Raw genomic sequence first — 57,333 nt, 5'->3', positions numbered from 1 at the left:
GGCCGGCCGGGCCGTGATCCAGCGGGTCTCCGTGAACGCCTCGATGTTGGCGGCGCCACCGAACCGCGCACCGGTGCCGGACGCGGCGACACCGCCGAAGGGCGCCACCGCCTCGTCGTTCACCGTCTGGTCGTTGATGTGCACCAGGCCCGTCGGGATCCGCTCGGCGAGGTCGAGGCCGCGCATCACGTCCCGCGTGAGGATGCCGAGCGAGAGCCCGTACGGGGACGCCGTGGCCAGCGCGACGGCCTCGTCCACGTCGGAGTAGACCCGCACCGGGGCCACCGGACCGAAGACCTCCTCCGCGTACGCGGGCGAGGCGTCGGTGACACCGGTGAGCACCGTCGGCCGGTAGAACAGGTCCTCGTAGGACCCGCCGGCCACCAGGCGCGCGCCGCCGTCGACGCTGGCCGTGACCAGCGCGTGGATCTTGTCGCGCTGCCCGGCGTCGATGACCGGCCCGAGCGCCACCTGCTCCTTGGCCGGGTCGCCGACCGGCAGATGGGCGGCCTTCTCCGCCAGCCGCTCGACGTATTCGTCGGCTACGTCGGCGTGCACGAGGTGGCGCCCCGTGGTCATGCAGACCTGGCCCTGGTGGAAGAAGGAGCCCCAGGCGGCCGTCGACGCGGCGCGCTCCAGATCGGCGTCGGGAAGCACGATCAGCGCGGAATTGCCGCCGAGTTCGAGGTGCGCCCGCTTCAGGTGCCGGGCCGCCGCCGCGCCCACCGCGCGGCCCGCGGCGGTCGACCCGGTGAACGAGATCACCCGCACCTGCGGCGCCTCCACGAGCGCGGAACCCGTGTCGGCGCCGCCCGGCAGCATGTGCAGCACGTCCTCGGGCAGCCCGGCCTCCTCGAAGACCCGCATGATCGCGACACCCCCGGACACGGCCGTACGCAGATCGGGCTTGAGCAGGACGGCGTTGCCGAGGGCCAGGGCGGGAGCGACGGACCGGATACCGAGCACCAGCGGCACGTTGAACGGGGCGATCACTCCGACCACACCCGCGGGCACCCGGCGCGCGAAGCTCAGCCGCGGCTCGGCCGACGGCAGCACCTCACCGAGCGGCCGGGACGCCAGCGCCGCCGCCTCGTAGCACTCCTGCGCGGCGGTCGTCGTCTCGAAGGCGGCCTTGCCGGGGATCGAACCGGCCTCGCGGACCAGCCAGCCCTGTATCTCCTCGGCGTGCTCGGTGAACAGGTCACCGGCCCGGCGCAGCACGGCGGCGCGCTCGGTGTACGGGGTGCGGGCCCAGGCCTGTTGGGCACGCGCCGCCCGCTCGGCGGCGACCGCGACGTCCTCGGCGCCTGCCACCCCGATCGTGTCGAGCACCTCGCCGGTGGCGGGCTCGACGACATCGGCCGTGCCGCCCGTCGGGGTGGACCAGCCGCCGATGGCGGCCTTGCCGGACCAGAGTGCGGGGGCGAGCAGAGTCATGGGTGCCTCCAAGGGGGCCGATGACGGGTGCGGGGCCGCGTGGGGAGCGACAGGGCGGGGCCGCCGCCCTGCTCGCGAACGTAACGCATGTTCCTGTCGGGGCGGGATGGGGGCGCAGGGGCCGCTACAGCGGCCGGGCCACCTCGGCGCGCGGGGACAGCCGGTTCTGCAGGACCGCGAAGACGGTGCAGGTGACGGGCAGGGTCAGGGCCGCGGCGCACAGGATGCCGATGATGACGGGGGCGAGGATGCCGGCGTAGTACCCGGCGAAGAAGTTGCCCGTGGCGTCCTCGACCAGGCCGCGTACGGCAGGACGCAGCGGCAGGGCGACCTGCACCACGAGCCGCAGCACGGCGGCGGTGACGACGACCGCCGGTACCGCGAGCGCGAGCACCCGCACGCTCCCGGCGAGCGTCGTCGTCTGCGACCAGGAGCGGCGCAGCGCCGCACGCGCGCCGAGCCCGTCCGCCACGGCCGCCGGTGCGAGGGACAGCGCCAGCCGCAGGACGGCGGCCACCACCAGGGCCGCCACCGGGAGGTTCGACACGACGGCGTACCCCCACGAATCACGCTCAAGGGGAAGCGGGGTGTCGAGCTGGGAGCCGGTGAATCGGTACGCCACTTCGTAGGCGACCAGGGGCAACGTCCACACGACGATCCCGCGCAGCAGATAGACGGTCAGCATCGGCCGCAGCCGGGCAGCGGCCGCGGTGCGCAGCCGGGGTCGCTCCGGGCGCCCGTCCGCCCCCGCCGCGACGGCGCGTGAGCACACCCACTGCAAGGTGGCGCTGCCGGTCGCGAGCAGGAGCAGGAACAGCGGGAGCGTCCAGAGGGTGACGAGTACCAGGTCGCCGGGGTCGTGCAGATACGGATCCTCGTTGTAGTGGTAGAAGAGGACCCTGTTGCGCATGGTGGTGAACAGCTGCCAGGAGAGCGCGAAGATCGCGGCCGTCAGCAGCAGCCAGACCAGTCCGGACAGAGCGACGACCCGTACCGTCACGCCCGCCAGCGGTGCCCGGTTCCGGCGCAGGACGCCGCAAGCCGTGGCGACGACACCGCGTCGCGGGCCGTCGGCCGTCGGGGGCACGGGGCGGTCGTCCTGGGCGGTGCGCGACATCAAGCGTTCTACTCCTGCGTCCTGAGGGGCTGTTGTTACTGGTGAGGACGCCGGGGTGCGGAGCCGCGGTTCTGCCCGGCGGCCTTTGTCCGGACTCTTCCCTTGCGGGGCGGACGGCCCTTGCGGGGCGGACGGCTCAGAAGGGCTCGTCGGCGGCCAGCTCCACGACCCTGCGCTCCCCGGTCGCCTGGGCCGCCACGCCCGCCTCGCAGGCGGCGGCCGCCGCGTAGCCGTCCCAGGAGGAGGGGCCGACGACCCGGCCCGCCAGCGTGGCGTCCACCCAGGCCTGCACCTCGCGGTCGTAGGCGTCCCGGAACCGGCTGAGGTAGTCCTGGTCGATGGCGCCGCCCCAGCGGCCCGCCGTCTGGACGACCATCGCGTGGCCGTCGCCGATCCGCGCCGTGCCGTGCTCGCAGACCGCCTCGCACTGCACCTGGTCGCCGAAGCCCGCGTTGCGGTACAGCTCCACGTCGGCGATCACCCCGCCCGTCGTCTCCAGGATCACCAGCTGCGGATCGGGCACGCCGTTCATCGACGTGGGCAGGGGAGCGGGCTTCACGACCCGCACGGCGGCGATCTCGTGGCCGGTGAGCCAGCGGGTGATGTCCATCTCGTGCACCGCCGAGTCGGTGATCATCATCTTCTCGGTGAAGTGGCCGGGGGTGACCGTGTTGCGGTGCCGCTGGTGCAGCATCAGCGGCCGGCCGAGTCCGCCCGCGTCGAGCGCCGCCTTCAACTGCCGGTACTCCGCGTCGAACCGGCGCATGAAACCGACCTGGATCCGGCGGTGCCCGAGGCGCCGCTCCGCCTCGACGATCCGGTACGCGCTCGCCGCGTCCGGCGTCAGCGGCTTCTCGCACAGCACGGGAAGGTCGAGGGCGAGCGCCTGCGTCAGCGCCTCCTCGTGGGCGGGCCCGGAGGAGGCGATGAGTACCGCGTCCACGCCGGGCGCCGCCAGCGCGGCGGCCGACTCGGCGTGCGCGGTGCAGCCGTCGAGGTCCGCGGCGATCTTCCGCGCGCGCTCCACCTCCACGTCGGCGACGGCCACGACCCGCGCGCCGCTGATCGCCGTGTCGATCCGGCGGACGTGATCGGCACCCATCTTTCCGGTCCCGATGACGGCTACTCCCAGGGGCACGGTCTCGTCTCCTTCGGTCACGGCCCCGGACGGCTGCGGCCGGCGCCCTAGGGCGTGCGTGCCAGACCCCGCGAGGCAGGCAGGACTTTCGACACACGCCCTAGTGTCCCGCTGTTCCTACCGGAAGTCGGCGCGCGGGGCGAGAGCGCCGGCCGGGGCCGTCTCAGCCCGTGGCCTCGCGCGGGGTGCGGGCCGCGTCCCGGGACCTCAGCAGGGGCTTGACCACCTTGCCGCCCGCGTTGCGCGGCAGTTCGCCGAGGACGACGAGGTCCTTGGGCCGCTTGAAGGAGGCGAGCCGTCCGTCGAGGAACTCCGCCAGGTCGTGCGGCGACAGTTCGGCTCCCGGGGTGAGCGTGACGTAGGCGACCGGCACCTGGCCCCAGCGTGCGTCGGGCCGGCCGATGACCGCGACCTCACGGACGGCGGGGTGCGCGGCGACGGCGTTCTCCAGCTCGGCGCAGTAGATGTTCTCGCCGCCGCTGATGATCATGTCCTTCTTGCGGTCGACGACCCACACGAAACCCTCGTCGTCCTGGGTGACGAGGTCACCGGAGTGGAACCAGCCGCCGTCGAAGGCCTCCGCCGTCTCTTGCGGCTTGTTCCAGTAGCCCCGGGTCACGGAGGGACCGCGGTAGACGATCTCACCGATCTCGCCGGCCGGTACGTCGTTCATGTCGGCGTCGACGATGCGGTACTGGATGCTCGGGATCGGCCGGCCGACCGAGCCGAGCTTGCGCAGCGAGTCCTCCCCGCGCAGCACACAAGTGATCGGCGAGGTCTCGGTCTGGCCGAACACGGCCACGTTGAGCGCGCCGGGGAACTTCTCGGCCATCGCGCGCAGCGTCGCGTCGCTCGCGGGTGCGGCCCCCCAGCTGATGATCCGCAGCTTCAGGTCCCGTTTGTCGATGCCGGGCTGGGCGCAGAGCAGGTCCCACTGCTGCGGGACGTTGAACACGACCGTGGCGCCCTCGCGTTCGTAGGCGTCCAGCACCGCCTGCGGGTCGAAGGCGCCCAGCGGATGGATCACGACGGTGCTGCCCACCACGAAGTTCGCCACCATCGAGCCCAGGCCCGCGATGTGGAAGAAGGGGGCCGTCAGGAAGCCGATGTCGGAGTCGTCGAAGATCTCCATCGCGCGGATGCAGGTGAGCGCCTGCACCTGCATGTTGCGATGGGACAGCAGCACGCCCTTCGGGCGGCCGGTGGTGCCCGAGGTGTACATGATCAGCGCGGTCGCGTCCTCGCTGATGTCGGGCAGTTCCATCGGTTTGTGGGCCGCCAGGAACTCCTCGTACGCGAGCCGGCCCCGGGCCCTGCCGTCGTCCGGCAGGTCACCGATGACGACGACCGTGCCGATCGACGCGGCGTTCGGCGCGGCGTCGAGCAGCGGCAGCAGCCGGGCGTCGACGACGACCGCGGCGGGCGTGCAGTCCGCGAGGATGTCGTCGAGCTCCGGCGGCGCGAGCCGGAAGCTGAGCGGGACGGCCATGGCGCCGAGGCTGTTCGCCGCGAACACGCTCTCCACGAACCACGGATGGTTCAGCGTGAGCAGGACGACCCGGTCGCCCTCGGCGACTCCCCGGCCGGCGAGGGCGGCGGCCAGTCGCAGCGACCTCCCGGACAGTTCGGCCCAGGTCGTGGTCCGTCCGAGGTGGCGCAGCGCGGGCTTGTCGGGGCGCATCATCGCGTGGGTGGCCGCCTGGGACATCCAGTGGTGCCGGAAGGACCAGGCGGGAGCCGTGGCGGTCGGCATGGGCGACTCCTCGGGTGTCGTGGCGATCGGGTGGTCGCTGCCGCATTGTGCCTTTCAACGCGCCCCGCGGAGAAGGCGCGTGAAGCATTTTGTTAATGGGGAATCACATCGCGTCGGGCGTGGCCCGGCGTGTGATTGACTGAGCCGCATGGCCCCGTATCCGCATCCGTCCGGCCGGTCATGACCGTCGGGTCGACCTCGCCCACCCGGCCCCGCAACCGCCGACAGCTCATCGTCGAGGCGGCCGGGCGGCTCTTCAGCGAGCGCGGTTTCCACGCGGCGTCCATGGAGGAGATCGCCGCCCGCGTCGGCATCACCGCCGCCGCCCTGTACCGGCATTTCCCCAACAAGTACGCGTTGTTCGCGGAGTGCGCGCACACCATGGCGGACCGGCTCGTCGCCGCGCTCGACGAACTGCCGCCGGAGGCGGACCCGGCGGACGTGTTCACCGCCCTGGTCCGGGTCACCGTCGCGCACCGCGCCTCGGGCGGCGTGTACCGCTGGGAGGCCAGGTACCTCCACCGCGAGGACCGCCGGCTCCTGCGCGCGAAGTTCGGGCACGTCGTCGGCCGGGTGTCCGAGGCGGTGCGACGCGAACGCCCGCTGCCCGAGCAGCGGTTGAGGGCGGTCGCGGCGCTCGGCGCCATCGGGTCCCTCACCATGCACCACACCTCGATCGCCCAGCGCCGGGTCGAGGAACTGCTGGTGGGATGCGCCTTGCGCGTGGTCGGGACCGACCCGGCGGGAGGTGTGGGGAGCGGGGCGGGCGTCGAGCTGCCCGCCCTGCCGGTACCGCGTTCGCGGCGCGGGGAGATCCTCGCGGCGGCCGTCCCGCTGTTCGCCCGCGACGGGTTCGCCGCCGTCACCAACGGCCAGATCGCCCGGGCCGTCGGCCTCGCGCCGTCCGCGCTCTACCGCCACTACCCAGGCAAGGTCGACATCCTGGCCGCCGCGTGCCTGCAAGCGGCCGGCCTCCTCGCGCAGGCCGTGGACCGGAGCCTGCACGAGGTGACCGATCCGCGCGAGGCCGTCGGCGTGCTGGCGGCGACGTACGTGGCCTACAGCTTCGAGCACACCGCGCTCACCAGCGTCGCCGAGGCGGAGTTCGCCGGACTCCCGGCCGATCTCCAGCGCCCCCTCGTGCAGGCGCAGCGCGAGCACATCGCCGTGTGGGAACAGCAGTTGCGCCTGGCACGGCCTGAACTCGACCCGCGCCAGGCCCGTGTCCTTGTGCACGCCGGGTTCGGTGTGGTGGTCGAGGCGGGGCGCAGCCTGCGCTGGCGCGACGGCCCCGGCCCGCGCGCCACCGTGACCGCCCTCGTCGTGGGCGCACTGGGACTCTGAGCCGGGGCGTACGAATGCGGCGGGTCTCAGGACGGCCGGTTCCCCGTGGGGATCACGATGGGCGTCGTCGTGCCCGAGGCGCCGTTGTTCAGGAACGCCATGGCCAGGGCGCGCACGAACTGGTCGAACACGTAGAACGCGGCGGGCGCGACGGGTGACAACCCCTCGCGGAACAGGATGAAGGCAGGCCACACGGTGCGGATCAGCGCGGCCGAGGCGTAGTCCCGCTTCAGGCCGAGCCAGTCGCCGATCTCGTCGCTGAGGACGTAGCGCACGAACTCGTTGAGGAATCCGCGGGTGACGCCCAGATCGACCTGGGCGGTCAGCCCGAGCAGATCCTCGGCGAGTTCGATGCCCTCGGTCGTCGGCGAGAGGATCGGGGTGAGCACCTGGCCCGACTGCGCCTCCGCGTCGGCCCACGACTTGGGGATGTACTGGTCCTGCACGCCGAGCAGATGCAGCGCGACCTGCCAGCTGTGCAGGAAGGCCTCCTGGTCGGCGGCCGGGAACGGGACCTTCCAGTCGAGGAGCTTGCGGCGCACGTACGTGCCGAGGCTGTGGAAGGTGACCAGGATGTCGGCGTTGCTGATCGGGATCTTCTGGTCCGCGACCGCGCTCCAGTGCGGCGACTGCGGCAGCAGATGGCGCACCCCGGCGTGGACCAGCCGTGTCTTGTTCGCCGTCACGATGAACTGGCCCGTCGGCTCGAAGCCCTTGAGCTGCGCCAGGTCGTAGCCGAACGTGAACGTCTTGGCCGCGCGGTCCTTCATGTTCGCGCCGCCCGCCGACCAGTACACGCTTTTGGCCTCGCGCGGGATCACCGTGCTCATGATGCCGCTGCCCAGGCCGTACAGCACGAAGAGGTACGTGTCCTTGCGCCGGTTGAAGTCGGCGGCGCGGGCCAGCTTCGCGGGATCCGCCCAGGAGGGCAGTGTGTTGACCTTTTGCAGATAGGCGGTGAGGTCGGCGGGCAGCCCGCTGGGCAGCGGGTCGTCGTTGTTCACCCACGACGCCATCGCGCTGTTGACCGCCGGAACCCCGCCGTCGTCGATGAGCGACGCCAGCAGCCGGTCCACCTCGTCGTCCCACACGTACTCCGGGTCGGTACCCGTACCGCTGCCGGCGACCGAACCCGCCGGGGACCACGCCCAGGCGCCGGTGGTGCCCGTCGCGCTCACGAGGCCCAGCGCGGCCCCGAGCGACAGGACTCTTCTGCGGCTGAGATTGTCCATTTACTTGCTCGCTTTCCTGGTAGGGCGTGCGGCTCATCTCGCCTTGAAATGCTCGGAGTTGGCGCTGTCGGCCAGGCTCGGGAGCTTGTTCCAGGATGTGATTTTTGATTAACATAGCGAGGCGTGCCGAGGTCGACAAGGGCATCGACGCGAGGGAAATCAGGGGCCGTCGCCGGCCGGGACCACGACCGAGGAGCGCGCATGACCACGGAGCAGGACGAGATCCCGGCGCCCGACGGCCTCCCGCCCGACGGCCCGGCCCCCGTGAGCGCCCTGACGGGCGCCCGGCCGCCGTGGGTGACGGACGAGCTGATCGCACGGTGGTGCGGATGGGTGAGCCGGGACGCGGCGGAAAGCGGGAGCACGGAGCCGGTGACCGCGCTCGCGCCGTTCGACCTGAGCCCGGTCGCGGCCGTCCCCGCGTGCGCCCCGCACGACGTCGAGGCGGCCGTGGCCGGGGCCCGGGCCGCCCGGCCGCGCTGGGCCGAGTCGTCGCCCGGCCGCCGCGCCGAAATCGTCCTCGCCTTCCACGACCTGCTGCTGCGCCGCCAGGACCAGGTGCTCGACCTGATCCAGTGGGAGACCGGGAAAGCGCGCTACCACGCCTGGATGGAGGTGGCGCAGGTCGCCGCGATCGCCCGGCACTACGCCCGGCGCGCCCGGCACTACCTGGCCCCGCGCCGCGTGCGCGGCATGGTGCCGGGCCTGACGAAGGTCAGCGAGGTCCGCGTACCGAAAGGCGTCGTCGGCATCGTCTCCCCCTGGAACTACCCCCTCTATCTCGGCGTCGGCGACGTCCTGCCCGCCCTCCTCGCCGGGAACGCCGTGGTCTCCAAGGCCGACGAACAGACCCCGCTGACCCTGCTGTGGACCCGCGACCTCATGGCGGAGGCCGGACTGCCCGCCGGGCTGTGGCAGGTCGTCGCCGGACCCGGGGCCGAGGTGGGCACGGCGCTGACCGACGCCGTGGACTTCGTCTGCTTCACCGGCTCGACCGCCACCGGACGCACCGTCGCGGAGCGGGCCGCGCGCCGGCTGGTCGGGGCGTCGCTCGAACTCGGCGGCAAGAACCCGCTGATCGTCCGGGCGGACGCCGACCTCGCCGCCGCCGCGGCCGGCACGGTGACCGCGGCCTTCACCAACACCGGGCAGATGTGCATCCACGTCGAACGCGTCTATGTGCACGAGCAGGTCCACGACGCCTTCCGCACCGAACTCGTCCGGGCGACGCAGGCGTTGCGGCTCGGAGCGGCTTACGACTACGCGGCGGACATCGGCTCACTGACGTCGACGGCACGGCTCGCGGCGGTCGCGGCCCACGTCGACGAGGCGGTGGCGAAGGGGGCGAGCGTGCTGACGGGCGGCCGGGCCCGCCCCGACATCGGACCGCTCTTCTACGAACCGACCGTCCTCGAAGGCGTCACCCACGAGATGGCCGTGTGCGGACAGGAGACCTTCGGACCGGTGCTCTCTCTCTACGCCGTCGGCTCGGACAGCGAAGCCGTGGGCCTCGCCAACCAGGGGAACTACGGCCTGTCGGCGTCGATCTGGTCGAAGGACACCCGCGAGGCCGGCCGGATGGCGGCGCGGATCCGCGCCGGGTCGGTCAACATCAACGACGGCGCCGCCGCCGCGGCCGGCAGCATCGAGGCCGGCATGGGCGGCATGGGCGACAGCGGACTCGGCCGCCGCCACGGCGCCGAGGGAATCCGCAAGTACACCGAGACCCAGACCATCGCCACGCAGCGGCTCCTGCCGCTCGGACCGCCGAAACCCGGGCCGGACGCCGTGCGGACCTTCGTCCGCCGCACCAACGGCCAACTCGCCCTGCTGCGCCGGCTCCGTGTGCGCTGAGCGGCGCCGCCGCGCGCCCGTGCCCCCGCTGCCCGTACATGCCCCGTCCGGATCGGAGACCTGATGGCCAGCCCTGTGATCGGAGAGCGCTCGCTCTACGAGGAGGACCACGAACTCCTGAGGGAGACGGTCCGCGCGTTCGCCGACAAACACGCCGCGCCGCACGCCGAGCGATGGCGGGAGGCGGGCAGGGTCGACCGGGAACTCTTCGAAGAGGCGGCCCGGGCCGGGCTCCTCGGCTTCAACATCCCCGAGGAGTACGGCGGTGGCGGCATCACCGACTTCCGCTTCAACGCGGTGATCGGCGAGGAGTTCTCCCGCCACCCCGCATCGGACGGCCTCGCCGCGGTGGGGCTCTCCAACGACATCGTCGTGCCCTACTTCACCGATCTGACCGACGACGCACAGAAGGCCCGCTGGCTGCCCGGCATCGCGGCCGGACAGCTCGTCGTCGCGGTCGCGATGACCGAACCCGGCACCGGCAGCGACCTGGCGGGCATCGCCACCACCGCCGTCCGTGACGGTGACGACTACGTCGTCAACGGCAGCAAGGTCTTCATCTCCAACGGCCAGAACGCCGACCTGATCGTCACCGCCGTCCGCACCGGACCCGACCGCCACGGCGGCCTCAGCCTGCTCGTCGTCGAGGCGGACCGGCCCGGCTTCTCCCGTGGCCGCAACCTGAAGAAGGTCGGCCTGCACGCCCAGGACACCAGCGAACTGTTCTTCCAGGACGTGCGCGTCCCGGCGGCCCACCTGCTCGGCGCCGAGGGCTCCGGCTTCAAGAACCTGATGCGCAATCTGCCCCAGGAGCGGATCTCGATCGCCGCCAACGCCATGGCGTCCATCGAGGGCGCCCTGGAACGGACCGTCGCGTATGTGCGGGAGCGCACGGCGTTCGGCCGGAGCGTCGGCTCCTTCCAGAACACCCGCTTCGAACTGGCCGACATGGTCACCACCGCCCGCGTCGGCCGCACCTACATCGACGACCTGCTCGCCCGGCACTCCCGCGGCGCCCTGAGCGCCGTCGACGCCGCCGCCGCGAAGTTCTGGGCGACGGAAGCGTACGTCGACGTCGTCGGACGCTGCCTCCAACTGCACGGCGCCTACGGCTACATGCTCGAATACCCCATCGCCCACGACTACCTCGACTCGCGCATCACCACCATCTACGGCGGCACCACCGAGATCATGAAGGAGATCGTCGCGCGCGACCTGGGCCTGTAGACCGTGCGCCGCTCTCTCAGGCCGGCCGGCAGAGCGAACGCTGCCGGCCGAGCCCGGCGATCTCCATCTCCATCACGTCGCCGTCCCGGAGATAGGGGAACCGGCCCGACAGCGCCACACCTTCCGGCGTGCCGGTGTTGATGACGTCGCCCGGCTCCAGGACCAGGTACTGCGACAGGTGATGCACGATCTCGCCGACCGAGAAGATCATGTCGGCGGTCACCGAGTCCTGCCGCGCGTCGCCGTTGACCCACGACCGCAGCCGCAGCCCCTGCGGGTCGCCCGCCTCGTCCGCCGTCACCAGGACCGGGCCGAGCGGGTTGAACGTGGCGCAGCTCTTGCCCTTGGACCACTGGCCGCCCGACACCTCCAGCTGGAAGGCCCGCTCGGAGACGTCGTTGCTGACCGCGTACCCGGCGACGTGTGCCAGCGCCTCCTGCGGTGAGTCGAGATAGGCGGCACGGCGGCCGATGACGACGGCCAGCTCGACCTCCCAGTCGGTCTTCTCCCCGCCGCGCGGGATCAGCACGTCGTCGTACGGGCCGACGACCGTGTTCGGCGACTTGTAGAAGAGGATCGGCTGCTCGGGCGGGAGCGCGCCCGACTCGGCGGCATGGGCCGCGTAGTTCTGGCCGATGCACAGCACCGCCGACGGCCGGGCCACGGGCGGGCCCACACGCTGTCCGGTGATGTCGACCTCGGGCAGCTCCGCCGTCGGCGGCACGAGTCCGGGATTCTCGGCGAGCGCCGCGAGGAACGTGCCGTCGATGTCGGCCGTCACGGACGACAGGTCGTGGTGGCGGCCGTCGGGGGCGGCGAGAACGGGTCGTTCGCGGCCCGGCTCGCCGACACGCATGAGACGCATGAGGGGTGTGTTCTCCAACTCGTTGTGTTCTACGGGGGTGTTACGGGTGGATCAGTGCAGCCGTGCCAGTGCCTCCACGCCCACCGCCGTCAGGGCGGGCAGCCCGTCGAGCAGGCGCAGCACCTCGGTCACGGCGCTCGCGCCGAGCCGCTGCCGGCACTCCACGGTGCCCGCGGCGGTGTGCGGGGTGAGGAGGACGTTCGGCAGGGCGCGGAAGGGATGGCCGACGGGCAGCGGCTCCGCGTCGAAGACGTCGACGGCGGCGTCGATCCGGCCGGTGCCCAGCTCGGCGGCGAGCGCGGACTCGTCGACGAGCCAGGAGCGGGCTGTGTTCACCAGACCGGCCCCGTCGGGCAGCAGGGCGAGCCGCTCCGCGTCGAGCAGCCGCCGGGTCTCCTCGGTCGCCGGAGCGTGCACGGCGGCGATCCTGCTGCTCCTCAACAGCTCGTCCAGCGGCAGGAGTTGAACGCCGATCCGATCCGCCTCGGACGGCGTCAGATACGGGTCCGTGACCGAGACGCGCGCGCCCAGCGCCTGGGCGAGCGTGATGTAGGCCCGGCCCGTGCGGGACGCGCCGATCACCCCGATCGCGCTCCCGTGGATCTCGTGCCGGGGCGGCGCCTGCCCCGCAGCCTCCCACGAGGCACCGGTGCGCAGCGCGTGGTCGAAGCGGTGCGTGCGGTGCAGCAGGGCGAGCGTGAACGCGAGGGCGACCTCGGCGACGGGCCGCGCCATCTCGTCCCCGGCCTGCGTGACCCGCATCCCGCGCCGGAACACCTCTTCGGTGACGTACGGGGCGACGGCCGAACCGGTGTGCGCGACCAGCTCCAACTCGGGCGCACGGGAGAGAAGTTCGGCGTCCATCTGTGGCGTGCCCCAGGAGCTGATCAGCGCGCGGGCGCCCGGCAGGGCCGCAACCAGGGCCGCCCGGTCGGTGTGCGCGTCGAGGACGGCCAGGTCGGCCGCCGCGTCGAGGCGCCGCCAGGTCTCGGCGGTGAAGAACTCCTCCCGCCGGCCCGGCGGGACGCTGACCACGACCTTCGGCCGCTCAGCGGAGCCAGTCATCCAGGTTCTCCTTCACGAAGGCGTCGTCCGTCAGCCACGGGTACGCGGCCGCCACCCGGGTCAGCTCGTCGGCCTGCCCCGGCGACAGGGTCTCATCCGGGTCCAGACACCAGGTGCCCGCCAACAGGCCCTGACGGCGCAGCACTTCGTGGACTCCGGCGATGCAGCCGCGGAACGCGCCGCGCACGTCGAAGACGGCCTGGTTGGCGTCCGTCAGCTCGGGGCGCCGGGTCAGACAGCGCAGCAGCGCCTCGTGGTCGCCGGCCCGCGCCGCCCGCACGTCCTCCAGGAGCGTCGCCGCCGACCGGGTCCACACCGCCCACTGCCCGAGCAGTCCGCCCGCGAACCAGCGCCGCCCGCCCGCCGTGTCGTACGGGGTGAGCAGGTCACCGATGATGTCGTCGTCGTTGCCGGTGTACAGCGCCACCTCGGCCGCGCGGTCGGCGGCGCCCACCGCCCGGATGACGTCGGCCGTCCGGTACCGGTCGAAGGGCGCGATCTTCACGGCAGCCGTGGCCGGCAGATCGGCGAACGCCGACCAGAACGACGGCGACAGGTACCGCCCGCCGACGGCCTCCTGGAGGTAGAAGCCGATGACCGGCAGCACCTCGCCGACCGCCCGCGCCCGCTCCAGGAGGCCCTTCTCGTCGGCGCCCGGCACAGCGGGGCTCAGCAGGACAGCGTCGTAGCCGAGCGACGCCGCGAGTTCGGCCTCGGCGACGGCCTGCGCCGTGTACCCGCAGGCGCCCGCGACCTTCACGAAGGGGCGGCCCGCCTCGGCCCGCACGGTCTCGGCGGCCAGTTCGAGGACCGGCTTCAGCAGACCCACCTGCGGCTCGCGGATGTCGAACTGGGTGGTGTGGACGGCCACCGCGACACCGCCCGCGCCGGACGCCAGGTAGTAGCGGGTCAGCGCCCGCTGGCGTCGTTCGTCGAGCCTGCGGTCGGCGTCGAGGGCGAGGGGGTGGGCGGGGATGACGGTGCCCCGGGAGAGCACTTCGAGCGCGGTCATGGTGCGGTTCAGAACCTTCCGTCGCGGACCTGGAACTTGGTGGGCTTGCCGGACAGCGGCAGGCCCCGGCGCAGCCAGTCGGCCTGCCAGCCCACCAGCGTGCGCAGCGGCACGTCCGGATAGCCGAACAGGGCGTGGCAGCGGGCGGCGTCGGACAGCAGTGCCGTCGGCGACTCGGTGCCCGCGAAGGACGGCTCCGTGCCGAACTCCGCGCCGAACCAGTGCGCGAGCCGCCGCACCGACGCCGTCTCCGGGCCGGTCAGGTTCACCGTGAACCCGTCGCCGTCCGTCGCGTGCTTCAGCGAGCGCAGGGCGACCTCATTGGCGTACCCCTGCCAGACCACGTTGGCGTGCCCGGTCGTCACGTCCACCGGCTCGCCCGCCTGGACCCGGGAGGCGATGTCGGCGAGGACTCCGTAGCGCAGGTCCACGGCGTAGTTGAGGCGGATCAGGGCGACCGGCGTGCCCCGGGTGAGGGCGGCGTGCCCGAAGATCCGCTCGCGGCCCAGGCACGACATGGCGTACTCGCCGACCGGGCCGACCGGGTCGTCCTCGGTGCAGCCGCCCGAGCCGACCGGCACCAGCGGATACACGTTGCCGGTGGAGAACGCGGCGATCCGGGCCGTCGGCCAGCGGCGCGCGACACGGTCGGGCATCGCCGCGTTCACCGCCCAGGCCTGCGAAGGCGCCCCGGCGGAGCCGAACTTGGCGCCCACCATGAAGACGATGTTGCCCGCGTCGGGCAGCGTGCCGAGGTCGGCCTGCGGGTCCATCAGGTCGAAGGCGACCGTGCGCACGCCGTCGGCCTCCAGGGCCCGCGCCGCCGCCGGGTCCGACCAGCGCGACACCGCGTGCACGACGACGTCGGTCCGGCCCGCCGCGTCCAGTGCGCGGCGCGCGAGCCGGCACAGGCTCGGGCCCATCTTGCCGCCCGAGCCGAGCACCAGCAGATCGCCGTCGAGCCCGGCGAGGTCCGCGACGAGCGCGGGGGAGGGGGTGGCCAGGCGCTCTTCCAGCGCCGCCTCATCAGTGAACATCGTGGAACTCAACCCTTGATCCCGGACGCCGTGACGCCCTCGGTGAAGTAGCGCTGGCCCACCAGGTACGCGGCGAAGATGGGCACGAACGCGATGACTGAACCCGACAGGACGACGTTCAGCGGCACGTTCTGCTGCTGGAGCGAGGCGATGCCGACGGTGAGCGTGCGCATGTCGGTGGACTGGCCGATGACGAGCGGCCACAGGAAGTCGTTCCAGTGCCACAGGAAGACGAACACGCCGAGCGTGGCGAGGATCGGCTTCAGCAGCGGCAGCACGATCCGGCGGAATACCTGCCACTCGCTGCACCCGTCGAGCCGCGCCGCCTCGAACAGCTCGTCGGGCAGCCCCTGGATGAACTGCCGCATCAGGAACACCGCCTGGGCGTTCGCGAGGGTCGGCACGATCAGTCCCCAGTACGTGTCGACGCCGCCCAGCTTCGCGATCATCGCGAAGGTCGGGATCATCGTGACGTGGTACGGGACCATCACCATCGACAGGAACGACCAGAACATCGCCTCGCGCCCCGGGAAGCGCTTCTTGGCGAACGCGTATCCCGCCAGGGAGGCGAGCAGCAGCACGCCGACGACGGAGACGACGGAGTACACCAGCGTGTTCAGCAGCCAGCGCGGCACGTCCTGCGAGCCGAGCACCGAGTCGTACGCCTCGCCGGTCAGCGGCCACGGCAGCAGACTGCCGGGGAACTCGACCGCGGCGGACGGCTTCAGGGACAGCACGACCATCGCGTAGAACGGGAAGATCGTGGCGAGCGCGGCGACCGTGAGCAGCACGCCCCGCACGATCCGGCCGCCGAGCGTGCCGCGCAGACCGGCCGGTACGAAGTCCCGCTCGGCCTCCTTGCGCAGCCGCCGCGACGGCCGTACGGGCGCCTCGGGCGCGGGCACCGGGGTCTTCTCCACGGGGGGTGCGGTCATGGTCACTGGTCCTTCCCGATCACGAGCCGCTGGACGACGGCGACGGCGAGCGTCAGCACGAACAGGGCGACCCCGATCGCGGAGGCGTAGCCCAGGTCGAAGTACTTGAAGCCCGCGTCGTACAGCTGGAACACGAGGGTGTAGCTGGCGTTGGCGGGGCCGCCGCCGGTCATCGTGTACACGGCGTCGAACACCTGGAACGACGCCGTCGTCTCGATGACGGCGAGGAAGAACAGCGCGGGCCGCAGCTGCGGCAGCACGATGTGCCGGAAACGCTGCCAGGGGCCCGCGCCGTCGGTCAGCGCGGCCTCCTCCAGCTCCCGGGGGATGTCCTGCATGCGGGCCAGCAGGATCAGCATCCCGTAACCGAAGCGGGACCAGATCCCGACGACGGCGAGCGCCGGCACGACCAGCGTGTCCGACGACAGCCACGACTCGTCGGACATGCCGAACCAGCTGACGAACGTCGCCCACGGGCCGCCCGTCGAGAAGATCCACACGAAGACGGTGGCGGCCAGCACCAGCGAGGTGACGACCGGCAGGAAGAACACCGAACGGAACACCTTCGAGCCGCGGAACGCCCGCCGCGTCAGCAGCGCGAGCGCCACCGACGCGACCAGCGTGCCCGGCACGGCGAGCACCGTGTACAGGACGGTGACCTTGAGGGACTTCCAGAACAGCGGATCGGCCCACAGGCGCGTGAAGTTGTCGACGCCGATGAACTTTCCGCCGCCGGTCAGGGTGTAGTCGGTGAAGCTCATCAGCACACCGGCGACACCCGGACCGAACCGGAAGGCGAGGAAGAGAAGGAAACAGGGAAGGACGAACAGCAGGCCGATCCGGGCTTCGCGGCGCGCCTGGGGGCCGCTCCGCTTGGTTCGGCGGGTGTGGTCCGCGACTACCGTCACGGGAGACTCCTTCGGATGGGGGACTGACCAGCCCGGCCGGCGTTTGAGGCCAAGGGACGCGGGGGTCCGGGGGCGGAGCCCCCGAACACGACGGGCGGAACGGGACGGACGCTTCAGCCGCGCGCGGCCATCGCGTCGGCAGCCTTCGCCGCCGCGTCCAGCGCGTCCTTCGGGGACTTCTTGCCGAGCAGCGCCGCCTGGATCTCGGGCGCGAGGACCCCCATCACCTCGCGCGCCTTGTCCTGGAGCGGACCGGCCGTCATGGTCGGCAGGGTGTCGCCGACGGCCTTCTGGAGCGCGTCGCCCGGGTACAGGTCACCGGCCGACTCGCGCGCCGGGAAGTAGCCCGCGCCCTTCTCCAGGCCGGCCGCGTTCTTCGGCTCGGCGACGAAGCTAATCCAGTCACCGGCCAGCTTCGTGTTCGCGCCCTTGAGCATCGACAGCGCGCCGACCGTCCCGTACCCGACCGACTTCGCGTCCTTGAGGGGCGGCTGGACGACGATGTTCTCCTTGCCCCAGAACGGCTCGACGTCCGCCGGGGTGTTCTGCCACGTACAGGCGACCTTGCCCTTGGCGACCGGCGTCTGCTCCAGCTTCGGCGTCGTCGTCACCAGGTCCTTGTCGGTGTAGCCGCCGTCGACGAGCTTCTTCAGATACGTCAGCGCCTTCACACCCGCCGTGCTGTTGAACGTCGTCGTCTTCCCGTCCTGCGCGAACACGTCGCCGCCCGCCTGCCACAGCAGCGGGTAGAACGTCATGTTGAGGGTCTGCTGCGTGTCGCCGCTGTAGCTGGTCGCGTAGTAGCCCTTATTCTTCAACTTCGGCGCCAGCGAATCCAGTTCGGCCCACGTCGTCGGGTACGACGTCTCGCCGATCGCCTTGAAGACCCGCTTGTCGCAGATCAGCGGGTTGGCGCTGGTGAGCACGGGCGTGCCGAGGGCCTTGCCGTCGACGGTGACCGACTCCAGGGCGAAGTCGGTGTAGTCCTTCTTCGCGTCGGCCGGCATGTAGTCGTCGGCGGGCACGATGTTCTTGGCGTACTTGGGCAGCTGGTCCGGGATCAGGTAGACGACGTCGGGACCCTTGCCGGAGGCGATGGCCGTGGCCAGCTGGGTGTCGCGGTTGGCCCACGGGAACGTCTCCACCTTGACGGTGACGCCCCCGTGCTTCTTCTCGAACGCGGAGACCAGACCGTCCCAGTACGCCTTGTTCTTCGCCTCGTCGAAGATCACGGGGTACGTCCACATGGTGACGGACTTGCTGTCGGAACCGCTGCCCGAGCCGCCGCACCCGGCGAGGGCGCTCACGGCGAGGACGGTGGCGAGGGCGGGCGCGGTGGCCGCGCGCAGTCTTGAACTCCGGTGCGTGGTAAGGGACATGAGGGTCGCCTCCAGGGACGTGGAAAGGAGTGGGAGAAGTCAGTGGACGGGGACGGTCTGCACCGTGCCGGTGTGCCGGGCCCGTTCCGCGGCGAACGCCGCGAGGTGGCTGCCGAGGGACGCCGTCGTCCCCGAGCGCACGGCGGCCGGGTCGCCGGTCGCGAGGGCCCGCACGAACGCCTCGACCAGCGCGGTGTCGCCGCCGCCGTGCCCGTCGGCCGCGTTCGACCCGCTGGCCCCGAGCTCGTGCACGACGGTGTCGCCGGTGCGGAAGTCCTGCACGGTGACCCGCTCGCCGTCGCCGCGCAGCCAGCCGTGCGAGCCGAAGATCCGGGTCTGCCGGTGCGTCTGCTCGGTGAACGCCACCATCTGGAACGTGGCGGTCACCCCGCCCGACAACTGCATGGCGAGGACCTGGTGGTCGACCACGTCGTTGTCGGAGCGGTAGACGCACACCCCGTACGGGCCCTCGCGCAGCGCGGTGAGCAGCCCGGCCTCGTCGGTGGCCTCCGTGACATGCGTGACCGGCCACACCGGACCCTGCTCGCGCAGCGTCGGCAGATACAACTTCATGGCGCTGTACGGGCATTGGTGCTCGATCGCGCAGTCGAGGCACCGCTCGGCGGAGCCCTCCGGGGCGTTCTCGGGTGTGAAGTGCCGCAGCCCGCCGAAGCTCGCGACCTGCTCGATCCGCGCGCCGCCCATCACGTACGAGATCCAGTCCAGGTCGTGGCAGGACTTGGCGAGCAGCATCGGCGACGAGTCCTTCTCGCTGCTCCACGGCCCGCGGACGTAACTGTGCGCGTAGTGCCACCAGCCGACGGGCTCCAGGTGGTCGATCGACACCAGTTGCCCGAGCACCCCTGAGTCGACGACCTCCTTCACCAGGTCCGTGTACGGCATGTACCGCATGACGTGGCACACGGCGAACATGACGCCGGCCTCCCGCACCCCCTCGACGAGGGTGCGGGTGTCGTCCTCGGTCGGCGCGAGGGGCTTCTCGGCGAGGATCGCGTACCCGGCGCGGGCCAGCGCGAGGACCGGCTCGACGTGGTCGCGGTCCTGGGTGGCGACGATCACCGCGTCCGCGATCCGCTCCTCGGCGAGCGGCCGCCAGTCCTCGTACTGCACGGGCGCGCCGGACGCGGCGCGCGCGGCGGGCCGCGGATCGGCGACGGCGACCAGCACGGCCCGCTCGGGGTGCTGCTTGATCCACTCGGCGTAGGTGAGACCGCGGTTGCCCGCGCCGACGAGGGCGACGCGGACCGGGCGGCCGGTGATCGGGGTGTGCGTGGACACAGGGGTTCCCTGGAGGTGTCGGTGTGGCGGGGTGTCAGTAGCGGACGGTGCCCGCGGTGTGGGCGACGCGCGCGCCCTCGTCGGGCAGGGCGGCGCGTTCGACGCCGTCCTCGACGCAAGCGGTGTGCAGCAGATGGCTGTCGTCCCCGGCGAACGCGGCGGCCCGCAGGTCGAGCCGTCCGCCGGTGAAGGTGCAGCCGGTGGCCCGGTAGCGGTTGACGCCCTCGGTGACGAGCAGGTGCGCGGTCCTCGCGTCGGCGGCGTCGGAGGTGACGCCGGACAGCTCCCAGGTGACGGTGCGTGCGGCGCCGCCGGCCCGGGTGAGAAGGGCGTCGTCCTTCGTGCCGCCGCCGACGCGCAGCCCGTCGGCCCGCAGCCGCTGGTCCTTGACGCCGGTCAACTTCACGCCGCTGTCCTTGAGTTCACCGCCGTGGAGGGTCAGCTCGCGGTGCGCGTACGAGACCGCTGCCGCGTCCGCCGCGCCGGTGAGCGCGCAGCCGTCGAGAGTCAGCGGGCCGGTCCCGTTGAAGACGGCGCCGCCGACTCCGCCGAGGGTGACGCCGCGCAGGGTGAGCGGCGCGGAGACGTCCGCCTTGGTGATCTCGGCGCCGGACGCGAACGAGAAGCTCGAATCGGCGATCACATTGGGCCGCTCCGACAGCGACGACGCCTGCGACACGATGAGCGGTCCGCTCGCGGTGCAGCCCCGCATCTGGATGCCGTCGGCGTTCACCCACAGCATGCCGGAGCCGTCGAGGGACGGCTTCCCGATGACGGTGACGTCCTCCAGGGTGAGGTCGGTGACCTTGACGCGGGCCACGAACCACGAGCAGGCGTGCCGTCGCACCGTGATCCGCTTGGCCGCGCCGCCCCAGGCCGCACCGGAGTTGGCGAAGGTCATCAGCCCCGAGTTGCCCGTGTACACGAGGTCGTGCTCGAACTGGCCGTGGGTGACGAACGGCCCTTGGTCGTCGCCGTCGCCGTGACAGTTCGTCACATAGCAGTAGGCGGAGGCCGTGAAGTCGTTCAGGTGCCGGGCGTTGGAGGTGTGACAGTCCTCGACGTGCCCGTACAGACAGTAGATCTGCTGGGTCAGATACCCGGCGCCGCCGTACGTCACGGACTTCGGGTTGGCCAGCGAGCACTGCTCGGTGCGGAAGAACGTGCACCAGCGGCGCATCACCACGGGCCAGAACGTGCCGGTCGCCTCGATGCCGGAGACGTCGCAACGGACGGCGTACTCGTACGAGACGGGGTGCGAGCCGGTGAGTTCGTCGTCACCGGCGCCCTCGAAGACGAGGTTGCGCACATGGGCGCCGTCGACCGGCTCGACCCGCGTCCAGGTGAGGGTGCGGCCCGCCGCGAGGTCCCAGCCGATCTGGTAGTTGACCCGGATGTGCGTGCCGTCGACGACATCGGTGACCTGGACGAGCCGCTGGATCTCCTTCTCGTACTTCCCCGACAGGGCGTCCACCTCGACGGCCCACCACTGCCCGACCTTGAACTCACCCGAGTCGCCGACCTCGAACAGGTCGGAGAGGTCCGGCATCGCCGCGCCCAGCTTGTGGGTGTGGGTGGTGTCGGTGGGGGTGCCGCGGAAGGCGAGGACGGCGCCGAAGGGGTTGTCGTGGGTGTTGGCCTCGATGCCTTCGGTGAGCATGCGGTGGCCGTGGAAGTCGAGTTCGATGCGGGAGCGGTGCCACAGGTGGCGTTGGGTGAAGAGGAGGTCGGTGTGGGCTTCGATGCGGTGGACGGCGGGGTCGTCGACCATGGCGTCGAGGGCTGCGTCGGCGGGGGTTTCGGCGTCGAAGTGGCCGAAGGTGCGGAAGTCGACGATGCCGGTGTGGAGTTGGCGCCAGCGGCCCCGCGCGGTCGTTTTGGCGGGGGCGATGACGGTGCCGCCGTTGTGGGCGGCCTTGGAGGTGGCGTCCCAGTGGACGGCCATGCCGCCGCCGTCACCGGGCTCGCGGTATCCGGCGACGATGACGACCGCCCCGTCCCGCACTCCCTTCACCGTACGCAGAGCGGCGACGGTGTCGACGTGGCCGACATCGTCCTGGGACGACGCGGCCTGCGCGGTGCCGGTGGCCGCGACGGTGCCGACGACGGCGAGGCCGGCGAGCCCGGAGGCGCGCAACAGGGCGCGGCGGTCGGTTCTCGTGGTCGTGCTCGGGTGCTGCGGAACGCTCATGGCGGACTTCGCCTTCCGAGAAGTGCCGAAGGGAGGGGAGCGTTCCTGCGGGGGCTGCCGTAGCGGCGGATGGCTGAAAGCGACCGTCCCTGAGACGACTCAGGGCGCTTCCCGGCGACTTGGGCAGGTACCGGGATACGAATCGATCGAGGTGAAGCGCCGGTGACGGGAAACCAACCGGCTGATTGGCAGGGAACGTACGCGGAAGGTTCCGGCCAGTCAAGCCCCGTAAGGGGCGCGGGGCTGTATCGATATGCGGCTCCGCCGCGTGGGCGCGACCAGCTGATCGGGCCCCGTCAGGGGCGCGGGGAACTGCGCGACCAGCCACATACAACCCGCAGCCGCCCACCACGAGCCCCCGCAGACGCCTAGGCGCCCCCCTCGAAAACCCAGCCCAACGCCCCACTGACCCGCCGCGCAGCATCCCGAACCTGCCCGCCCAACTCCTGGTACTTCCAGGCAGGAAGCCCGAGCTTCAGCCCCGTGATGCTGATCGCCCCGACACACACCCCGTGATCGTCGAGCACAGGCGCCCCGATGCAGATGATCCCCTCGGCGTCCTCCTCGTCGTCGAGCGCGTACCCGACCCGGTCGATGTCCTTGAGGTGGGCGAGGAACGTGGCGGGGTCCGTGATCGTACGAGGAGTACGCCGGGGCAGCCCGAACCGCTCGATCACCCGCGCGGCCTCGGCCTCGGGCAGCGCGGAGAGCAGCGCCTTGCCGAGCCCGGTGCAGTGCGGCAGCTCGCGCTGTCCCATGCGCAGATCGAGCCGGACCCGCTGGTCCAGCTCGACCTGGTCCACGACCACGGCGTGCCCGTCCTCGGGCACGGCGAGCCGCGAGGCCATCCCGGTCGCGGCGGTCAGCTCGCGCAGCACCGGCTGGGCGACACCGCGCAGCGACACCTGCGAGCGCGCCCGGTCGCCGAGCCGGGCGAGGCCCATGCCGAGGCGGTAGCGCCGGCTCATGCCCTCGCCGTCGTCGGACACGAGACCGTAGGACCGCAGTGTCTGCAAGGTGCCGAACGCGGCGCTCTTGGAGATCCCGCAGGTCTGCGCGACCTCCGTGACGCTCAGGCCGTGTCCGGGCGCGGGGGTGGCGAGGACCTCCAGGATGTCGGCGGCTCTGGCGACGCTCTTGACCCAGTACTTCGGCTCGGCCGGTGGGGAGTCTGGGCCCTCACTGTTCGTCATGGCCGAACAGTCTAGTCACATCTTGTTCTGGATGGTGCTTCAAGGGGGTTGACCGGCCTGAGAACCGGTCGTAGTCTCCAGACGTGTTCTGCACCACAGAACGCTGTTCTGAAAAGCGTGAGAACACTTCCTGCGGAGACTGCCGGGCGGATGGCGCCAGGGTGCACGGGCCGGGCAGGGCCCCTGACACCGACGACTCTCGACGCAAGGAGCAAGCCCCATGAGTTCAGGCCCGGACGCCCCCTCCGGAGCCCGGATCGCCGAGCGCGCCCGTACGGTCGTGCCCGGCGGTGTGAACAGCGGCCAGCGCAGCATCCCCGGCCTCACCGATCTCGTCGTCACCGGTACCGGAGGCGCCCGCTTCCGGACCGCCGACGGCCGCGAGTTCACCGACTTCCACGCCGCCTTCGGCCCGCCGCTGCTCGGCCACAACGACCCCGACGTGGCCCGCGCCGCAGCCGAGGCCGGTGCCCGCATCGGGCACATGGGCGTCGGCGTCACCGAGGGCGAGGTCGAACTCGCCGAACAGCTCGTCGAGCTGATCCCGTCCGTCGAGAAGGTGCTGCTCACCTCGACCGGCAGCGAGGCCACGTTCCACGCGCTGCGCGTCTCCCGCGCCGCCACCGGCCGCCGCCTGATCGTCAAGTTCCAGGGCTGCTACCACGGCTGGCACGACGCGGTGAGCCTCAACGTCATCTCCGCACCGGAGAAGGTCGGCTCCCGCGACCCGATCTCCACGGGCATCCTGCCCGAGGTCCTCGACGCGACCCTCGTGCTGCCGTTCAACGACAGCGAGGCGGTGCGCCGCGTCTTCGCCGAGCGCGGCCACGACATCGCAGCCGTCATCGTCGAACCGGTCCCGCACAACGTCGGCGCGCTCCTGCCGCACCAGGAGTTCCTCACCACCCTGCGCGAGGAGACCACCAAGGCGGGCAGCGTGCTCGTCTTCGACGAGGTCATCACCGGCTTCCGGCACGACCTCGGCGGCTGGCAGTCCATCTGCGGCGTCACCCCGGACCTGACCACCCTCGGCAAGGCCATCGCCAACGGCGCGCCCGTCGGCGCCATCGGCGGCCGCGCCGACCTGATGGACCTCTTCTCCACCACTCCGGGCGCCCCCGCCTTCTTCGCCGGCACCTACAACGGCCACCCCTCCGTGGTCGCCGCCGCCCTCGCCACCCTGCGCAAGCTGCGCGAGGAGCCGGTGCACGCCCACGTGTACCGCCTCGGCAACCGGGTCCGCACCGAACTCGCCGCACTGTACGAGCGGTTGGGTGTCCCCGCCGTCGTCACCGGGCACGGCTCCGTCTTCGTCTCGTACTTCATGCCGGGCCCCGACACCCCGCGCACCTACGACGACCTGCTCGCCAACGACGCGTCGCTCTTCGTCGGCTACCGCCGCAAGCTCCTCGACCACGGTTTCTTCGAGCTGCCTCTCAACCTCAAGCGCAGCCACATCAGTTACGCGCACACGGACGCCGACGTCGAGCGGCTGATCGAGGGCACCGAGGCCGCCGTCAAGGCCGTCCTCGCCGAGGGCGGCGCCCGCGACCTGGAGAACGCCTCCACCATGGGCGGGGCGGTCAACTGATGCTCACCGTGAACACCACCCGCCCCGCGGGCCCCGCAGGACGCATCACCCGCGTCGAGACCCTGATGCTCGGCACCGCCTGGCGCGACTTCGGCTACGTGCGCGTGCACACCGACGAGGGCCTGTCCGGCATCGGCGAGATCACCCACCCCTACCGGGGCCAGGAGGTCTGCGCCCTCACCGAGTCCCTCGCCCGCCGCCACCTCATCGGCGCCGACCCCTTCGACATCGAGGAGGTCTGGCTGCGCCTGTACCAGGGCGACTTCCTGCGCGGCGGCGACATGGGCGGCATCGCCCTGTCCGGCCTCGACCAGGCCATGTACGACCTGATGGGCAAGGCCCTCGGCGTGCCCGCCTACCGCCTCACCGGCGGCGCCTGCCGCGACCGCGTCCGCGTCTACGCCAACGGCTGGTACAACGGCGAACGCGACCCCGAGGTCTTCGCCGCGAAGGCCCGCGCCATCCTCGAAAAGGGCTTCACCGCCCTGAAGTTCGACCCCTTCGGCCCCGGCCTGCACGAGCTGGAGCGCGCCGAACTGCGCCGCTCCGTCGACCTCGTCGCCGCCGTCCGCGAGGCCGTCGGACCCGACATCGACCTCTTCATCGAGGGCCACGCCCGGTTCGCCATGCCGACCGCGTCCCGGCTGCTGCGCGAGCTGGAGCCGTACGACATCGGCTGGTTCGAGGAGCCGCTGCCCTGGACGCACATCGAGCGCTACGCGGAGCTGCGGCAGCGCGCGCCGTTCCCGATCTCCGGCGGTGAGCACTTCCACAACCGCTACGAGTACAAGCAGCTCTTCGCGACCGAGGCCGTCGACATCGTCCAGCCCGACCTGTCGATGGCCGGCGGCTTCACCGAGGTCCGCAAGATCGCCGCGATCGCCGACACGCACGGCATGCTCGTCGCCCCGCACAACTCCAACTCTCCGCTGTGCACGACCGTTTCGGTGCACGCCGCGCTCGGCATCCCCAACTTCAAGATCCTGGAGACCTTCGACGGCCTCCTGGAGGACTACGTCTTCCAGGCCCTCAAGGGCACCCTGCCGCTCGCCGCCGACGGACACATCGACCTGCCCACCGCGCCCGGCCTCGGAGTCGAACTCGTCGACGAGGTCTTCGAGGAGCACCCGCCGACCCACCGGTTCTGGAACATGTTCGCCGAGGGCTGGGAGAAGAGGAACCGGACATGATCGTCGACGTCCACTCCCACCTGTTCCGGCACAGCCACGACTTCACCGACCCGTTCGCCTCCGACTCCGCCCGCGCCCACGAGGGCGAGGTCGACCTCACCGTCAAGTGGGAGGAGTACGAGGCCAGTTCACCGGCAGACACCCGCACGATCGTCGTCGGCGGAAAGGCCCGCCGCAGCGGCCTGTGGGTCGACGACAAGGCCGTCGCCGCCTACGTCGCCGAGCGCCCCGACCGCCTCATCGGCTATCTCGCCCTCGACCCCACCCAGCCCGGCTGGCAGGACGAACTCCGCTACGGACATCAGGAACTGGGCCTGCGCGGCATCAAGCTCATGCCGATGTACGCGGGCTTCGACCCGGCCGCCGAGGAGTACGACGAGCTGTACACGTACGCCGAACGGCACGGCCTGCCGCTCCTCGTGCACACCGGAACCACCTTCGTGTCGGCGGCGCCGCTGGAGTACGCGATGCCGCGCCACCTGGACGCGGTCGCCATCCGGCACCCCGAACTCCGCATGGTCCTGGCCCACTTGGGCCATCCCTTCGAGGGGGAGTGCATCGCCGTCATCCGCAAGCACCCGCACGTGTACGCGGACATCAGCGCCCTGCACTACCGGCCGTTCCAGCTCTGGCACAGCCTGCGGCTCGCCCAGGACTACGGCGTCCTGCACAAGCTGCTGTTCGGCAGCGACTATCCCTTCACCACCGTCGACGACTCGGTGAAGGGGCTGCGGGAGATCGCCGCGATCCCCGGCATCCCCGGCCTGCCGCCGCTCGACGCCGACGCGGTGGAGGCCATCATCCGGCGTCCCTCGCTCGACCTCCTGGGGCTGTCGTGAGCGCCGGGGCGCGGGGCGTCGACCGCTTCGACCTGACGGGCCGCACCGCGCTGGTGACCGGTGCGGCCCGGGGGCTCGGCCGCGCCTTCGCCGTCGGCCTCGCCGAGGCGGGCGCGGACCTCGTCCTCGTCGACCTGCCGGGCGCCGAGGGCATCGCCACCACGGCTGCCGCCGTCGAGCGACTGGGCCGCCGCGTATGGACGTACGGCCAGGACCTGGCCCGCACCGAGGAGCTGGCCGGCTTCGCCGACACCGTCCGCGCCGAGTGCGGCCCGCTGCACATCCTCGTCAACAACGCGGGCACGGCGGCCCTGGAGCGTGTCGGCGAGATCACCCCGGCGAGCTGGGCGGCGGTGATGCGGGTGAACGTCGACGCCGTCTTCTTCCTCACCCAGCGCGTCACCGAGCACATGGTCGCGGACGGTGTCCGGGGCCGCGTCATCACCATCACCTCGAAGAACGCCCTGGTCGCGGAGGCGGGCCTGGCCCACTACAACGCGTCGAAGGCGGCGGCGCAGCTGCTCACCGAGACGTACGCGGTGGAGCTGGCCCCGCACGGCATCACCGCGAACACCCTCGCGCCCGGCATGGTCGAGACGCCGATCGACGGGGAGTTCCCCTTCGACCGCGAGGCGTTCGAGGCGGCCTACCGCGAGCGCATCCCGCTCGGCCACTACGCCCAGCCGGACGACTGCGTCGGCGCGCTGCTCCTGCTCGCGTCCGACGCGGGCGCGTACGTCACCGGCGCCCGGATCGTCGTCGACGGCGGTGTCCTCGCCGACCAGATGCCCCGGATGCGGTTCATGCCGCCGTACCGCAACTCCCTGACACGCACTGACAATTGAGGAGTGACGCCCCGATGGACGAGTCACGCAGACGGGCCCTGCTGCTGTCCGGACTGACCGGGGTGGGCGTCCTTGCCGCCACCTCCGGCACGGCGCACGCGGCGGCCCGCGAGGATGCCCTGTGCGTCGACACCGTCGCCGCGCTGCGTACGGTGAAGGGAGTGCGGGACGGGGCGGTCGTCATCGTCGCCGGATACCGCGAGCCCGGTGACGGCGGCGGCATGGCCCTCCACTGGGACGCCACCTCCAAGACCGCCCACAACGGCGGCACCGTCATCGCCCCCGCCAAGCCGGGCACCCGCGGTCGCTGGCACCAACTCCACACCGGAATCGTCGACTTCCGCACCTTCGGCCACTTCGACGCCCAAACCCCCGCCGACGCAGCCCTCGACGCCATGGTCGACGACCCGGCCGTCCACCGCATCGAAGCCCACACCGACCTCCTCTTCACCAAGCGTCACCTGTGGCACCGCTCCCGCATCGAACTCGACTTCCACGGCCACCGCATGCTCACCGAAGGCATCGAGGCCAACACCCACGACAACCCCTTCGGCGCCGTCCTCGCCTTCCGCGGCACCCCCACCGACACCACCCACACCTACGCCCTGCCCGCCGAGGTCATCGAACTGACCGACACCTTCCCCGTGCCGGACTCCGGAGCCTTCGCGGTCGGCCAGTGGTGGGCGGTGCAGGTCGACCCGGTGGCGGGCGGCGGACGCGACGAGCGGGAACTGCAGAAACTCGTCGAGATCACCGAGATCGTCGACGGCACCCACATTCGCGTCAACTACCTCAATGGCTGGCCCCTCGCCAAGGGCCGCACTCTCACCTGGACCCGGATCGAACCCGTCCGCGACACCCACGTCCGCAACATGCTCTTCGAGGGCGCGGGCGACGACGAGTACACCGGCTCGCACCCCGTCTCGTACGAGTACGCGGTGGACTGCGACGTGTCCGGCATCCACGCCACCGGCTCCTTCTGGCCGGTGATCATGCGGCGCTGGTGCACCCGGTTCCGTACTGAGCAGTGCTCCCTGAAGAACCCGCCGACGGTCGAGTACGGCGGCGCCGGCTATCTCACCCAGCAGATCTACTGCCTCTACGGCCGCGTCGCCGACTGCACCACCAGCAATGTGCGCCACCTCAACGACCTGACGGCGTCGGCCTATTGCACCGTCGTCAACTGCCACGGAGACGGCGACGACGCGGGCGGCAACCCCTTCACCACGCACGGCCAGTACGAGCACGACCTCCTCTTCGACGGCAACTCCGGCCTGATGGACATCGCCAACTCCGGCGCCCAGTGGGGGATCTCGGCCAAGCGCATCACCGTGCGCCGGCACACCTGCTCCTGGTTCACCGCCAACACGAAGATCACCGACCTGACGCTGGAGGACGTCACCGTCATCGCCCGCCCCACCTTCGACCAGGCGGGCACCCTCACCGTCAACGCCGACGGCGCGCAACTGCGCGGCTGCACCGCGAAGACGTTCGCCGTCGCCCAGCGTTCGGCCCGCTCCACCCGGCCCACCGTGATCAGCGACTGCGTCTTCAGCCCGCCCGCGGGCACGGTCCTCGTCCAGACCCCGGTGACCACGCCCGTGCACTTCGTCCGCTGCGTGATCAAGGGCGCCGACGGGCTCGTCCTGCGCGGCGCGGGCCCCGTCCACCTCACCGACTGCACCGTCGAGGGCGCCCCGGACGCCGCACCCCTCTCGGTCGGCGCGGCCCAACTCGTCATCGACGGCGGCACGTTCACGAACACCGGCATCGAGCTGAGCGCCGTGCGCGACCAGGATCTCCAGGTCACCGGCGGCGCCCGCCTCACCGGCACCAACAAGGCGAAGACCCTCCTCGGCCGGGCCGCCGGCGGCTCCGGCACCACCACCTGGCAGCTCACCGGTGCCGCCTCCAGCACGGACGACGACGCGACCGCCCACGTCCGGATCGCCGACGGCACCAACCACTACGCCGCCACCGGCTGCCGCTTCACCGGCGGCCGCCTCCACCTGGAACCCGAGGCCTGCGCCGACGTCCTGCACACCGCCTGCGTCGAGCGGGGGACCGCGCGCAGCGCCCTGCCGAAGGACGGCGACCACGTCCGCACCGACGGAAACCTCCTCCTGTGACCCCACCACCCGCGATCCCCGCTCCGGTGATCCGCACCGCCACCCCAGCCGACGAACCCGCCCTCTACGCGCTGTGGTCCCGGTGCTTTGGCGACGCCCCGCACCTGCCCGCGCTGTACGCCCTCGACGACAGCCGCCACCACCGCACGTTCGTCGCCGCCGGACACGACGGCACCCTCGACGCCGTCGTCGTCCACGTACCGCGCACCGTGCGCGACGCCCACGGCGCCCCGCACCGGATCGGCGGCATCGGCAGCGTCGCCACCCGGCCCGAGGCGCGGGGCAGGGGACTGGTCCGCGCCCTGCTCGCCGAAGCGACGGCGACCATGATGAGGGAGGGCTGCGGCTGGTCCCTGCTGTTCACCGGCACCCCCGGCGTCTACGAGAGTTCGGGGTGGCGGACGTTCGCGCGCCCGTACGCCGAGGGGCCGTTGGCCGCCGTGCCGGAGGGCCCCGGCGACGTACGCGACGCGCGCCCCGTCGACCGTGCGTCGCTCGCCCGCCTCCAGGCGGCCGACAACGCCCACCGCCCGCTCAGCTCGGTGCGCTCGGCCGACGACTGGCGGGTGCGGGTACCGGCCTGGTACGGCCCCGACACGCTCCAGCTGGTGACCGAGGACGGTGCGGGCGGACTGAACGGCTGGCTCGTCGCCCGCATCGTGGACGGGACGGCGGAGGTGCTGGAGGCGGCCGTCGCCACCGACGACCGCCTGGGCGTCCTGTACGAGGGCCTGGCCGTCCGTGCCCACGCCGCCGGAGCCGTCCGCGCCCGCACCCGGCTCCCGGCCACGCCCGGCGCCGAGCGCGCCCTGCCCCGGCTGCTGCGGGCCGACGCCGTAATCCGGGGGACCGACACGACGGGCATGTACCGCCCGCTGCTCACTCCGGCCCGCACCGTGGAACGGACCCTGAACGCGCCCGGCGCCGCCCACTGGTACGGCGACTCCTTCTGAGCGCCCGCGGCCCGGGCCGCGCAAGGCTCGACTCCCCGCGCATGCGCGGGTGCCGACATGCGGCGCAGGTGTCTCAGGCGGGGTCGCCGATGGACGTCTGGAGCCGCTCGCTCGCCATCCGCATGTGCTCGGCCATCGCCCGGTCCGCGGCCTCGGGGTCGCGGGACCGGATGGCCTCCAGCACTGCGTCGTGCTCGCAGAGGGTGCCGGTGACGGTGCCCTCGATGTCGTTGACGCGCTCCATCCAGACCTGGAGCAGTGCCCGGATGCTGTGCAGGATGTCGCTCAGCACCGTGTTGCGCGCGATGTTCGCGCACTCCAGGTGGAAGGCGATGTCGGCGTCGACGAACGCCGTGACGTCGCCGCCCGCCTCGCGCATGCGCCGCAGGTGCTCCTCCAGGCGGGCCACGTCCTCGTCGGTGGCCCGCTCGGCGGCGAGCCGCGCCGAGACCCCCTCCATGTAGGTGCGCACCTCGACCAGGTCCTGGGTGCGCCGCTGCCCCAGCATCAGGCCCCAGTTGATCGCGCGCGGTAGGAACTCCGAGGTGCCCTCGCGCACGTACGACCCCGAACCCGGCCGGATCTCGACGATGCCGAGCACATCGAGCGCGGACAGCGCCCCGCGCACGCTGGAGCGCGCCACGCCGAGCGCCTCCGCGAGCTGGCGCTCGGCCGGCAGCCGGGTGCCCGGCCTGATGTTGCCCGCCGAGAGGTGGTCGAGCAGACGCTTGGCGACCTCGCTCACGGAGGACTCCCGCACCACGGGGCGCAGGAGCTGAGCGAGGTCCGGCTGCGAGTCGGAGGCGGCGGATGCGGGCTGGCTGGTCACGGTCACCAGTAGACCAGACCGCCCGCCGAGGCCGTCTCCCGCCCGCGTTCTGCGCTCGACCCACCCCCTTTGTCAAGGGTTCAACGACGACGGACAAGTGCGACGCTCACCACATTGGTAAATTGGTGACCAATTTGAGAATCGGGCATAGCGTGACGTCCGGATCGGCCCATCGGGTGTGGTCAGCCGCTACTGACGTGTCCCGTGCGCCGAGAGTGCCGCCGTTCCGGACAGAGTTGTCCGGAGAGTCGAGGAGCCGCAATGCCTGCCAGCACCGCGCCACCCGTGCCGGAGTCGCGATCAGCCGTCGAGACGTCGGCCATCAGGAAGATCTCGATACGTCTCGTGCCCTTCGTGGCCCTGATGTTCTTCGTGAACTACCTGGACCGGACGGCGGTGTCGTTCGCCGAGCCCAACGGCATGGGCGACGACCTGGCGCTGACCGCCGCCCAGTTCGGCTTCGCCTCCGGGATCTTCTTCGTCGGCTACATCGTGCTCGAAATCCCGAGCAACATGGCCCTGCACCGCTTCGGCGCCCGCCGCTGGCTCGCCCGGATCATGGTCACCTGGGGCATCGTCTCGCTCCTGTTCACCTGGGTGAACAGCAGCGGCGGCCTCTACACGCTGCGCTTCCTGCTCGGTGTCGCGGAGGCCGGTTTCTTCCCCGGCGCCATCCTCTTCCTCAGCCAGTGGGTGCCCAGCCGCCACCGCACCAAGATCCTCGCCCTCTTCTACCTCGCGCAGCCGCTGACCACGGTCTTCGGCGCCCCGCTCGCGGGCTGGCTGATCGGCCGCCACGGCCTCTTCGACCTCGAGGGCTGGCGCGTGATGTTTCTCTTCGTGTCCATCCCGGCGATCCTGCTGGGCGTCATCGCCTGGTTCTACCTGATCGACCGGCCCGCCGACGCGAAGTGGCTCACCACCGACGAGAAGGAGTGGCTCACCGGCGAACTCGCGGCCGAGAACTCCGGCAAGACCGGCCACGAGTCCGCCCACGCCAAGGGCGACCTGAAGACGGCCTTCACCAACAGCCGGGTGTGGACCCTCGCGCTCGTCTACTTCGGTTTCGTCTACGGCCTGTACGCGCTCGCGTTCTTCCTGCCGACGATCATCAACGGCTTCCAGGAGCAGTACGACACCTCGTTCAGCGTGATGGACAAGGCGTGGATCACCGCGATCCCGTACCTGCCCGCCGCCGTCGTCCTCTTCTTCTGGTCCCGCCACGCCACCCGGCACGGCACCCGCACCTGGCACGTCGCCGCCCCGGCGATCGTCGGCGGCGTCTCGATCCCCCTCGCCCTGTACATGGGCTCACCGACCGCGACCGTCGCCGTCGTCACCGTCACCGCCTGCTCGATCTTCGCCGCCCTGCCGGTGTTCTGGGCCCTGCCCTCCCGCTTCCTGACCGGGGCGGCCGCCGCCGCGGGCATCGCCCTGATCAACACGGCGGGCAACGTCGCGGGCTTCGCCTCCAGCTACATCACCGGCTGGCTCAAGGACTGGACCGGCGCCTACTACGTGCCCCTGTACCTGGTGGGCGCCCTGATGCTGCTCTCCGCCGCGCTGATGATCCGGCTCGCCTCCCGCACGCGCACCACCACCGAGAAGGACCTCCTGCGATGACCCGCCTCTACAACGACCCCGCAGCCTTCGCCGACGAGGCGCTCGAAGGGTTCGCCGCCGCCCACCGCCGCTGGGTGCGCCCCGTCCGGGGCGGCGTGGTGCGCGCCACCGCGAAGACGCCCGGCCAGGTCGCGGTCGTCATCGGCGGCGGCTCCGGCCACTACCCGGCCTTCTCCGGCCTCGTCGGCCAGGGCCTCGCCCACGGCGCCGCCGTCGGCAACGTCTTCGCCTCGCCGTCCGCCCAGCAGATAGCCGGGGTCGCCCGGATCGCCCAGGCCGACGGCGGCGTCCTGCTCCTCTTCGGCAACTACGCGGGCGACGTCCTGCACTTCGGGCAGGCCGCCCGGAGCCTGACCGCCGACGGCATACCCACCCGCACCTTCGCCGTCACCGACGACATCTCCAGCGCCGCGCCCGCCGAGTCCCACAAGCGCCGCGGCATCGCGGGCGACCTGCCCGTCTTCAAGGCCGCGGCGGCCGCCGCCGAGCAGGGCCGCACCCTCCAGGAGGTCGCGGACGTCGCCGAGCGCGCCAACGCCCGTACCCGCTCCTTCGGCATCGCCTTCTCCGGCTGCACCCTGCCCGGCGCCGACCACCCCCTGTTCACCGTCCCCGAGGGCCGCACCGCCGTCGGCCTCGGCATCCACGGCGAACCCGGCATCGGAGAGGAGGCCGTGCCCACCGCCGACGAGGCCGCCGGACTCCTCGTCTCCGCACTCCTGAAGGAACTGCCCGAGGACGTCGCAGCACCGGGCGGACAGCGAGCCGCCGTCATCCTCAACGGCCTCGGCTCGGTCAAGTACGAGGAACTCTTCGTCGTCTACCGCCGCGTGGCCCAACTGCTCACCGAGGCCGGGGTCACCATCGTCGACCCCGAGGTCGGCGAACTCGTCACCAGCTTCGACATGGCCGGCGTCTCCCTCACCCTTACCTGGCTCGACGACGACCTCGAAGCGCTGTGGGCCGCGCCCGCCGACACCCCCGCCTTCCGCAAGGGCGCCGTCCCCGAGACCGTCCTCGCCGCCGACGAGCCGGACGACATGGTCCAGGACGAGCGGTCCTACGAGGCGACCGAGGAGTCCCGCGCCGCCGCGGCCACCGCGCTCGACGCGCTGCGCCGCCTCAAGGAGACCGTCGACGCACACGCCGACGAGCTCGGCCGCATCGACGCCGTCGCCGGTGACGGCGACCACGGCATCGGCATGCAGCGCGGCTCGACCGCCGCCCACGCGGCCGCCGAGCACGCGTGGGCCTCAGGCGCGGGCGCCGGTTCGCTACTGACCGCCGCCGGAGACGCCTGGGCCGACAAGGCGGGCGGCACCTCCGGCGCGCTGTGGGGCATCATCCTGCGCTCCCTCGCCGACGCGCTCGGCGACACCGAACAGCCGACCCCGGCGACCGTCGCCCACGGAGTCCGCGCGGCGTCCGACGGCGTCCGCGAGACCGGCGGCGCCGAGGTCGGCGACAAGACCATGGTCGACGTCCTCGTCCCGTTCGCCGAAACCCTCGGTCAACAGGTCTCCTCCGGGGCCGAGTTGACCGCCGCCTGGGACACCGCGGCGACCGCCGCCGAGCAGGCCGCCCGGGACACCGCGCACCTGCTGCCCCGCATGGGCCGCGCCCGCCCGCACGCCGAGAAGTCCCTCGGCACGCCCGACGCGGGCGCCCACTCCCTCGCCCTGATCGTCCGCGCCGTGCACGGCGCGCTCACCACCCGCCCGTAACTCCCCCCAAGGAAGCCTGAGATGAGCGACAAGCTGCGGATCGTCGTCGGCTGCGACGACGCCGGACTCCAGTACAAGGAAGCCCTCAAGCGGGACTTCGAGGCGATCGGCCTCGTCGCCTCCGTCACCGACGTGGGCGTGGACGCCGACGGGCACACCGCCTACCCCGAGATCGCCATCGCGGCCGCCGAACTGGTCGCCCGCGGCGAGGCCGACCGCGCGCTGCTCGTCTGCGGCACCGGCCTCGGCGTCGCCATCGCCGCGAACAAGGTCAAGGGCATCCGCGCGGTCACCGCCCACGACTCCTTCTCCGTGGAGCGCGCGGTCCTCTCCAACAACGCCCAGGTGCTGACCTTCGGCCAGCGCGTCGTCGGCCTCGAACTGGCCCGCCGCCTCGCCGCCGAGTGGCTCACCTACCGCTTCGACGAGACCTCGCCGTCCGCCGCGAAGGTCCAGCTGATGGTGGACTACGAGAGCGAGTCCGAGGCCGCGTGATGACGTCCCCCGTACTGCTCGGGGTGAGCCTGAAGATGTACTTCGGCCACCACGAGACCCTCAACTGGGCCCGCAAGACCGTCGAGCTGGCCGACGAGCACCCCGCCGTCACCAGCGGCGCCGCCCGCCTCTTCGTGCTCCCCGCCTTCCCAGCGATCGTGCCCGTCGCCGGCATCCTGGCGCGCAGCGCCGTCGCCGTCGGCGCCCAGGACATCGCCACCGAGGACGCCGGCGCGTACACGGGCGAGGTCTCCGGCTCCTACCTGTGGGAGATCGGCTGCCGCTACGCCGAGGTCGGCCACGCCGAGCGCCGCCGCCTGTACGGCGAGGGCGACACCGTCGTCGCCGCCAAGACCGCGGCCGCCCTGCGCAACCGGCTCACGCCCGTGCTGTGCGTCGGCGAACTCGACCCCGTCGACCCCGCCGAGGCCGCCCGCCGCACCGTCGCCGAGGCCGCCCGCCTCCTGTACGGGCTGCACGGCACGGTCGTCCTCGCCTACGAGCCGCAGTGGGCCATCGGCGCCCCGGAACCCGCCTCGCCCGAACACATCACGACCGTGTGCGGCGCGCTGCGCGAATGGCTCGACTCCCGCCCGCAGCACGCCGGTTCGACCGTGATCTACGGCGGCAGCGCGGGCCCCGGCCTGCTCACCCGCCTCGGCGACTCCACCGGCGGACTCTTCCTGGGTCGCTTCGCCCACGACCCGTCGGCCGTCGGCCGGATCCTCGACGAGATCGAGGCCATGAAGTCCCCCGCGGCGGTGGCGTGATGGCCTACGGCATCAGCACCTACGCCTACTTCTGGCGGATCTCCGAGCGCGCGCCCAAGCCGCTGTCACTCCTCGACATGCTCGTCGACACCAAGGAGCTGGGCGGCCAGGTCTTCCAGATCTGCGACTACCCGGCCATCGAGAGCTACGACGCCGCGCGCCTCGCCGACGTCAAGGACGCGGCCCGCGACCTCGGCCTCACGCTGGAACTCGGCACCCGGGGCATCGCCCCCGAGCACCTGCTCAAATACCTCGACATGGCTGCCCAGTTGGACGTGACGCTGGTCCGCTCCATGACGCACACGCCGAGCCTGCGGCCATCGGTCGACGAGGCCGCCGCGCTGCTCGGCGAGAGCGTCCCGCGCTATGCGGCGGCCGGGGTCACCCTCGGCCTGGAGACGTACGAGCAGATCGCCACCGACGACCTGATGGCGATCGTCCGCGCCGTCGACGACCCGCACCTCGGCATCGTCCTCGACCCCGGCAACAGCGTCGCCCGCCTGGAACGCCCGGCCGACGTCGTCGCGGCGACCGCCGCGCACACCGTGAACATCCACGTCAAGGACTTCGCCTTCACCCGCCGCGACGGCTGGGTCGGCTTCACCTACGCCGGCTGTCCGCTGGGCACCGGCCTCCTGGACCACGCCGCGATGATCGCGGCCGTCCGGCCGCACGAGCGCGGCATCAACCAGATCGTGGAGCACTGGCTCCCGTGGCAGGACGACGGCTACGAGGCCACCGCCCGGCTCGAACACCAGTGGACGCACACCAGCATCACCACCCTCCTGAGGAGCGCATGACCATGGCCACCGAGAACAAGACCGTCGCCGTCATCGGGGCCGCCGGCAAGATGGGCCAGCGGGTCTCCAACAACCTGGTCGAGAGCGACTTCCGGGTCCTCTTCAGCGAGGCCTCCGAGAAGGGGCAGGAACTCATCCGCTCCCTCGGCCGCGAGCTGACCGACTCCGACGCCGCGGCCAAGGAGGCCGACGTCGTGATCCTCGCGGTCCCCGACATCGTCCTCGGCACCGTTTCCGAGCAGCTGGTGCCCCTGATGAAGCCCGGCGCCGTCGTCCTCACCCTCGACCCGGCCGCCGCCTACGCGGGCCTGCTCTTCGCCCGCGACGACGTGCACTACGCCTGCGCCCACCCCTGCCACCCGTCCGTCTTCCTGGAGCGCACCACCAAGGAGGAGTGGCAGGACACCTTCGGCGGCATCGCCGCCCCGCAGGAGGTCGTCGCCGCGTACGAGGGCGGCGACGAGGAGAAGCAGGCGCTCGCCGACGCCGTCATCCGCGTCATGTACGCGCCCGTGGTCGACGTCCACTGGGTCACCGTCAGGCAGCTCGCCGTCCTGGAGCCGACGCTCGTCGAGACCATCGCCTGCATGGTCGGCGCGCTGCTCACCGAGGCCCTGCACGAGACCGTGCACACCGTCGGCGTCCCCGAGAAGGCGGCCCGCGCGATGCTCCTCGGCCACACCCAGGTCGCGCTCGCCAACACCCTCAAGGGCTCGAACCCGTTCTCCGACGCCTGCCTCATCGCCATGGACTACGGCCGCGAGTCGATCGTCCGCGACGACTGGAAGAAGGTCTTTGACGACGCCGAGCTCGACAAGGTCATCACACGCATGCTGAAGATCAAGGAGATCAAGCGCTAGACCGCCGGCGGACGGCTCACCAGGTGCGGTACGGCAGGAACTTCCCGTCCAGGGTGACCACGACCCGGTCGCCCTTGGGGTCGGGCTTCTTCTGGATGTCCATGGAGAAGTCGATCGCCGACATGATGCCGGAGCCGAACTTCTCCTCGATGACCGCCTTCATCGTGGTGCCGTAGACCTGGACGATCTCGTACAGGCGGTAGATCAGCGGGTCGGTCGGCACGGCCCGGCCCAGGCTGCCGCGGGAGGCGTCGCGGGTGAGGGCGGCGACGGTCTCCTCGTCGAGTCCGAGCACCTTGCCGGTGGCCTCCGCCTGGACCCGGCTCATGGTGTTCTGGCCGAGCAGTGCGGAGGCCACCCACACCTCGTGCGCGCCGGCCGCGGCGGCGATCTCCGCGAACGAGAGCCCGGCGGCCTCCTTCGCGGCCAGGATCCGGCGGGTGGCCTCACTGCGGTCGATCACGAGAGTCAACTCCTGTGCGGGAAAGGGCTGTCGAAGCGCTGGAGGGCGCCTGCGGTATACCGCTCCGGGCAGCGTGCTCCGCTCTCGTTTCGCTCGGGTGCGGGCGGCGTTACGGCGCGGTGTCCGCGCGCGGCGGCCGCCCGGCGTCCGGGGTGCTCAGCTCGTCGTAGAGCAGGGCGCAGTCGCCCGTCTGGCCCGTGCGGTACGCGGCCCGCGCGACCAGGTGGGCGGCGACGGCGCTGGTCAGGAGCTGGAAGAAGGCGACAAGGGCGAGGGTGCCGAAGTCGACCCCGGAGCGCAGTCGCAGGGCGAGGCCGGCCAGGAGCAGCAGCATGCCGAACGTCTGCGGATTGGTCGCGGTCGCGCTGCGCGTGAGGACGTCGGGCAGCCGGAGCATTCCGATGACGCCGAACAGGCAGACCGCCGCGCCGAGGAAGAGAAGGACGGAGCCGGCCAGATCGGCGGCCTGCTGCCAGGTGTTCACGGGCGCTCCTTGGTGCCGGCGCGGTCGCGCGAGGCGATGAAGCGGGCGATGCCGACCGAGCTGGTGAAGCCGAGGAAGGCCAGCACCAGCATGATCGACAGGTAGTAGCGGGTCCGGGTCATCGCCGCGTCCACCCCGATCCCGGCGATGATCAGCACCGCGGCCACATCGACGGCGACGGCCCGGTCCAGCATCGAGGGCCCGCGCCAGATGCGGATCAGCAGCAGGACGCCCGCGAGGATGATCAGCGTCAGGGCGGCGTTGAGCAGGATGTCGTTGGCCAGCGTCATGAACCGCTCTCCTTTCCGGTGGCGGCGGCCGGGTCGGGGTCCGCCGCGATCCGCGCGATCTCCTCGCGGGTGCCGAAGGCCCGTACGACCAGGGCCTCCAGACGCCAGACGTCCCGGCGCGCGCGGGGCGCCGTCGCGGGGTCGTCGGCGTCGCTCACATGCAGGTACAGGGTGGCCGTCGCGGCGTTGACCTCGACGAGGGCGCCGCCCGGCACACTGGAGACGGCGACGGCCGTCGCCGCGATCATCAGGTCCGTGCGGCAGCGCAGTGGCACCCGTAGCACGGCGGCCGGACGGCGGCTCCCCGCCAGGGCGAGCCGGGTCACGACGACGCTGGACGCCACCATGTCGTAGAGCAGATATCCGGCGAGCCGCAGGATGCCGCGCGGACGCAGCCGCAGGTCGAGATCGACGGCCGGGAGCGGGAACGCCAGGCACAGGATGATCGCGACGACGACGCCGCTGATGAGGTTGCCCCAGGTCAGCCCGGACCACAGCAGCATCCAGATGACGGTCAGCCAGGCGATGAGCGGCCAGTCGAGGCGGCGCCGACGGGCCGCGAGGGCGGGGGAGTTCACGGTCCGAGCACCGCCTTGACGTAGGGGGTACGGGCGAGGAGTTCGGCGGCCGAGCGGTCGGCGAGGCCGGTGAGCGGGGTGGCCAGGACGGTGTAGGAGAGACCGAGGGCGACCGCGGCGGCGGTCGCCGCCGTCATCACGCGGGGGATCCGGGCGGTGGCGCGCACGACGGTCGTCGTCACCGGTCCCGAGCCGTCCTCGGGCGCCGAGTCGGGATCGTCGCTCTCCTCCAGCACCTCACCCTCGGAGGGGACTTCGGTCACCGCGGGCGCGCGCCAGAACGCCAGGTTCCAGACCTTCACCATCACGTACAGCGTCAGCAGACTCGTCACGGCCGCCCCGCCGAGCAGGACGTACGCCCAGGCGCCGCCGTCCTGCGCGCCCGCCCGCATCAGGCCGAGCTTGCCGATGAAGCCGGACAGCGGCGGGATCCCGGCGAGGTTCATGGCGGGCACGAACCACAGGGCGGCCAGCAGCGGGGCCGTTCTGGCCGCGCCGCCCAGCCGCGTCAGCTCCGTGGTCCCGTACCGCTTCTCCAGCAGACCGGCCGCCAGGAACAGCGTCGTCTGCACGGTGATGTGATGGGCCGTGTACACGATGGCGCCGCCGATGCCGCCCCGGCTGCCGAGCGCGAGCCCGAACAGCATGAAGCCGATGTGACTGACCAGGGTGAACGACAGCAGCCGCTTCAGGTCGGTCTGGGCGACCGCGCCGATGATGCCGATGACCATCGACGCGAAGGCCACCGCCATCAGGACGGCCGACAGCCGGTTCCCCGGGAACAGCAGTGTCTCGGCGCGGATCATCGAGTACACGCCGACCTTGGTGAGCAGCCCCGCGAAGACCGCCGTCACCGGCGCGGGCGCCGTCGGATAGGAGTCCGGCAGCCAGGCCGCGACGGGGAACGCGGCGGCCTTCACCCCGAACACGGTGAGCAGCAGCACCTCGGCCATGGTCCGTACGCCGAGCGGGAGTTCGGGCATCCGCACGGCGAGCTGAGCGAAGTTCACGGTGCCCGCCGCGGCGTACGTCACGGCGACCCCGGCGAGGAACACCAGGGAGGAGACGAGCGAGACGACGACATAGGTCGAACCGGCGCGGATGCGCGGCTCGGTGGCGCCCACCGTCAGCAGCACGAAGCTCGCCATCAGCATGATCTCGAAGCCGACGTAGAGATTGACGAGGTCGCCCGCGAGGAAGGTCAGCGACACCCCGGAGACCAGCACCAGATACGCAGGGTGGAAGACGGCCAGCGGCGCGTTCTCCTCACGGTCGGCCATGTCCTGGCCCATCGCGTACACGAGGACGATGAGGGTGACGGCGCCGGACACGGTCAGCATCAGCGCGGCCAGCCGGTCGGCGACCAGGGTCACCCCCAGGGGCGGCCCGAAGTCACCGAGGTGGACCACGAGCGGGCCGACGCGGTCGGACTCGACGAGCAGCACCAGGTCGACGGCGACGACCGCGGCGAGCACCCCGACGGTGATCACACGGTGCAGCCAGCGCAGCCGGGGCCCGATGAACAGGCTCAGGCCGCACACCGTCAGCGGCATGACGACGGGCAGCGGAACGAGAGCGTTCACCGGGTCTCCTCCGGATCGGTGCCGAGCACGTCGTCCCACAGGTCACCGGAGGAGTCGCGGGCCCGCGCCTGGAAGGCCCGGTCCTCGCGGATCCGGTGGCGCTGCTCGCGACGCTCCTCGCGCCAGGCCCGCTTGCCCTCCTCGCGGTGCTGCTCCCGCAGTTCGTGGCGCTCCTCGGCGATCTGGGCGCGCAGCACCACGCGCCGGTCGGCGATGTCGTCCGGCACGAAGTCCGAACCGGTCAACTGGCTGCTGCGATAGGCCATCGCGAGCACGAACGCCGTGGTGGCGAGCGTGATCACGACGGCGGTCAGCACGATGGCCTGCGGCAGCGGGTCGGTCACCCGGGCATGGGAGACGCCCGGGTACAGCAGCGGGGGCAGACCGGCCCGCCCGGCCGAGGCGAGGACGAAGAGATTGACGCCGTTGCCGCACACGATGATGCCGATCAGCACCCGGGTCAGGCTGCGGGTCAGGATCAGCATCCCGCCCGCGGCGACCAGCACGATGCCGCAGACCAGCAGGGTCGCACTGACGCTCACCCGCGCTCCTCACCGGCGAGCGCGAGGCCCGCCCTGTACTCGGTCTGCTGGTCGATCTTGGACCCGAGGGCGCGTACGACGTCGAGCACCACGCCGAGCACCAGCAGATACACGCCCAGGTCGAACAGGACCGCGGTGCCCGCGTGCCAGTCGCCGATCAGCGGGAGGTGCCCGTGCCAGGTGAAGGCGTGCAGCACGGTCCCGTCGGTGAGGCCCACCAGGGCGACCCCCGTCGACAGGGCGAGCCCGAGACCGGTGAAGAAGCCCGCGTGCACCGGGGCCGCGGCGGCCAGCTCGTGCCGCCCGCCCGCGAGGTAACGGATGGTCAGGGCGACACCGGCGACCAGCCCGCCGACGAAGCCGCCGCCCGGCAGGTTCTCCGCGCACAGCAGCAGATACACGGACAGCATCAGGATCGGATGGAAGACGAGCCGGGCCACCACCTCGAAGACCACCGACCGGTGCTCGGGCGCGAGCGTGTCCCCGGCCACCAGCCAGCTGCGCTCCGGCGCTCCCTGGCGGTACTTGGCGGGCACCCGCAGCCGCGACGTGGCCAGCGACCACGCCGTCACGCCGCCCGGCAGCCGCGCCGGGGGCGAGGCCGACCTGCCCTGCCTGCGGTGCACGTAGAGCAGGCTGGTCACGCCGAGCACGGCCACCGCGAGGACGGCGGACTCGCCCATCGTGTCCCAGGCCCGGTAGTCGACGAGGATCGTCGCGACGACGTCCTTGAGCCCGTGGTGCGCGGTCTCCTCGGTCATCGCGGCCCCGGCCGGTTCGGCCGTGCGCGCGCCCGCCGCCAGCCACACCGCGCAGGCCACCACGCCGCCGCTGCCCAGCGCGAGCAGGACGCCCGTGAGCCGGCGGCGGATCTTCTGCTTGTCGCCGAAGAAGACCGGAAGGCGGCGCAGGACGAGCACGAGCACCACCGTCGACACGGTCTCGACCCCGAACTGCGTGAGCGCGAGATCGGGGGCGCCCTGCACGATGTACAGCGCCGCCGTCCCGTATCCGGTGAGGCCCGCGAGGACGGCGGCCTTCATCCGCCGCTGCACCACGAGGCACATCAGGGCGCAGGCGCAGGTCAGCGCGCCGACACCGGCCTGCCACGGGGAGTCCCACACGCGTGGTGCGGGGGTGGCGTCCCAGGGCCGGTCGGTGGCGAGGACCGCGACGAGCCCGGCGAGCATCACCGCGAGGACCGTGGCCACGTACGCGGGCAGCGAGCCCTTCTGGACGGAGCCCGTCACCTGGAGGGCGGAGCGTTCCAGGCCCAGCACGATCCGGCCGAACACCTCGTCGGCCTTGGGCCAGGCGACCCGCCGCCCGAACCGCGCCACCGGCTCCCGCGCGAGGAACAGCGCGGCGCCGCCCGCCCAGGCGAGCGCCGACAGACCGAGCGCGAGCCCGAAGCCGTGCCACAGCGCGAGGTGGTAGGGGTGCTCGGGCACCGGGTAGGCGTGCGCGTACTCCTCGAAGAGACCGGCCAGGAGCCCGATGCCCGGGCCGAAGACGAGACTGCCGAGCGCGAGCAGCGCGGGCGGGGCGAGCAGGCCGACGCCGACCCGGTGCACCGGGGTGTCGGCGAGCCCCGGCTTGCGGGCGAAGGCGCCCCACAGGAAGCGCAGGGTGTACGCGGTGGTGAGCGCGGAGCCGACGACGATCAGGGCCAGCGACCAGCGTTCGCCGGTGCCGCCGTGCGCCAGCGCGTCGAACGCCGCCTCCTTCGCGGCGAAGCCGAGCAGCGGCGGCAGCGCGGCCATCGACGCGCCGGCCACGACGGCGACCGCGCACACCCACGGCAGCGACCGCCCCACCCCCGAGAGGCGCCGCAGGTCACGGGTGCCCGCCGCGTGGTCGACGATCCCGGTCACGAGGAACAGCGGGGCCTTGAACAGCGCGTGCCCCAGGATCATCGCCACGGCCGCGAGCGCGGTGTCGTACGAGCCGGCGCCCGCGAGCACGACGAGGAAGCCCAGCTGGCTGACCGTGCCGTAGGCGAGCACGATCTTGATGTCGTTCAGCCGCAGCGCCCGCCAGCCCGCGAGCAGCATCGTGACCGTGCCGAGCGTCAGCAGCACCGGCCGCCACCCCGTGACGTCCGAGAAGGCCGGGGCGAACCGCGCCACCAGGTACACGCCCGCCTTGACCATCGCCGCCGCGTGCAGATAGGCGCTGACCGGGGTGGGCGCCGCCATCGCGTTGGGCAGCCACAGACTCAGCGGCCACACGGCCGACTTGGCCAGCGCCCCGCACAGGATCAGCAGGACGGCCACGACGAGAGCGGCGCTCGGCGCGGGCGGCGCGTCGACGATCCGCGAGATGCGGTACGTCCCCGCGAGCTGTCCGAGCATCAGGAACCCGACGAACATCGCGAGCCCGCCCGCCGCGGTGACGGTCAGCGCCTGGAGGGCCGAGCGGCGGCTGCCGCGCTTCTCGCTGTCGTACCCGATGAGGAGGAACGACAGGACGGTCGTCAACTCCCAGAACAGGTAGAGGATCATCAGATCGTCGGCCAGGACGAGTCCGAGCATCGCGCCCGCGAACGCGAGCAGATTGCCGCCGAACCCGCCCAACTGGCGGGTGCCGGGCCGGAAGTACCCGGCGCAGTACACCAGCACCAGCGCCCCGATCCCGGCGGCGAGCAGCACCATCACCAGGGACAGCGCGTCGAGCCGGAAGGCGGCCTCGACGTCGTACGCCCCGATCCAGGACCAGGTCTCGGTGCTCGGCCGCCCCGACGCCACCTCGCCCCACCGGGACAGCGCCCAGCAGAGCGCCGCCAGGGGTGGCAGGGCGAGCACGAAGAAGGCGCGCGGGCCCGCCCGGCGGACCAGCGGCGCGGCGCAGAGCGCGACGGCGAAGTGTGCGAGGACCAACAAGGTCATGAACCATGCATATATGGACTTATGGTGCATGGGGGGTGAGACGCGCCGGGCGGTGTACACGGATCGTTGTGCCGTTCATCTGCCTTACGAACGACAACGGGGATAGCCTGGCCAGCTACAACTCCAGGGACGGGGGAGGGAGTTGGGTCACATGCATGCCCGCAGTGGTTCGGTGCAGGACGTGGACGAGGGACGGCGGCTGTCCGTTCTCGACCTGGTGGGACTCGCGGCCGGCGGAGTCGTCGGCTCCGGGTGGCTGCTCGCCGCGGGGCAGGCCCACTGGGCGGCGGGCGGAGACGCCGTGTGGGCGTGGGTGATCGGCGGCGCGGTGATGCTGCTGATCGCCGCCGTCATGGTCGAACTGGGCATCGCCGCACCCAAGACCGGCGGCCTGATCTTCCTCCCGCTCCAGGCCGCGGGACCGCTCGTGGCCACCGTCGTGGCCGCCGCCCTGTGGATCGTCTACGCGGTGAACCCGGCCAGCGAGGCCGCCGCCATGGTGCGCGGCCTCGCCCACTGGTTCCCGTCCCTGCTGCGCAGCGGCCACGCCGGCGCGGCCGTCGACGTCGGGCTGCCCCTCGGCATGGACCGGGCCTACGACCTGTCGCTCACCGGCGCCCTGTGCGCCGTCGTGCTGATGATCGCCGTCGTGGGCTTCAACCTGCTGCCCGCCCGGCGGCTGATACGGCTCAACCTGTTCATCACCGTCGTCAAGGTGCTCGTCCCGCTGCTCATCGTCGTCTGCCTCACCTTCGCCGCGACCGACGCCGCCGGGTCCTGCGCACCGGGCGACGCCTGGTACCTGAGCGGCCAGTCCGGCGGCGCCGACCATCTGCGCGGCCAGGCCGGACACTTCTCGGCCCTGTACGTCGTCCTCGGCGGCGGGATCATCTACGCGTACATCGGCTTCCAGGCACCCCTGGACTTCGCGGGCAACATCAAGCGCCGCGGCATGGGGGAGGCGGCCCGGCTGCGCTGGGCCGTCTACGGCACCCTCGTCGGCGCCGTCGCCCTCTACACGGCATTGCAGTACGTGTTCTCGCAGAACTGCGGCTCGCTCGCCGCGAACATGCTGCAGTCGCCCTACGCCCAGTTCGCCACCGCCGCCTCGATGACCTGGCTCGCCTGGCTGATCCGGCTCAACGCCGTGCTGTCCCCGATGGGCTCCGGCATCGTCTTCACGCACGCCCTGACCCGCGAGGTCGCCGCCCTCAGCCGCGCCCACCTCACCCACCGCGGACTGCAGACGGCACGCCGGGCCTCGTTCAAGTTCCGCGGGGCGGAGATCGACGCGTACTGGATGATCCTCATCGTCAACCTCGTCATCGGCCTGAGCACACTCGCCCTCGTGCGTGGCAACTGGGAGCAGCTCGTCGCCCTCAACAGCGTCCCGATCATGGTCGTCTACGCCATGCCGGGCGTCGTGCTCGTGGCGCTGCCCGGCACCGACGCGACCTGGCTGCGCAAGGCCGTGCGCTGGTGCCTGGCGTACGCGGCGTTCGTGGCGATCGCGCTGGTGATCCACGAGGCGGGCTGGGCCGACGTCTGGCGGGGCATGGCGGGCGTGGGCATCGGGGCGGCGCTGCTGCTCGCGCTGCCCTGGCTGGCCGTGCGCGATCTGCCGTACATCGGGAGGGTGCTGCGCCACTACGACGCCCGCGAGCACCTGTCCCGGTTCACCCGGCGCGGCGATCCCGCGGTGCGGCCGCTGCTGTTGCTGGTCGGCTACATCGGCGCGCTCGTGGGCTGCACGGGCCTGCGCGAACTGTTCGGCGACACCGCGGCGGCGGTGACGCGCACCGTCTGCGTGCTGGCGGCCGTCGTGGTCTTTCCGCTGCTCGTACGGGCCGCCCGCCGCTACATGGACCAGGTCAGGCCCACGCTGCCGCACCAGGGCGAAGCGCCGCGCCCCCGGGTCAGCGCAGGGACTTGACGATCCAGTCGGCCTGCTCGCCGAGGCCTTCCGCGCGCAGCGTGGCGACCGCCTCGTCGCGGTGCCGCACGTCCGACCAGCGGCCCACGGTGGCGCGCAGCAGCAGCTCCGCGTCGGGCAGCGGGATCGCCAGGACGCCCCGCACCACGCACAGCACGTCGGACGCCTGCACCAACTGCTCGTTCTCCAGGAAGCGTTCGAGCAGCGTCCAGGCCACGTTCTGCAGCTCCGCGTCGTGCAGGAGCCGCGCCACCTCGGCGACGAGCAGCGCGTCCGCCGCCTGCGGCGTCGACGGGTCGGACAGTTCACGGCACGCCGCCTCCACCGCCTCGGCGTGCCGGCTCTCCCGCAGGACGACCAGACAGTGCACGAACCAGCGCCGGTCGGCGCGCGGTTCCATCACCTCGACGGCCAGCTGCCGGCCCACCTCGTGCGCGGCCCGGGTCCGCTCGCGCGTGCGCGTGATGCGGTTCAGCAGTTCGGTCAGCTCCTCACCGGAGCGCCCGCGCACCTGCACCGCGGCGATGTGCCACAGCAGCGCCACACAGGTCTGGTCGCCGCCCTCCTCCTCGTTCAGCCAGTCGCACAACTGGGCGAGGACATCGAGGGAGCGCGGCACGTCGTCCGGTCCGGCCGGGACGGTCACGATGTCGGCCAGCAGCTCCCGTGTGCCGGACGTCAGCACCGGGTCCCGGTGCCACAGCGACACCAGCTTGGCCAGGCCCTGCACGTTCTGCTGCCCCGCCGCATGACGGCGCAAGCGCTCGCACTTGGCGGGCGACTCCTCCTCGCGGGTCAGCAGCGCGCAGAGTTTGACCACGTCACGCGGTTGCGCGGTGCGGCCGATGTGCGCGGCCAGCGCGTCGTGGCCCGCGCCGCGGCGCGCGATCAGCCGGGCGATCAGCTTCCGCGCGTGGTCCACCTGCCGGGCGTCGGGCGCGCTCAACTGCGTCTGCGCCCAGGTCTCCAGGATCTGCCCGTGCGGACTCAGGTGCAGGAACGCCCCCGCGAGGTCGGCGATCTCCTCGCCCTGGCCCTCCGAGCCGCCGGGGCCGTCGGTGGCGACGACGTGCAGCGTCAGCTCAAGGAGACGATCGGCCTGGACCGGGCACTTCTCGTCGAGCAGAGCGGTGTGCAGCAGCACCTTGTCGAGGTTGGTGCGGCCCGAGTCGGGCCCGCCGAACACCGCCACCGTACGGTCCGCGAGCTGCGGGTACTGGTCGCGGACGACGCGTACGAAGACCGCCACGTCGAAGGCGGTGCGCTGGCAGGCGACGTCGTGCACGATGCTCGCGGTGATCGGCGCGCTGGGCCGGCCCGCCTCCATCTCCTGCTGGAGCATGGCCAGTTCGGCAGCCTCGCTGACCGGCCGGGCCAGCGCCGCCGTCGCCATGATCATGACCGCGTCGCGGGCGTCGAACCCGTCCGCCAGCTCCACCAGGTCCTGGACGCTGCGGCGCAGCGCGAAGGCGTGCAGCGCCCGCATCGCCATGGCCTCGCTGCGGGTGGACCGCATCTGGTCGAGGATGCGGGCGAACTGCGGTCCGTCGACCTGGGTCACCCACGCGTAGTCCTCGGTGAGCAGCTTCGCCACGTCCGGCTGGAACAGCAGATGGGTGCGGCGGGCGCCGACGGCGCCGTTGGACCCGCTCACGCGCCGCCCAGCAGCGCCGGTTCGATCTCACGCCAGTAGCGGACGAAGTCCACCGGGTTCGCCAGCAGCGTGGCGGCCCGGCGCTCGACGCGGCCCGCCAGGTCGCGGCTCTGCTCGTCGCCCGACTTCAGACGGACCACGACGCGGCCCGCGAGGTCCGGCTTCAGCATCAGGCTGCGGAGCTTGCGCTCGCCGTACAGCCGCAGCTCGCGCACCCAGTCGTCCTCGGTCTGCGGCTCACGGCCCGGCGGGCGGCGGCCCTTGGCATGGTTGGTGAAGAGCGCCGCCGCCTCGGAGGCGTCGTTCAGCAGCATCCTGGGCGCGTCGTGCACCCCGCACGACTGCATGTCCTCGTCGATGCCCGCGCGCAGCGCGCCGAGCGTCAGGTCGTCGTCGTGCTCGGACATGCCCTGCCCCAGCACGTTCAGCAGATGCCCGCTGAAGGGGGTGCAGCCGTTGAGCGGCTCGGGCAGATTGGCGCAGGCGTCCGCCGACGCGTTGTGCACGGCGCCGCTGACGGCGCTGAAGACGCAGGTGCCGTCGGAGCGGGTGCCCAGGATTCCCGGCAGCGGGGACTCCGGGCCGAGGTGGGGCAGCAGGTTCGAGTAGCAGCAGTCGGTGATGAGGACCTTGAGGCCGGCCCTGCTCTGCCGGATCGCCCGGTACACGTACCAGGACGACAGCCAGGTCCACGGCTCGTTCAGGTGCGAGGAGCCGACGGCGAAGTGGACCTGGCCGCCGGGGACGTCCTTCCAGTACGCGCCGTGCCCGACGTACACGACGAGGAGCGTGTCCTCGGGGCCCTCGCCCGCCGACGCGGCGTCGTGCAGGGCGCGCATCACACCGTCCGCCGAGTAGGCGTCGTCGCCGGAGAGGATCACCGAGCGGGCCGCGTCGCCCCACCGGGGGTCCCGGGCCAGCGCGTCCCCGTAGGCGCGGGCGCTGGTCTCGATCGTGGGATAGCCGCTCATCCCCGAGTTCGCCTCGTAGGTGCCGACGCCGATCACCAGGGCCCGGAAGGCCATCTCCCTCAGCTCCCCTCGGGAAGGACGGGCCGGTCGCCGTCGCCGTCACTGTCGTCCGGCGGCTGGGCCTGCTCGCTCGCCTGGACCACGACGATGGTGACGGGCGGCGGGTCGAGCCTGCGCCCGCGCCACGCGTCGATCGCGCGCTGCGCGGCGGCCTGCACCACGGCGCCGGTGGCGCTGGTGAGGACCGCGAGCAGCAGGGCGCTCACCCCGCCGTCGAGCGTGCCCCGCTCCTCGTCCGGCGCTTCGAGCCGCCACTGGAGCGCGGTCTCCCGGGCCAGTTCGGCGCGGAGTTCCTCGGGTTCGTCCAGGCCGACCGGGCCCTCGACCCTCACGGAGATCGTCGCTGTCATGCCGTCCGGTTCCTCCCCGAGGCGGTCAGAGCATCCCTGTCAGTCTGCCAGGCGGCCGGTCGGCAGGCGAGAGCGGACCGATCACCGTTACACGTCCATGACACGCTCAACTTTCCCTCAGATACGTCGACTTGGCTCGTGCCGCGATCCCGGGAGTTCGTCGGCGCCGACGAACGGGCCACCCCTTCTTGTCCGGGCCGACGAAGCTGCGGCCGTCATCGGTGATGTCCGGAAGGTGGGGGAGGCGGTGTGCGGACGGCTTCGTCGTGGGTGACAACGTGTGGGGGTGTGCTCATCGGGCACGACGAACGGGTCCCGGCCGTGTTGCCACGGTGCCGGGTGCGAACGGCTGTGTACGTTCGCGACTACGACATGGACGCTGTGCGGGAAGGATCTTCGAGGTGACGGACGGCAGTGCGGGGCAGGACACCGGTGCGCATGATCGGGCGGCGGTGTGGGGCGAGCGGCTCAAGGAGCGCATCTACGCCTCGCTCACCCTGCTCGCCGTCCTGGTGGGTCTCGCCATGAGCGGTCACCCCAGCCATTCGGGCGCCGCGGTCGCCGTCGCCGTCACCGCGCTCGGTCTGTGGCTGGCGACCCTCGTCGCGGACCTGCAAGCCCACCCCGTCGCCCACGGGAGCCGGCCGGGGGTGCGCGAGATCCGGCACGTCCTGTTCGTCAGCAGCCCTCTGCTGACCAGCGCCGTGGGACCACTGCTGCTGATCGGCCTGTCCGCCGCGGGCGCGCTGGAACTCGACACGGCGCTGTGGGTCTCGGTCTACAGCGAGGTCGCGGCGCTCGCCCTGTGGGGCTTCGCCGGTGGCCGCAGCATCGGGGCGGGCATCCTGCGCGCCACGGTCACCGGCGTCCTCAACGCCGTGATCGGCCTCGGCGTGGTCGGCGTCAAACTCCTCGCCGGCCACTGACGGCCCCGGGTTCAGTAACCGGTCGCGCCGTCGAGCAACTCCCGCAGGATGTCCAGATGCCCGTTGTGCCGGGCGGTCTCCTCGGTGAGGTGGTGCAGGATCCAGCGCAGGTCGACGTGGAGCCCACCCCGGACGGTCCCCACGGCGCGCGCGTCCAGCTCCGTCGCCGCGACCAGTTCCCGGTACCGGGCGCTCTGATCGGCGTACTCCTTGAGCAACTGCTTCACCGGGAACTCGACGGCGATCCGCATCTCCCGGTCGGGATCCTCGTCCGTCCAGGGTCCCTGGTCCTCCTCCCCGAGGAAGATCACCTGGAACCAGTGGTACTCGACCCACCGCAGATGGTTGATGATCCCGCTCAGCGTCATCAGGGGCGAGCCCGGGAGGATCGCCTTGCGGGCGTTCTCCTCGGAGACGCCCTCGCACTTGGCGCGGGTGGTGTCGCGTGCGTAGTCGAGAAACGTGGTGAGCTGCGTGCGCTCGTCCCATGCGGGAGGCGTGTCATTGATTCTGGGCATCGGGTGCAGGGTGCCTTGTCGGGATGGCCGTCGTCGAGCCAATTACCGGGCGGTGCCCCACGCCGGGCACCGCCCGTGAGCGATCGGGTCCGGACGGCTGCCCGCCGAGGTCAGGAGGCGAGAGCCTCGTGCAGGGCGTCGAGGCCGTCGGCGTAGATGCCGGTGAAGAGCTCGACGACCTCGTCCTCGGTGGCGCCCTTGGCGTGGAAGCGGCCGGACCACTGGACCTCGGCGAGGTCTTCGCGGCCGGGGACGGTGTGGACCCGGATCGTGGAGAGGTAGCCGTCGACGGGGAACGGGGCATCGAGGATGGCGTAGCTGTAGTGACGCTCGGCCTCGTCGAAGCCGACCAGCCGCTCCACGATGACGTCGCCGTCGGGGTTGGTCAGGCTGCGGACCCGGCCGCCTTCGAGAGCGGTGCTCGCGGAGATGTAGGGGAGCCAGTCGGGCAGGGCGTCGAAGCCGCCGATCAGGCTCCATACCTGGTCGGGCGAGGCGGGGACGGTGCGGGAGACGGACGTGGAAGCCATGATCGCTCCTTGTGGTGTCGTGCGGGGGTCAGGCGTTGTGCGGGAGCGGGGCCGCCGGGCTGACCAGGCCCGCGGTGCGCAGGTCGGTCCAGAACGCGGCCGGGACCGTCTCGTTGAGGGCCGCGGTGTCCTCGGCGATGCGGCCGGGCCTGGTCGCGCCGGGGACGACGGCGGCGGACGCCGGGTGGGCGAGGGAGAACTGCAGGGCGGCGGCCTTGATGCTGACGCCGTGCTTCTCGGTGAGGGCCTTCAGCCTGCCGACGCGCTCGATGATCTCGGCGGGTGCCTGCTGGTACTCGAAGTGGGTGCCGCCGGCGAGGACGCCGGAGCTGTACGGGCCGCCGACGACCATGTCGACGCCCTGCTCCTGGGCCAGGGGGAGCAGCCGGGTGAGCGCGTGCTCATGGTCCAGCAGGGTGTAGCGGCCTGCGAGGAGGAAGCCGTCGGGCCGGGGCTCGTCGAGGGCGAGGGTCAGCTCGATGGGCTCGGTCTTGTTGACGCCGAGACCCCAGGCCTTGATGACGCCCTCGTCGCGCAGCCGGGACAGGACGCGGAAGGCTCCGGTGCGGGCCTCCTCGAACTTGCCCAGCCAGGCGTCGCCGTGGAAGTCCTGCGCGATGTCGTGGACCCAGACGATGTCGAGGCGGTCGGTGCCGAGCCGCTTGAGACTTCCCTCGATGGAGCGCTCGGTGGCGTCGGCGGTCCACTCGTGGAGGATCTTGTTCGGGTTGCCGTGCTCGAACAGGCCGCCCTTCTCGCCGAAGTCCGGCACGTCGGTCTCGTGCTCGTCGAGGATCACCCGGCCCACTTTGGTGGAGAGGACGAACTCGTCGCGCGGCTTGCCGGCGAGTACCTCGCCGAGCCGCTCCTCGGCGAGGCCGGCGCCGTAGAAGGGGGCGGTGTCGTAGTAGCGGACGCCGTGGTCCCAGGCGGCCTCGACGGTGGCGCGGGCCTCGTCGGCGGGGATGTCGCGGAACATGTTGCCGAGCGGGGCGGTGCCGAAGCCGAGGCGGCCGGGAAGGAGGTTCTTGAGTGACATGGGGCGTGCCTTTGCGAAATGTGGGGGTGGGGGCCGGGTGGCCACCTGTGAGCGCCGCGTCCGGGTGCGAGCGGTCGCCTTACAGATGACGACACTACTTGCATGCGCGGGCTATTGCAAACGCCCCCATTGCGCGTACGCGCTGTAGGTGTGGACCGGGGCGGTCCCTCCGCCAGACGCACCCACGCCCGCGTCATCGCCCGCAGGGACCGAACTTCGCGAGGATCGCGGTCAGTTCACCTGGGGTGAGAGCGATGTCGAACGTGCCGGCGAGGAGCCGTGTGCACCGCGCGCGGCTCGACCGGCTCGGCCTCCGCATCAGAGTCGTCCTTGGGGACGGACACGGACACCGGCCCGCGTGGTGGTGCCACCGCGCCCCGAAGGCTCAGCCCGGGAGCTCGTCGAGAACCGTGTGCATCGACGACGCGCGGGCCAGATCGGCCAGCGCCTGCTCCATCACCGACAACGGCGTACGCGGCGGCAGCAGCAGCCCGATGCTCGCGCTGCGCCGGGGCCGCACCAGGGGCACGGCACGCATTCCGGCGGGGATGCCGAAGACGTGCAGCCAGGTGTGCGGGATCACGGTCGACCAGTGCCCCGTACGCACATGCGCGATGAGCGAGGCGATGGAGTCGGTCTCCACCCGCGGCGCGACCGCGACCCGCAGCTCGGCGAAGACGGCGTCCAAGACCTGGCGGCCCACCATGTGCGGGTGCAGCAGACACAGCGGCAGGGCCGCCACCTCGGCCCAGCTGACGCCCTGCGTGTCGACGTCGGCCGACTCCTGCGTCAGCAGCACATAGCGCTCCCGGTACAGCGGCACGAACGGCAGACCGGGCTCACGGGTCGGGTAGGTCACCGCACCGTGCAGTTCGAACGCGCGCAGCCGCCGGACGATCTCGTCGCCCTGAAGATCCGCGTGCACCCGTACGGTGGTGTGCGGATTCGCCGCGCAGAACGGCTGGGTCAGCAACGCGACGGCCGCGACCGCCGTCGGCACGGCACCGATCCGCAACTCACCTTCCAGACCGGAGCGCAGCGCGGCCAGACCCGCCGTCATGGCGTCCCGGTCGGCGAGCATCCGCCGCGCCCACACCACGACCTCCTCGCCCTCCGCCGTCAGCCCCTCGAACCGGTGGCCGCGGCGCACCAGCGGCACACCCAGCTCGCTCTCCAGCTTGCGGACGCCCTCGGACAGGGTCGGCTGGGAGACATAGCAGTTCTGTGCCGCCCGGGCGAAGTGCCCGGTGTGGGCCAGCGCCACCAGGTATTCGAGCTGTCGCAGGAGCACGGGTCGGGGCCACCGCCTGTCCGGTTCGGGGAGTTCGTCCGGAGCTTCGTCCGGCGAGTTCGGCCGGATGGTTTGTCCGGAGAGTTCGGCGTGATCGTAACCGCCTATCGACCATCGGATCTTCCGCTTTGACCGTGCGGGCGGCCCGGGCGAATGCTGCTGTCCGCGGGCCGCCGGAGTTCCGCGGCCACGGACGAGACGCTGGAGTGATGGGCATGCGTGACAAGGGAGAGCCGGCGGAAGAACTCTCCGTGCACAAGCCCAAGACCTGGGCCACGGGAGCACCGGCCGTGGCCCACGCCCTGAAGTACGCGCTCGGCCAGACCTCGCCCCGCCGCACGGCCCTCACCCTCCTCACCATCAACCAGGCCGGCGGCATCGACTGCCCCGGCTGCGCCTGGCCCGAGGAGGCCCCCGGCAAGCGCCACCGCAACGAGTACTGCGAGAACGGCGCCAAGCACATCAGCGACGAGGCCACCACGCGCCGCGTCACCCGGGAGTTCTTCGCCGAGCACCCCGTCAGCGAACTCGCGGGCCGCTCCGACTACTGGCTCAACCAGCAGGGCCGGCTGACCGAACCCATGGTCAAGCGCCACGGCAGCGACCACTACGAGCCCATCGGCTGGGACGAGGCCCTGGCCCTGCTGGCCGACGAGCTGACCCACCTCGACCATCCCGACGAGGCGCTCTTCTACACGTCGGGCCGCCTCGCCAACGAACCCGCCTTCCTGCTCCAGCTGTTCGCCCGCGCCTTCGGCACCAACAACCTCCCCGACTGCTCCAACATGTGCCACGAGTCCAGCGGCTCCGCGCTGGGCGAGACGCTGGGCATCGGCAAGGGCAGCGTCAGCCTGGACGACCTGTACGACAGCGACCTGGTGTTCGTCGTCGGCCAGAACCCGGGCACGAACCACCCCCGCATGCTGTCGGCCCTGGAGGAGACCAAGCGGCGCGGCGGACAGATCGTCGCGGTCAACCCGCTCCCCGAGGCCGGACTCCTGCGCTTCAAGCACCCGCAGAAGGCGCGCGGCGTCATCGGCCGCGGCACCCAGATCGCCGACCAGTTCCTCCAGATCCGCCCCGGCGGCGACCTCGCCCTGTTCCAGGCGCTGAACCTGCTGCTCCTCCAGGCCGAGGACAAGGCCCCCGGCACCGTCCTCGACCAGGACTTCATCGCCCGCCACACCACCGGCTTCGCCCTCTTCAACGACAACGTCCGCGACCTGGACTGGGACGACGTGCTCGCCGCCACCGGACTGCGGCGCGAGGAGATCGAGGAGGTCCACGAGCGGGTGCTGAAGTCCCGCAGCGTCATCGTGTGCTGGGCCATGGGCCTCACCCAGCACAAGCACGGCGTCCCCACCATCAGGGAGGTCGTCAACTTCCTGCTGCTGCGCGGCAACATCGGACGGCCCGGCGCGGGAGTCTGCCCGGTGCGCGGCCACAGCAACGTCCAGGGCGACCGCACGATGGGCATCTGGGAACGGATGCCGCAGACGTTCCTCGACGCCCTGGAGAAGGAGTTCGGGTTCGCGCCGCCGGCCCGCCACGGCCTCGACTCCGTCGACGCGATCCGCGCGATGCGCGACGGCCGCGCCCGGTTCTTCCTCGGCGTCGCCGGGAACTTCGTCCGGGCCACCCCCGACAGCGACGTGACCGAACGCGCGCTGCGGAACTGCCGCCTCACCGCCCACATCTCGACCAAGCTCAACCGCTCGCACACGGTCTGCGGCGACACCGCCCTGATCCTGCCGACCCTGGGCCGCAGCGACCGCGACGTGCAGGCCACCGGCGAGCAGTTCATGACGGTGGAGGACTCCATGAGCGACGTCCACACCACCCGCGGCCGACTGGCCCCCGCCTCGACCGCGCTGCTCAGCGAAGTGGCGATCATCAGCCGCCTGGCCCGCGCGGTCCTCGGCGACCGGCACGGCATCGCCTGGGACAAGTTCGAGGACGACTACGACCTCGTCCGCGAGCACATCGGACGGGTCGTCCCGGGCTTCGAGGACTTCAACCGCCGGGTGCGCGAGCCCGGCGGCTTCACCCTCCCCAACCCCGTCAACGAACTGCGGTTCCCGACCGCCTCCGGCAGCGCCGTCTTCACCGCCAACACCTTCACCGGGCTCACCGCGCCGCCCGGCCACCTCATCCTCCAGACGCTGCGCTCGCACGACCAGTGGAACACCATCCCCTACGCGATGGACGACCGCTACCGGGGCATCGAGGGCGCCCGGCGCGTGGTCCTGACCCACGCCGACGACCTCGCGGAACTGGGCTTCACGGAGGGCGACCTGGTCGACCTGGTCAGTGTGTGGGAGGACGGCGTCGAGCGACGCGCACCCGGCTTCCGGGTCGTCGCCTACCCGACACCGCGCGGCTCGGCCGCCGCGTACTACCCCGAGACCAATGTGCTGGTGCCGCTCGACAGCGTCGCCGAGCGCAGCAACACGCCGACATCGAAGGCCGTGGTCGTACGCCTGGAACGGGCCTGATCGCGACAAGGCCCCGCGCCGACCGCGCGCGTGATCAGAGCGGGGCCAGATCGGCGTAGAGCATGTGATGGTCCGAGTGCTCGCTCGGTTGTACGTGGTGGGCGCGGGGGTCGATCCCGCGCAGGAACACGTAGTCGAACCGGCTCTGCCAGTCGGTGGTCGGCTCGCACGCACCGGCCGCCGACGGCCTGCACTGGGGATCCGCGTCCGTGGCCAGCGGCCAGATCGGGCCGAGCTCGGCGGAGTCCGGCACGGCGTTGAAGTCGCCGAGCACGATCGCCCGGTCGTGGCGCGCGAGCTCCTTCGCGAGCACGGGGACCTGCCGAACGCGCACGGCTTCCTGACGCCGTTCGGCGAGATGGGTGTTGAACACCCGGACCGGGCGGCCGTCCACCTCCGTGGTGACCGCCGTGAAACCGCGGTCCTCGGAGCCGCCGTCGGGATACTCCACGGTCACGGCGTCCGTGGCCGGCGCCGCGGAGAGGATCGCCTGGCCGTAGCCGCCGGCACGCCAGGGCAGCCCGCCGCAGCGGCTCCAGTTCCGCAGCACCGAGCCGTACGTGACGTGGTAGTCGAGCCCGTAGATGTGCTCCAGGTCGTCCCGGATCTGCTCGACGTCACGGACGCACGCCTCTTGCAGACCGATGACCTGGGGCGCGTACGTGGCGATGTCGGCGGCGCGGCCGAGGTTCTGGCCCGCGCCCCGGCAGGGATTGCAGATGTTCCAGGTCATGACCCGGTTCGGCACGATGTCCGTGGCCGCGCCGGAGGGCAGCGGCTCGGCGGCGGAGAGGTCGTCGCGCGGCGCGCCGGGACCGATCAGCAGCAGACAGAGAAGCGCCAGGGCTCCCGCGACCCACCGTGTGTTCCTGCCGCGCACCGCCACCTCCTCGGACGTGGATGCTCATGCCATCACAGAAGGCGACGCGCGGTCGAGCCGGGGTCCGCGGGGCCCCTGATGACAAAGGCCCGGGGGGGGGGGGGGCATCGGGTGTCGCCCCGCCGGGGCCCCAACTGAAAGGGGAGGGCAGCGAACCCCAGAGGAGAGGGGGGTGTGGGTGGTGTTCGGGAGGGGCAGAACAGTGTTGTCATCCCAGTCTGCCC

At 71.9% G+C, this 57,333-nt stretch carries 49 protein-coding genes (1 of these 49 only partly in view); 18 read left to right on the top strand and 31 right to left on the bottom strand.

Translation table 11 applies throughout. From position 1 onward, the window contains the following. The 4 genes from ACFVDP_RS12495 to ACFVDP_RS12480 form a co-directional block, all read right to left on the bottom strand. Positions 1-1,437 carry the 5' portion of a benzaldehyde dehydrogenase gene (locus tag ACFVDP_RS12495; RefSeq protein WP_383487535.1) on the bottom strand. 21 nt of this gene lie to the left of the window's left edge, so 1,437 of the gene's 1,458 nt are visible here — the first part of the coding sequence; the start codon lies at positions 1,435-1,437; its stop codon lies beyond the left edge, outside the window. 124 nt (positions 1,438-1,561) lie between these two features. Then, complete coding sequence (locus ACFVDP_RS12490) at positions 1,562-2,554, bottom strand: hypothetical protein (protein ID WP_383487532.1); 993 nt, start codon at positions 2,552-2,554, stop codon at positions 1,562-1,564. A 136-nt stretch (positions 2,555-2,690) separates the two neighbouring features. Next, positions 2,691-3,692: a Gfo/Idh/MocA family protein gene (locus ACFVDP_RS12485; protein ID WP_383487529.1), complete on the bottom strand. Its 1,002-nt coding sequence runs from the start codon at positions 3,690-3,692 to the stop codon at positions 2,691-2,693. Positions 3,693-3,855: 163 nt separating this feature from the next. Beyond that, complete coding sequence (locus ACFVDP_RS12480) at positions 3,856-5,445, bottom strand: long-chain-fatty-acid--CoA ligase (RefSeq protein ID WP_383487527.1); 1,590 nt, start codon at positions 5,443-5,445, stop codon at positions 3,856-3,858. Positions 5,446-5,625: 180 nt separating this feature from the next. Here ACFVDP_RS12480 and ACFVDP_RS12475 point away from each other — a divergent pair, with 180 nt between their 5' ends. Next, complete coding sequence (locus ACFVDP_RS12475) at positions 5,626-6,789, top strand: TetR/AcrR family transcriptional regulator (protein WP_383487524.1); 1,164 nt, start codon at positions 5,626-5,628, stop codon at positions 6,787-6,789. A 26-nt stretch (positions 6,790-6,815) separates the two neighbouring features. On the opposite strand, the gene ACFVDP_RS12470 is transcribed toward ACFVDP_RS12475, so the two are convergent. Next, positions 6,816-8,021: an oxygenase MpaB family protein gene (locus ACFVDP_RS12470; RefSeq protein WP_383487521.1), complete on the bottom strand. Its 1,206-nt coding sequence runs from the start codon at positions 8,019-8,021 to the stop codon at positions 6,816-6,818. Between the two features lie 201 nt (positions 8,022-8,222). Here ACFVDP_RS12470 and ACFVDP_RS12465 point away from each other — a divergent pair, with 201 nt between their 5' ends. Then, positions 8,223-9,875 (top strand): succinic semialdehyde dehydrogenase, encoded by a 1,653-nt coding sequence (locus tag ACFVDP_RS12465; protein ID WP_383487518.1) that lies wholly within the window; start codon positions 8,223-8,225, stop codon positions 9,873-9,875. A 63-nt stretch (positions 9,876-9,938) separates the two neighbouring features. After that, positions 9,939-11,102 (top strand): acyl-CoA dehydrogenase family protein, encoded by a 1,164-nt coding sequence (locus ACFVDP_RS12460; protein WP_383487515.1) that lies wholly within the window; start codon positions 9,939-9,941, stop codon positions 11,100-11,102. Positions 11,103-11,118: 16 nt separating this feature from the next. On the opposite strand, the gene ACFVDP_RS12455 is transcribed toward ACFVDP_RS12460, so the two are convergent. The 10 genes from ACFVDP_RS12455 to ACFVDP_RS12410 all read right to left on the bottom strand — a co-directional run bounded on the left by ACFVDP_RS12455 (position 11,119) and on the right by ACFVDP_RS12410 (position 22,986). Next, the gene (locus ACFVDP_RS12455; RefSeq protein WP_383487513.1) at positions 11,119-11,967 is read right to left on the bottom strand and encodes a fumarylacetoacetate hydrolase family protein; all 849 of its coding nucleotides are present in this window, start codon (positions 11,965-11,967) and stop codon (positions 11,119-11,121) included. A gap of 51 nt (positions 11,968-12,018) precedes the next feature. Then, a complete protein-coding gene (locus ACFVDP_RS12450; protein ID WP_383487511.1) occupies positions 12,019-13,032 on the bottom strand; it encodes a hydroxyacid dehydrogenase in 1,014 nt (337 codons plus the stop codon). Next, positions 13,016-14,044, bottom strand: coding sequence for a dihydrodipicolinate synthase family protein (locus tag ACFVDP_RS12445; protein WP_383487509.1), 1,029 nt, complete (start codon positions 14,042-14,044; stop codon positions 13,016-13,018). The genes ACFVDP_RS12450 and ACFVDP_RS12445 overlap by 17 nt, the downstream gene beginning before the upstream one ends. A gap of 8 nt (positions 14,045-14,052) precedes the next feature. Beyond that, positions 14,053-15,081, bottom strand: a complete 1,029-nt coding sequence (locus ACFVDP_RS12440) for an NAD-dependent epimerase/dehydratase family protein (protein ID WP_383487506.1) — start codon at positions 15,079-15,081, stop codon at positions 14,053-14,055. Positions 15,082-15,089: 8 nt separating this feature from the next. After that, on the bottom strand, positions 15,090-16,016 hold the full coding sequence (locus ACFVDP_RS12435) for a carbohydrate ABC transporter permease (RefSeq protein ID WP_383487503.1): 927 nt from the start codon (positions 16,014-16,016) through the stop codon (positions 15,090-15,092). 2 nt (positions 16,017-16,018) lie between these two features. Beyond that, on the bottom strand, positions 16,019-16,924 hold the full coding sequence (locus ACFVDP_RS12430; RefSeq protein WP_383487500.1) for a carbohydrate ABC transporter permease: 906 nt from the start codon (positions 16,922-16,924) through the stop codon (positions 16,019-16,021). A 113-nt stretch (positions 16,925-17,037) separates the two neighbouring features. Further along, positions 17,038-18,303 carry an ABC transporter substrate-binding protein gene (locus ACFVDP_RS12425; protein ID WP_383487497.1) on the bottom strand — a complete coding sequence of 422 codons (1,266 nt, stop codon included), beginning with the start codon at positions 18,301-18,303 and terminating at the stop codon, positions 17,038-17,040. 39 nt (positions 18,304-18,342) lie between these two features. After that, entirely contained in the window at positions 18,343-19,602 is a 1,260-nt protein-coding gene (locus tag ACFVDP_RS12420) for a Gfo/Idh/MocA family protein (RefSeq protein ID WP_383487494.1), read from the bottom strand. Between the two features lie 34 nt (positions 19,603-19,636). Beyond that, positions 19,637-21,793 (bottom strand): peptidase C14, encoded by a 2,157-nt coding sequence (locus ACFVDP_RS12415; RefSeq protein ID WP_383487492.1) that lies wholly within the window; start codon positions 21,791-21,793, stop codon positions 19,637-19,639. A gap of 368 nt (positions 21,794-22,161) precedes the next feature. Further along, complete coding sequence (locus tag ACFVDP_RS12410) at positions 22,162-22,986, bottom strand: IclR family transcriptional regulator (protein ID WP_383487489.1); 825 nt, start codon at positions 22,984-22,986, stop codon at positions 22,162-22,164. A 220-nt stretch (positions 22,987-23,206) separates the two neighbouring features. Between ACFVDP_RS12410 and ACFVDP_RS12405 the strand changes: the two genes are divergently transcribed. Genes ACFVDP_RS12405 through ACFVDP_RS12380 form a run of 6 tightly spaced genes read left to right on the top strand, consistent with a single transcriptional unit; the run spans position 23,207 to position 30,533 of the window. After that, on the top strand, positions 23,207-24,577 hold the full coding sequence (locus ACFVDP_RS12405; RefSeq protein WP_383487487.1) for an aspartate aminotransferase family protein: 1,371 nt from the start codon (positions 23,207-23,209) through the stop codon (positions 24,575-24,577). Beyond that, the gene (locus tag ACFVDP_RS12400; RefSeq protein WP_383487485.1) at positions 24,577-25,767 is read left to right on the top strand and encodes a mandelate racemase/muconate lactonizing enzyme family protein; all 1,191 of its coding nucleotides are present in this window, start codon (positions 24,577-24,579) and stop codon (positions 25,765-25,767) included. The genes ACFVDP_RS12405 and ACFVDP_RS12400 overlap by 1 nt, the downstream gene beginning before the upstream one ends. After that, on the top strand, positions 25,764-26,606 hold the full coding sequence (locus ACFVDP_RS12395) for an amidohydrolase family protein (RefSeq protein WP_383487482.1): 843 nt from the start codon (positions 25,764-25,766) through the stop codon (positions 26,604-26,606). The genes ACFVDP_RS12400 and ACFVDP_RS12395 overlap by 4 nt, the downstream gene beginning before the upstream one ends. Beyond that, positions 26,603-27,451, top strand: a complete 849-nt coding sequence (locus ACFVDP_RS12390) for an SDR family NAD(P)-dependent oxidoreductase (protein WP_383487479.1) — start codon at positions 26,603-26,605, stop codon at positions 27,449-27,451. The genes ACFVDP_RS12395 and ACFVDP_RS12390 overlap by 4 nt, the downstream gene beginning before the upstream one ends. A gap of 14 nt (positions 27,452-27,465) precedes the next feature. Beyond that, on the top strand, positions 27,466-29,580 hold the full coding sequence (locus ACFVDP_RS12385) for a peptidase C14 (protein ID WP_383487476.1): 2,115 nt from the start codon (positions 27,466-27,468) through the stop codon (positions 29,578-29,580). After that, positions 29,577-30,533, top strand: a complete 957-nt coding sequence (locus tag ACFVDP_RS12380; protein WP_383487473.1) for a GNAT family N-acetyltransferase — start codon at positions 29,577-29,579, stop codon at positions 30,531-30,533. The genes ACFVDP_RS12385 and ACFVDP_RS12380 overlap by 4 nt, the downstream gene beginning before the upstream one ends. A gap of 73 nt (positions 30,534-30,606) precedes the next feature. Here the strand turns inward: ACFVDP_RS12380 and ACFVDP_RS12375 are convergent, their stop codons facing one another. Then, on the bottom strand, positions 30,607-31,368 hold the full coding sequence (locus tag ACFVDP_RS12375) for a FadR/GntR family transcriptional regulator (protein WP_383487470.1): 762 nt from the start codon (positions 31,366-31,368) through the stop codon (positions 30,607-30,609). A gap of 255 nt (positions 31,369-31,623) precedes the next feature. On the opposite strand from ACFVDP_RS12375, the gene ACFVDP_RS12370 reads away from it, so the two are divergent. Genes ACFVDP_RS12370 through ACFVDP_RS12345 form a run of 6 tightly spaced genes read left to right on the top strand, consistent with a single transcriptional unit; the run spans position 31,624 to position 37,634 of the window. Next, the gene (locus ACFVDP_RS12370) at positions 31,624-32,985 is read left to right on the top strand and encodes an MFS transporter (RefSeq protein ID WP_383487467.1); all 1,362 of its coding nucleotides are present in this window, start codon (positions 31,624-31,626) and stop codon (positions 32,983-32,985) included. Next, the gene (locus ACFVDP_RS12365; protein ID WP_383487465.1) at positions 32,982-34,709 is read left to right on the top strand and encodes a dihydroxyacetone kinase family protein; all 1,728 of its coding nucleotides are present in this window, start codon (positions 32,982-32,984) and stop codon (positions 34,707-34,709) included. The genes ACFVDP_RS12370 and ACFVDP_RS12365 overlap by 4 nt, the downstream gene beginning before the upstream one ends. Before the next feature lie 21 nt (positions 34,710-34,730). Further along, complete coding sequence (locus tag ACFVDP_RS12360; RefSeq protein ID WP_383487462.1) at positions 34,731-35,204, top strand: ribose-5-phosphate isomerase; 474 nt, start codon at positions 34,731-34,733, stop codon at positions 35,202-35,204. Further along, positions 35,204-35,974 (top strand): triose-phosphate isomerase, encoded by a 771-nt coding sequence (locus tag ACFVDP_RS12355; RefSeq protein ID WP_383487459.1) that lies wholly within the window; start codon positions 35,204-35,206, stop codon positions 35,972-35,974. The genes ACFVDP_RS12360 and ACFVDP_RS12355 overlap by 1 nt, the downstream gene beginning before the upstream one ends. Continuing rightward, positions 35,974-36,774, top strand: a complete 801-nt coding sequence (locus ACFVDP_RS12350; RefSeq protein WP_383487457.1) for a sugar phosphate isomerase/epimerase family protein — start codon at positions 35,974-35,976, stop codon at positions 36,772-36,774. Before ACFVDP_RS12355 ends, ACFVDP_RS12350 begins: the two co-directional genes overlap by 1 nt. Continuing rightward, on the top strand, positions 36,732-37,634 hold the full coding sequence (locus ACFVDP_RS12345) for a phosphogluconate dehydrogenase C-terminal domain-containing protein (RefSeq protein ID WP_383487455.1): 903 nt from the start codon (positions 36,732-36,734) through the stop codon (positions 37,632-37,634). The genes ACFVDP_RS12350 and ACFVDP_RS12345 overlap by 43 nt, the downstream gene beginning before the upstream one ends. A gap of 16 nt (positions 37,635-37,650) precedes the next feature. Here ACFVDP_RS12345 and cynS read toward each other — a convergent pair whose 3' ends face one another. The 7 genes from cynS to ACFVDP_RS12310 form a co-directional block, all read right to left on the bottom strand. Beyond that, entirely contained in the window at positions 37,651-38,097 is a 447-nt protein-coding gene (cynS, locus tag ACFVDP_RS12340) for a cyanase (protein WP_383487452.1), read from the bottom strand. Positions 38,098-38,206: 109 nt separating this feature from the next. After that, positions 38,207-38,581 (bottom strand): monovalent cation/H(+) antiporter subunit G, encoded by a 375-nt coding sequence (gene mnhG, locus ACFVDP_RS12335; protein WP_383487450.1) that lies wholly within the window; start codon positions 38,579-38,581, stop codon positions 38,207-38,209. Continuing rightward, a complete protein-coding gene (locus ACFVDP_RS12330; RefSeq protein ID WP_383487447.1) occupies positions 38,578-38,871 on the bottom strand; it encodes a monovalent cation/H+ antiporter complex subunit F in 294 nt (97 codons plus the stop codon). Before ACFVDP_RS12330 ends, mnhG begins: the two co-directional genes overlap by 4 nt. Then, entirely contained in the window at positions 38,868-39,449 is a 582-nt protein-coding gene (locus ACFVDP_RS12325; RefSeq protein WP_383487444.1) for a Na+/H+ antiporter subunit E, read from the bottom strand. The genes ACFVDP_RS12330 and ACFVDP_RS12325 overlap by 4 nt, the downstream gene beginning before the upstream one ends. Continuing rightward, complete coding sequence (locus ACFVDP_RS12320; RefSeq protein WP_383487442.1) at positions 39,446-41,032, bottom strand: Na+/H+ antiporter subunit D; 1,587 nt, start codon at positions 41,030-41,032, stop codon at positions 39,446-39,448. Before ACFVDP_RS12320 ends, ACFVDP_RS12325 begins: the two co-directional genes overlap by 4 nt. Further along, positions 41,029-41,574 (bottom strand): Na(+)/H(+) antiporter subunit C, encoded by a 546-nt coding sequence (locus tag ACFVDP_RS12315; protein WP_383487439.1) that lies wholly within the window; start codon positions 41,572-41,574, stop codon positions 41,029-41,031. The genes ACFVDP_RS12320 and ACFVDP_RS12315 overlap by 4 nt, the downstream gene beginning before the upstream one ends. After that, positions 41,571-44,462 carry a Na+/H+ antiporter subunit A gene (locus ACFVDP_RS12310; protein WP_383487436.1) on the bottom strand — a complete coding sequence of 964 codons (2,892 nt, stop codon included), beginning with the start codon at positions 44,460-44,462 and terminating at the stop codon, positions 41,571-41,573. Before ACFVDP_RS12310 ends, ACFVDP_RS12315 begins: the two co-directional genes overlap by 4 nt. Before the next feature lie 151 nt (positions 44,463-44,613). Between ACFVDP_RS12310 and ACFVDP_RS12305 the strand changes: the two genes are divergently transcribed. Continuing rightward, on the top strand, positions 44,614-46,395 hold the full coding sequence (locus ACFVDP_RS12305; protein ID WP_383487433.1) for an APC family permease: 1,782 nt from the start codon (positions 44,614-44,616) through the stop codon (positions 46,393-46,395). Here ACFVDP_RS12305 and ACFVDP_RS12300 read toward each other — a convergent pair. From ACFVDP_RS12300 to ACFVDP_RS12290, 3 genes are read right to left on the bottom strand one after another with little or no spacing between them, the layout of a single operon-like run. Next, positions 46,379-48,049 (bottom strand): hypothetical protein, encoded by a 1,671-nt coding sequence (locus ACFVDP_RS12300; protein ID WP_383487431.1) that lies wholly within the window; start codon positions 48,047-48,049, stop codon positions 46,379-46,381. The genes ACFVDP_RS12305 and ACFVDP_RS12300 overlap by 17 nt on opposite strands. After that, a complete protein-coding gene (locus ACFVDP_RS12295; RefSeq protein WP_383487428.1) occupies positions 48,046-49,074 on the bottom strand; it encodes a hypothetical protein in 1,029 nt (342 codons plus the stop codon). Before ACFVDP_RS12295 ends, ACFVDP_RS12300 begins: the two co-directional genes overlap by 4 nt. A gap of 5 nt (positions 49,075-49,079) precedes the next feature. Next, positions 49,080-49,430: a hypothetical protein gene (locus tag ACFVDP_RS12290; protein ID WP_383487426.1), complete on the bottom strand. Its 351-nt coding sequence runs from the start codon at positions 49,428-49,430 to the stop codon at positions 49,080-49,082. Between the two features lie 401 nt (positions 49,431-49,831). Here ACFVDP_RS12290 and ACFVDP_RS12285 point away from each other — a divergent pair, with 401 nt between their 5' ends. Further along, a complete protein-coding gene (locus ACFVDP_RS12285) occupies positions 49,832-50,356 on the top strand; it encodes a hypothetical protein (RefSeq protein WP_383487423.1) in 525 nt (174 codons plus the stop codon). Between the two features lie 11 nt (positions 50,357-50,367). Here the strand turns inward: ACFVDP_RS12285 and ACFVDP_RS12280 are convergent, their stop codons facing one another. The 4 genes from ACFVDP_RS12280 to ACFVDP_RS12265 form a co-directional block, all read right to left on the bottom strand. Next, positions 50,368-50,874: a DinB family protein gene (locus tag ACFVDP_RS12280; RefSeq protein ID WP_383487420.1), complete on the bottom strand. Its 507-nt coding sequence runs from the start codon at positions 50,872-50,874 to the stop codon at positions 50,368-50,370. Between the two features lie 110 nt (positions 50,875-50,984). Next, positions 50,985-51,404, bottom strand: a complete 420-nt coding sequence (locus tag ACFVDP_RS12275) for an SRPBCC family protein (RefSeq protein WP_383487417.1) — start codon at positions 51,402-51,404, stop codon at positions 50,985-50,987. Positions 51,405-51,432: 28 nt separating this feature from the next. Continuing rightward, positions 51,433-52,443: an aldo/keto reductase gene (locus ACFVDP_RS12270; RefSeq protein ID WP_383487414.1), complete on the bottom strand. Its 1,011-nt coding sequence runs from the start codon at positions 52,441-52,443 to the stop codon at positions 51,433-51,435. Between the two features lie 385 nt (positions 52,444-52,828). After that, on the bottom strand, positions 52,829-53,734 hold the full coding sequence (locus tag ACFVDP_RS12265) for a LysR family transcriptional regulator (protein WP_383487411.1): 906 nt from the start codon (positions 53,732-53,734) through the stop codon (positions 52,829-52,831). Positions 53,735-53,949: 215 nt separating this feature from the next. On the opposite strand from ACFVDP_RS12265, the gene ACFVDP_RS12260 reads away from it, so the two are divergent. Next, positions 53,950-56,229 carry an FdhF/YdeP family oxidoreductase gene (locus ACFVDP_RS12260; RefSeq protein WP_383487408.1) on the top strand — a complete coding sequence of 760 codons (2,280 nt, stop codon included), beginning with the start codon at positions 53,950-53,952 and terminating at the stop codon, positions 56,227-56,229. A 34-nt stretch (positions 56,230-56,263) separates the two neighbouring features. On the opposite strand, the gene ACFVDP_RS12255 is transcribed toward ACFVDP_RS12260, so the two are convergent. After that, positions 56,264-57,109 carry an endonuclease/exonuclease/phosphatase family protein gene (locus ACFVDP_RS12255; RefSeq protein ID WP_383487405.1) on the bottom strand — a complete coding sequence of 282 codons (846 nt, stop codon included), beginning with the start codon at positions 57,107-57,109 and terminating at the stop codon, positions 56,264-56,266. Between the last annotated feature and the right edge of the window lie 224 nt (positions 57,110-57,333).

Source organism: Streptomyces sp. NPDC057694 (assembly GCF_042799415.1).
GTDB lineage: Bacteria > Actinomycetota > Actinomycetes > Streptomycetales > Streptomycetaceae > Streptomyces.
The sequence above is the reverse complement of the archived record's forward strand: the minus strand, read 5'-3'. Positions and strand labels throughout refer to the sequence as shown.

Bases quoted from the DNA above. Each gene is read 5' to 3' on its own strand.
- ACFVDP_RS12490 (WP_383487532.1), bottom strand. From the start codon at position 2,554: ATGTCGCGCACCGCCCAGGACGACCGCCCCGTGCCCCCGACGGCCGAC.
- ACFVDP_RS12480 (WP_383487527.1), bottom strand. From the start codon at position 5,445: ATGCCGACCGCCACGGCTCCCGCCTGGTCCTTCCGGCACCACTGGATG.
- ACFVDP_RS12475 (WP_383487524.1), top strand. From the start codon at position 5,626: ATGACCGTCGGGTCGACCTCGCCCACCCGGCCCCGCAACCGCCGACAG.
- ACFVDP_RS12470 (WP_383487521.1), bottom strand. From the start codon at position 8,021: ATGGACAATCTCAGCCGCAGAAGAGTCCTGTCGCTCGGGGCCGCGCTG.
- ACFVDP_RS12465 (WP_383487518.1), top strand. From the start codon at position 8,223: ATGACCACGGAGCAGGACGAGATCCCGGCGCCCGACGGCCTCCCGCCC.
- ACFVDP_RS12460 (WP_383487515.1), top strand. From the start codon at position 9,939: ATGGCCAGCCCTGTGATCGGAGAGCGCTCGCTCTACGAGGAGGACCAC.
- ACFVDP_RS12455 (WP_383487513.1), bottom strand. From the start codon at position 11,967: ATGCGTCTCATGCGTGTCGGCGAGCCGGGCCGCGAACGACCCGTTCTC.
- ACFVDP_RS12450 (WP_383487511.1), bottom strand. From the start codon at position 13,032: ATGACTGGCTCCGCTGAGCGGCCGAAGGTCGTGGTCAGCGTCCCGCCG.
- ACFVDP_RS12445 (WP_383487509.1), bottom strand. From the start codon at position 14,044: ATGACCGCGCTCGAAGTGCTCTCCCGGGGCACCGTCATCCCCGCCCAC.
- ACFVDP_RS12440 (WP_383487506.1), bottom strand. From the start codon at position 15,081: ATGTTCACTGATGAGGCGGCGCTGGAAGAGCGCCTGGCCACCCCCTCC.
- ACFVDP_RS12435 (WP_383487503.1), bottom strand. From the start codon at position 16,016: ATGACCGCACCCCCCGTGGAGAAGACCCCGGTGCCCGCGCCCGAGGCG.
- ACFVDP_RS12425 (WP_383487497.1), bottom strand. From the start codon at position 18,303: ATGTCCCTTACCACGCACCGGAGTTCAAGACTGCGCGCGGCCACCGCG.
- ACFVDP_RS12415 (WP_383487492.1), bottom strand. From the start codon at position 21,793: ATGAGCGTTCCGCAGCACCCGAGCACGACCACGAGAACCGACCGCCGC.
- ACFVDP_RS12410 (WP_383487489.1), bottom strand. From the start codon at position 22,986: ATGACGAACAGTGAGGGCCCAGACTCCCCACCGGCCGAGCCGAAGTAC.
- ACFVDP_RS12405 (WP_383487487.1), top strand. From the start codon at position 23,207: ATGAGTTCAGGCCCGGACGCCCCCTCCGGAGCCCGGATCGCCGAGCGC.
- ACFVDP_RS12400 (WP_383487485.1), top strand. From the start codon at position 24,577: ATGCTCACCGTGAACACCACCCGCCCCGCGGGCCCCGCAGGACGCATC.
- ACFVDP_RS12395 (WP_383487482.1), top strand. From the start codon at position 25,764: ATGATCGTCGACGTCCACTCCCACCTGTTCCGGCACAGCCACGACTTC.
- ACFVDP_RS12385 (WP_383487476.1), top strand. From the start codon at position 27,466: ATGGACGAGTCACGCAGACGGGCCCTGCTGCTGTCCGGACTGACCGGG.
- ACFVDP_RS12370 (WP_383487467.1), top strand. From the start codon at position 31,624: ATGCCTGCCAGCACCGCGCCACCCGTGCCGGAGTCGCGATCAGCCGTC.
- ACFVDP_RS12365 (WP_383487465.1), top strand. From the start codon at position 32,982: ATGACCCGCCTCTACAACGACCCCGCAGCCTTCGCCGACGAGGCGCTC.
- ACFVDP_RS12360 (WP_383487462.1), top strand. From the start codon at position 34,731: ATGAGCGACAAGCTGCGGATCGTCGTCGGCTGCGACGACGCCGGACTC.
- ACFVDP_RS12355 (WP_383487459.1), top strand. From the start codon at position 35,204: ATGACGTCCCCCGTACTGCTCGGGGTGAGCCTGAAGATGTACTTCGGC.
- ACFVDP_RS12350 (WP_383487457.1), top strand. From the start codon at position 35,974: ATGGCCTACGGCATCAGCACCTACGCCTACTTCTGGCGGATCTCCGAG.
- ACFVDP_RS12330 (WP_383487447.1), bottom strand. From the start codon at position 38,871: ATGACGCTGGCCAACGACATCCTGCTCAACGCCGCCCTGACGCTGATC.
- ACFVDP_RS12310 (WP_383487436.1), bottom strand. From the start codon at position 44,462: ATGACCTTGTTGGTCCTCGCACACTTCGCCGTCGCGCTCTGCGCCGCG.
- ACFVDP_RS12305 (WP_383487433.1), top strand. From the start codon at position 44,614: ATGCATGCCCGCAGTGGTTCGGTGCAGGACGTGGACGAGGGACGGCGG.
- ACFVDP_RS12295 (WP_383487428.1), bottom strand. From the start codon at position 49,074: ATGGCCTTCCGGGCCCTGGTGATCGGCGTCGGCACCTACGAGGCGAAC.
- ACFVDP_RS12290 (WP_383487426.1), bottom strand. From the start codon at position 49,430: ATGACAGCGACGATCTCCGTGAGGGTCGAGGGCCCGGTCGGCCTGGAC.
- ACFVDP_RS12280 (WP_383487420.1), bottom strand. From the start codon at position 50,874: ATGCCCAGAATCAATGACACGCCTCCCGCATGGGACGAGCGCACGCAG.
- ACFVDP_RS12275 (WP_383487417.1), bottom strand. From the start codon at position 51,404: ATGGCTTCCACGTCCGTCTCCCGCACCGTCCCCGCCTCGCCCGACCAG.
- ACFVDP_RS12270 (WP_383487414.1), bottom strand. From the start codon at position 52,443: ATGTCACTCAAGAACCTCCTTCCCGGCCGCCTCGGCTTCGGCACCGCC.
- ACFVDP_RS12260 (WP_383487408.1), top strand. From the start codon at position 53,950: ATGCGTGACAAGGGAGAGCCGGCGGAAGAACTCTCCGTGCACAAGCCC.